Genomic DNA, 57,409 nt, shown 5'->3' with positions numbered 1-57,409 from the left:
TCGACCGCCACCACCCGGATCCCCCGGGCGGTGAGGGCCGCGACCGTCCCGGCAAGGTCGTGGCCGAGGACCGGATCGTGCGACGGGGCGTCCCCGAAGATCACCACGATCGGGCTGCTGTCGGCGCGCAGGGTCACCGCCCCGGTGGCGACCCGGGACAGCGCGTGGAGGTTCGCCTCCGGGATGTCCCCGCCGCCGGCCGCGGTCCAGGTGTTCACCGCCTCCTGCACGGCGGCCGGGTCGGCGGTGAGGTCCCGGTTGACCCGGAAGGCGTACTCGTCGGCCGTGTCCCGGTACTCGGTGACCGCGAACCGGGCGTCCGGCTGCACGGCGCTGATGTCCGCGACGATCCGGCGGGCGTTGGCCTTCACGTCCGCCAGCGCCGGGCCCATGCTGCCGGTGGTGTCGGCGAGCAGCACCACGTCCGGGCGGGGCGGCACGCTGGTGGTGGTCACCGTACGGGTCAGCGTGGCCGCGCCGCCGGGGGTCAACCCGATCGTCGTGCCGGTTCCCGGTGGGACGGCCGCCGGTGCGGCGGCGTCGGTGACGCTGATCCGGAACTCCGCGCCGCCGCCGCTGGCCGGTGCCGCGAGGAACGCGGCATGACCGGCCGGCGGGGCGCTGGCCACCAGGACCGCCACGACGGCCAGCACCGAGGCGGTACGCAACGGGCGGGAGGCGAGTGTGGCCATGCCGGCATTGAAGTCCGCCCGGCCGGTGCCCCGCAGCGGGTGGCCGGACAGACCTCGGTGCAGTCCTCGCTGCCCCTCCGGGCAGCACCGGCTGCACCCGCGCCCCACGTCCACCGGCCCCGACGGGGTCAGTCCAGCACCTTCACCGTCATGCCGGAGCACCGGCGGACCACGGCCACCAGGCTGGCCTGGTGGCTCTCCTTGACCGGGGTGACGGTGAAGTGCGCCTTGCGGCCCTTGCCGTGCCGCACCACGTAGCTCTCCGCGTCGCCACCGACCCACAGATCACCGAAGGTCTTCAGCACGTTGTAGATCGGGGTGTTCATGTCGTTCTCGTCGACGTAGAACATCACCAGGTCCTTGTACTGCACGTAGTGGGTGTACGCGCCGTCGGTGTCGAGGGTGGCGATGATCCCGGTGTTGTGCGCGTTGAGCCCCGAGTCGATGGTCACCGCCACGTCCACGGAGTCCCCGATGATGGTGATCGTCATCCGCTCGTCCCGGTACATCCGCACCGGATGGCGGTTCATCGCCTCCGTCACCCGCTCGACGAACTCACCCAGGTCCACCCCCCAGCGGCCGAGGTGGTCCTGCGCCTCGTCCCAGGTCAGCTTCTCCGGCAGGTACGCGTTGGCCTCCGGGTTCAGGGTGAAGGCGACCCCGATCCGGAACGCGTACGACAGCCACGGGTAACGGTTCGCGGCGACCTCGGCGGGCTCGCTGAACTGCACCCCGCGGCGGCGGACGACGGTGACCCCGCCCTCCTCGTGGTACGCGGACCGGTCGGTCCCGCTGGCCGGGGAGTCCGGGTCGTCCACCCGCTCCTTTCCCCTGCCCCGGTCCTGCTCCACCCGGTCCTGCTCCACCTGGTACGCCTTCGCCTCGTGGGCGAGATGCACGCAGTCGTCGAGGAAGGCGTCCAGCACCCCGCCGTCGCGCAGCACCGCGACCGAGGACTCCTGGAGTTCCTCCCGCCACAACCGGAAGATGTCGGGGCCGGCCGTCAGTGCGTCGGCCAGCACCATGACCTCGCTGTCGTCGCGGACCTGGGTGGGCACGTCGCCGTACCGGGCGGAGGTGCGTTCCAGCGCGGTGAGCATCGCCCGGTCCTCCCACGGTCGGGCGACCCGCTGGTGGAACGTCTCCATCGTCTCCGCGACGTTCTCGCCGTAGGCGTTGGTGACCAGCAGGTACTCCACGGCCCGGAGGAACTCCCGGGAGTCCGGGTACCGCTCGTCGACCCATCTGCCGAACATCCGGGTGCCGTAGTCACCGTCCAGCACGGTGGCGAACTCCACGGCGGCGAAGTACGCGGGGTCGGAGGCAGCGTCCTGCCAGTAGGTGTCTCGCCAGGTCATGACCGCTCTTCTCGCTCGGCGACAGTCGACGCGCCTCACCATGGCGTAGCGGTGGTCCCGCCGACACGCACAGCCGGCGGTCTTCCGGGCAGTCCGGGCTGCCTCAGCGGGCAACCCGGCTCAGGACGCCTCGGGGCGGGGGGTGACCCCCAGCTCGGCACAGGCGTCCCGGTACATCCGGGCGGCCTCGGCGCGGATCTGGCGTCGCTCGGTGAGCCGGTCGCGGAACGGGATCCGCACCGGGACCGCCACGTCGTCGACCGTGGCGACGAACTCCATGGCCTCGTCGTCCATCCCGGACATCCGGGCGGCGGTGGCGCGCGGCTGACCGCCGAGCCCCCGACAGATCAGCAGGCAGTCGTCGGCGTGGTCGTCGTTCATGTGCCGCCGCACGGCGGCGACCACGTCCGGTCCGAAGGTCGTCACGCGGCGGCCTCCGGCAGGACGGCGCGGCCCAGCTCGGCCAGCATCGCGGTGTTCAGCCGGTACGCCAGCGACACCTCGTCCAGGAAGCGCTGCCGCTCGGCCGGGTCCCAGGGGACCTCGTCGAGGAGCCTGCGGTAGTTCTCCTTGTAGGCCCCCGGCTCGACGTCGGGGAAGAGGAAGAACCGGACGCCGTCCTCGGTGAAGCCGAACGACCGGCGCACCGCGCGGAGCATGACCTGACCACCGGAGAGGTCGCCGAGGTAGCGGGTGTAGTGGTGCGCGACGTAGCCCGCCGGCCAGGTGAAGGCGACCTCCCGCAGCCGGGCCCGGTACTCCAGGGTCGCCGGGTTCGGCGTCGCCCGCGCGGCCCAGTCCGGGCCGTGCAGGAACTCCAGGTCGGCCGTGAGCGACGGCAGGCGGTGCACCGCGTCGGTGACGAACGGACCGGCGACCGGGTCGGCGCGCATCACGTCCGCCGCCTCCTCCAGCGTCCGGTAGACGAAGGAGAGCTGCTCGGGCAGGGCGGCGTAGCCGTCCCGGTCCAACCGGCCGGCGAGCAGGGCGTCGAAGTACCCGAGGTGCTGTGCCGTCCGGTGGTCCGGCCTGGTCCGTTCCCGCAGTTCAGCCGCGAAGCCCATGATCGCCTCCGGGCGACAACGCTAGCCTGATCGGCCAGTCAGGGGAAGGGCGTCACCCCTGGCCGGCGCCGGTCGCCGCCGTCCGGCACGCCGGGAGCCGGCGGGGGCGTCGTCACCGGCCGTGGTTGCCCAGTCCCCGGTCCCCGGTCAGGAGCCGGATGTCACGAATCGAGGAGCGGGGGAAGACCACGCGTCCGAGCGGGGTGAAATCGGCGGCGTACACGTCGATGAAGCCGTTGTCGTGGTCGCGGTCCGCGTACTCCTCGGCGAACACCGACGCGCCGACCAGCAGGTGGCGGCCGTCGTAGGCGAGGCCACGACCGAAGCCCTCGGTGGTCAACAGGTCGACGCCGTCCAGCGCGACGGTCTGCTCGACCGACCGGCAGACGAGCATGCCCCGCTCGTGGAGCACCACGTTGTGGCAGCACGACCCGCCGGCCGGCACGATGTCCCGCAACCGGAACTCCTCGTCCAGCAGCCACACGTCGCTCTTGCGGCCGGTTCCGGCGTAGTGGTTGTGCGCCATGACGAAGATCGTGTCGGCGTTCCGGTAGATGGAGTTGAAGTGTCGATAGTGCGGGGAGAGACGGCCCTTGCGGTCGTCCGGTGTCAGTTGGATCGTGCGGTGGCGGGTCGAACAGTGCCGGCCGATCGTGCGCTCGACGGCCGGGTAACACAGCAGCCGGTTGCGCAGGGTGTCCGTCAGGATCAGTTCGTCGTCGACGAAGTCGATCTGGTGGATCCAGCGATTCAGGCCGTACAGGTGGGTGACCATCCGCCACCCCGTTCCCGGTTCCGGAATGTGCCCGGCGCTGAGAGGAAGGGAGATGACCCGGCCGTGCCGTCCGGTGATCTGGAACGCGTAGAGTCGCTCGCCGCGCAGGGTCAGGCCGAAGTGTCGGCCAGGAGAGATCATGCGCGGTCGGCCGTCACTCCACACGACGATGCCGTTGCTCGTGGAGGTGACGAAGGACAGCTCCGCCGGCAGGTCACCGACCGCGTAGGGCGTACCGTTCCAGGGGGTCGGCGGAGGTGTGTCGGTGGCCCTGGCCAGTTCCCAACGGCCCACGATCCGATCGACGCCGAACGCGTCGGCGAATCGGTCGTACCGCGCGGAGAACCGCGTGCGCGGCGCCTCCGGCGGTACCCGACGGAACCTCGTCCTGCCGCCGCCCATGCCGACTCCCTTCGTCGCGGATCCACGCATCGCCGGGACTGGGAAGCATATCCACATATCGATGTACTTGATGGCGACCGCGACCCTGGTGAACGTCAGTGACCGGCACGCCGCAGGCCCGGATACGCTGCCCGGGAGCCGCCCTGTCGCGACTCCTGGTTCCGGCACGGCGACCCTGACCGGTGCGCGCTGCTAGGTTCTCCCGGTGGAGACGGTAGAGACGACGGTCGCCCGCTACCTGGCCGCGGTGGACACGGCCCTGCCCGGCTTCGTGGAGTCGCTGTACCTGACCGGCTCGGTCGCGCTCGGGGCGTACCAGCCCGGCCACAGTGACATCGACACGCTGATCGTCACGTCGCGCCGTCCGACCGACCAGGACCGCACCGCCCTGGCCGCGGTGCACGCCGGCATGCCGCCGAAACCGCACCTCGACGGCGTGTACCTCGATCGGGAGACCTTCTTCCAGCAGCCCGCCGACCGCCGGGTCGCGCCGTTCGTCGTCGAGGGACGGTTCCGGGCCGACCAGCCCTGCGGGGAACTCCACCCCGTGCTGTGGCTGCTGCTCACCAGGTACGGAAAGGCGGTCCGGGGGCCGGAGGTGCCCACCCTGGGGCTGACCGTCGACCACGACGCCGTGCGCCGCTTCAACCTGGACAACCTGGAGACCTACTGGCGGCCGCTGGCCGCGAGTCTTCGCGCGGCGGTCGCCGACGTGCCGGAAGCCACGCAGGTGGGCGCCGAGGGCGTGGCGTGGTGTGCGCTCGGGCCGGCACGCCTGCACTTCACGCTGGCCCACGGCGACATCGTCTCGAAGGCCGGTGCCGCCGCCTACCTGGCCGAGGTCCTTCCCGCGTACGGGCCACTGGCGGACCGCGCGCTCCGCTGGCGGCGGGGCGAGCCGATCGCGTTCACCGTGGCCGACGCCCGCGAGGCAGCCGACTCCGTCGAGGCCGTCGTGGCGGACGCCTTCCGGCGCTGGGGCTGACGCGACCAACCGTCACGCGTGCATGATCGCTCCCGCACGGATCCCGTCGACGTCACCAGCCGCGTTGCGGCCCGCCCGTTCTACCGGAAAGTGGACATATCAGTTGAGGAGGATCAGCAATCAAAGCCAACCCGAAGATCCTGGTTTTGATTATTGGCATGTTCCTGCTTCCATTCGCCTTGATTGGATGCACGACGAGCGAGGGGTCGGGCGAGAGACCAAGGATTTTCGAAATCGACAACACGGCGGAGGTCTTCGGCAAGCAGGCCGAGGGAGGCGTGACCGTCAGGAAGCACTACATGATTCTGGACCCGCCCGAAGACCTGACAGAGCTGAAAGAACTGGCAGAAAAATACAACAAGGACCACCCGGTTGAAGGAGAAGTCGGAGCCGCGGAAGGCGGAAACCGGTTTTTCCACCTGTACTTCTACCGGGAGAGTGACGAGCTGCCGAGAGACTGGCAGCCCGACGAAGGCTACCTGAACACGGATCGACTGGAACATCACAGAAACGACGTGATCGCCTCGATAACCTGGTCGGACGCCGACCCGCAGAAGAAATACCACAGTTACCACAAGGACGAGAAAGGAAAGATCATCAAGCAGGTACGTTTTGTCGAGGATCGACTTGTCGAGTGACATCGACGGTTCCGGCGCGTATCCGCTCACCCGCAGGTGAAACGAAGAACGCCCTGGAGGGGGATTATCCCCTACCAGGGCGTTTCACAAGGGTGGAGCCGAGGGGACTCGAACCCCTGACCCCCACACTGCCAGTGTGGTGCGCTACCAGCTGCGCCACGGCCCCTTGCCGGTGTCCCCGGTCGCCCGGGCACGGACGAAACTATACACACACCGGCGGCCATGGTCATCTCCCGGGGGTACCCCCGGCGGTCAGTTGAGCGACACGTCCGGCGGGAAGTGGGCGACCGCCGCCATCATCCCGCCCTGCCGGCGCAGCACCATCGGCCACAGGTCGTCGGGACGGTCGACGAAGGCGTCGCCGGGCAGGGCGTCCAGGACGAACCAGGAGCCCTCCTCGATCTCCTGCTCCAACTGCCCGGCACCCCATCCCGAGTAGCCGGCGAAGACCCGGATGCCGGAGACGTTCTCCCGCATCCGGTCCGGGTCGACGGAGAGGTCGATCGTGCCCACCGCGCCGAGAACCTGGTGGAAGCCCTTGAGCCGGCGTACCGGGTGACGCATCCGGGCCAGGCAGATGGCGGAGTCGGGCTGCACCGGGCCGCCCTCGAAGAGCACCGCCGGGTCCCGGGCCAGCGCGCTCCAGTCGCCGAGGACGTCGGCGACGGGCACCTCGGTGGCCCGGTTGAGCACCACACCCAGCGCCCCGCCGGGCTCGTGCGCGACCAGCAGCACGACCGTACGGTCGAAGTTGGGATCCTTCAGAGCCGGGGTCGCGACCAGCAACTGCCCGGTCATCGACGCCATCGAACGACCGCCGATCGCCTGTCCCTCTCCCTGCATGTCGCCTATCCCCTAACCGCGTGCCGCGACGCGGTCACGCCACGCCGGAACCTCCTGCCGGGACGTCGCCGAACGCACCGGTTCGACCCGGTGCACCGGGAGCGTCCGTGTTCTCAACGCCATGCCTGGCACCATAGCCTGCACCTTGCACGGTGGCTAAGGTCTGACCGGCCGGTAGTGGAACGAGTTTGGGGAGAATCGATGGATCCTACGGCGGAGATTGCGGTCATCGGCGGCTCGGGCCTCTACGCCCTCCTGGACAACGCCGTGGAACACCGGGTGGAGACACCGTACGGGCCCCCGTCGGACGCGATCACCGTCGCCGAGGTGGCCGGTCGGCGGGTGGCCTTCCTGCCCCGGCACGGCCGCGACCACCGGCACCCGCCGCACCTGATCCCCTACCGGGCCAACCTGTGGGCGTTGCGGTCCCTCGGGGTACGCCGGGTGCTGGCGCCCTGCGCGGTCGGCGGGCTGCGGCCGGAGCTGGGCCCGGGTTCCTTCGTCGTGCCGGACCAGCTGATCGACCGGACCAGCGGCCGGGCGCAGACCTACTACGACCGGGGCGCGGTGCACGTCTCCTTCGCCGACCCGTACTGCCCCGCCGGTCGGCGTACGCTGCTCGACGCGGCGGCCGGACGGGGGGTGTCGGCGGTGGACGGCGGCACGGTGGTGGTGGTCGAGGGGCCGCGCTTCTCCACCCGCGCCGAGTCCCGCTGGTTCACCGCGATCGGTGGCTCGGTGGTCAACATGACCGGGCACCCGGAAGCCGTCCTCGCCCGTGAGCTGGCGCTCTGCTACACCTCCATCGCCCTGGTCACCGACCTGGACGCCGGAGTGGAGGGCGGGCACTCGGTGACGCAGGAGGAGGTGTTCCGGGTCTTCGGCGAGAACACCGACCGGCTGCGGGACATCCTGCTGGACGCGGTCGCCGCCCTTCCGGCCGAGCGGGAGTGCACCTGCGCCTCCGCGCTGGACGGCATCAAGCTCCCCTTCCCCCTGCCCTGAGCATGGGTCGCCCCGAGGGGGTCGTCCGACGGACGCCCCCCCTCGGCGGGTCGATCCCGACCGTCGTGCCCGGACCACACCACCGGCTTCCGGTCGCCGTCGACGACCTGCCGGGACAGGTGCGTCAACCGCCGAGCATGGACACCGGCGATCCGGTCACCACGTCCAGCACCGTACGGGCGCCGAGCGGCGTCTTGAGCGTCGCGCTGACCGGCTCCAGCTTCAACTGGTCCGTGCAGACGCCGGTGCCCCGGACCACCCCGGCGCCGACCACCACCACGTCGTCGAACTCGGCCACCAGCGGCTGGACCCCGGTGTCACAGGCACCCACCCCGACCCGCCAGGTGAGTTCGGCGCCCTCGATCGAGACGACGTTCTGGGCGGCGGCCACCTCGGGAGCCGGCTGCCAGGACGGGCCGGCATCCGGCACGGCGGAGACCGCGCTGGGCGCCACGGCCACCTGGGCGACCGGCACGGCGAGTTCCTCCACGGTGAACAGCCAGGCGGGCACGGTGGCCTCGCCACGGCTGGTCCGCAACTCCACGGTGCCGAGTTTGACGCCGGTGACGGTCAGCGGCGTGCAGGCCGCCGTGGCCGGGGTGGTCGCGACCGGTCCGTCCGGGCCCGGCTCCACCGTCGGCCCGGGGACCTTCGGCCGGCCCTCGCACGGCGGCGGGTCTCCCAGGTCCAGCTGCCGGTACGCCTCGGCGGCACTGACCAGCGGCACGTCGAGCGTGCCGTCCGGGAAGCGCACGACGCCCCCGCCCACGCGGGTCGGCGGGATGGCGACCTGCTCCCGGTACCAGCCGGCCTGGAAGGCCAGCTTGGTCTCGTCGGAGAACTTCGGATCCCCGGTGAGGACGGTGGGGGCCTCCAGGGGGACGTAGCCGGTCTTCCAGGCCGGGCCGGGCTGCCACGCCTCGGCGACCTCGGCGGCCCGCCGGTGAAACGACCCCCACCGCTCGCTCGGATCGCCCACCGTGGTGGTCCGGTTCCCGTTCTCCGCGCAGGCGGCGGTCAGGGCCAGCAGGATCGGCAGGCCCAGCAGCAGAGTCACTCGTCGACGCATGCCGGTTCGACGTGGGCCGGGGCGTCCCCGGTTCCCGCCGACCGCGACGTGCCCATGTTCCCTCCGGGGACGACGATGCGCCCCGGTCCGCTGATGGGACCGGGGCGCATGGTGGTGGAGGTGCCGGGAATCGAACCCGGGTCCTTCGCCGCCTTGTCAGGGCTTCTCCGAGCGCAGCTCGCTGTGCCTCTACTCGGCCCCACCGATCACGCGAGCGAGTTGGTGTGACGGGCCCAGTCGCTGATTAATCTCGCCGCACGGACCCCGCGACCGGGTCCGGTTGGCCAGCCTTCTAGCTGATGCCGGCTAACTGGGTCGAAGGCGTTCCCAGGCCGACAGACTTGCTACTCGCCTCAGGCGGCGAGAGCGAAGTCAGCGCGATTGTTCTTGGCGCTTATTGTTTTCCGACGACCGATTCACGAGACGACGTCGGCTTCCTCGGCTCGCTTCCCCTGACGCCACGCACGAAGTCGAAACCTGTCACCCCCTCGAGTGGCTGCCCCTGTCGGCAGCTCCACCAAGCCTAACGCCTCGCGCAACGGGTTTCATCCCGAGCCCCGCCCGCACACTGCCAGACGGACATACGGGACGAAATCACTCGGCCATCCCCTTGCCCCGCCGGCCCAGCGCCCGGTTGATCTCGCGATCGGCGTCCCGCTTGGCCAGGTCCTGGCGCTTGTCGTAGGCCTTCTTGCCCTTGGCGAGCCCGATCTCGACCTTGGCCCAGCCGTCGGAGAAGTAGACCTGCAACGGCACCATGGTCAGCCCGCCCTCCCGGCTCTTGCCGATCAGCCGGTCGATCTCCAGGCGCTTCAGCAGCAGCTTCCGGGTCCGCCGGGGTTCGTGGTTGGTCCACGTGCCCTGGACGTACTCCGGGATGTGCATGCCGTGCAGGAACAGCTCGCCGTCGCGCTCCTGGGCGAACGCGTCCACCAGGGAGGCCCGGCCCGCACGCAGCGACTTCACCTCCGTGCCGGTCAGCGCCATGCCCGCCTCGTACGTGTCGAGGATGCTGTAGTCGTGCCGCGCCCGGCGGTTGGAGGCGACGACCTTCCGCCCCTTCTCCCGTGGCATCGGCCCACACCCCTTCCGTGATCGACTCGGCGGACAGCCCGCCCATGCTACCTGAACGGAAAGAGCCCCCCGGCACCATTTGTTCCCGGTGCCGGGGGGCTCTCATCACCCGGAGATGACCCGTAGGAGTGACTAGACCCGCAGGTAGAAGCGGAGCGTGACCCAGGCGGTGATCGCGCTGACCAAGCCACCCACGCCCGCCATCAGCGGGAACATGATCAGGATGTCGCCCCAGCTGACCGGGGAGAGCAGGCCCTGGAGGGACTGCAACGACCCGTCGAAGAGGAACTGTTTCGCGCCGATCAGGGCGAGCAGGCCGAGCAGTGAACCGATCAGACCGGCGACCACGGCCTCCAGCACGAACGGTGCCTGGATGAACCAGTTGGAGGCACCGACCAGCTTCATGACCGCGACCTCACGCCGCTTGCTGTACGCGGCGACCTGGATGGTGTTGGCCACCAGGAGGAGGGCCGCGATGGCCATCACGGCGGCTGCGGCGAGCGCGATGTTCTGGATCGCGGTCAGGATGTTGAAGATCTTGTCGAGCAGCGCGCTCTGGTCGACGATCTCGTCGACCGCCGCGTCGTCCTTGTACTGTTCGTAGATCGACCGGTACTCCTGCGGGTTGGTCAGCTTGAGCCGGAACGACTCGGGCAGCACGTCCGCCTGGACGGCTCCGACCAGGTCCGGAGCGTCCCGGAACATCTGCTGGAAGCGCTGGTACGCCTCGTCCTTGTTGACGTAGACGACCTCCTCGACCAGCGGGTCGCCGTCCAACTTGGCGCGGAGCGCGTCCCGTTGCTCGGCCGGCACGTCGGTCTTGAGGAAGATCGACACCTCGATGTTCTCGTAGTAGAGCTCCTTCATGTCGGAGACCTGGCGGTACATCAGACCGCTGGCGCCGAGCATGGTCAGGGACACCGCCATCGTGATGATCATGGCGATCGTCATGGTCACGTTGCGCCACAGTCCGACCAGCACCTCGGACAGGACGTATTTAACGCGCATCGGGTATTCCTCCGGGTCTCCGGCAAGTGTTCGTCGTCAGATCGGGCCGCAGGGCCCCGTTCGGGGAGCGGCGAGCCGCGGGCCCGCCTGGGGGCGGCGGGCCGGCGGGCTCAGCCGTAGACGCCGCGGGCCTGGTCCCGCACGATGCGTCCGCTCTCGATCTCGACGACCCGGCGGCGCATCTGGTTGACGATGTTGGAGTCGTGCGTGACCATCACGACCGTTGTGCCGGTGCGGTTGATCCGGTCCAGCAGGCGCATGATCTCGATGGAGGTGTCCGGGTCGAGGTTTCCGGTCGGCTCGTCCGCCAGCAGGATCAACGGCCGGTTCACGAACGCCCGGGCCACCGCGACCCGCTGCTGCTCACCACCGGAGAGCTCGTGCGGGTACCGGTGCTCCTTGCCGCCGAGGCCGACCAGCTCCAGCACCTCGGGCACCACCCGGCGGGCGACCGCCTTGGTCTTGCCGATCACCTCGAGAGCGAACGCGACGTTCTCGTACGCGGTGCGGTTGGGCAGCAGCCGGAAGTCCTGGAACACGCAGCCGATGGAGCGCCGGAACTGCGGACGCTTCCAGGAGCGCATCGACGTGACGTCCTTGCTGTTCACGATGACCCGCCCCTTGTTCGGGGTGACCTCGTGCAGCAGGAGCTTGATGATGGTGGACTTGCCGGAGCCGGAAGGGCCGATGAAGAAGACGAACTCGCCCTTCTCGATCGAGACCGACACGTTGTCGAGCGACGGGCGGGACGCCTTCGGGTACGTCTTCGTCACTTGCTCAAGCTGAATCACGGAGAGGGAGTCTACGCCGTGTGACCGGCGGGGCGTCCCCCACGCCCCGCCGACGCGTGTGAAGTCATCGATTTAGTAGGTTACGCGACAAACGATCAACGCGCTCCGCCCGGAGTCGATCACGCTCGGTCATCGGCGAGCTGTCGCTGCTTGCGCCAGCGGATCCCCGCCTCGATGAAGGCGTCCAGTTCGCCGTCGAAAACCGAGGTCGGGTTGCCCGTCTCGTGCTCGGTACGCAGATCCTTCACCATCTGATACGGGTGCAGGACGTACGACCGCATCTGGTCGCCCCACGAGCCGGCGGCGTCGGTCTTGAGCCCCTCCAGCCGGGCCTGCTCCTCCTGGCGCTTACGCTCCAGCAGCCGGGCCTGGAGCACCCGCATCGCGGACGCCTTGTTCTGGAGCTGGGACTTCTCGTTCTGGCAGGTGACCACGATCCCGGTCGGGATGTGGGTGATCCGCACCGCCGAGTCGGTCGTGTTGACGCTCTGCCCACCCGGCCCGGACGACCGGTAGACGTCGATCCGCATCTCGTTCTCGGGGATGTCGATGTGGTCGGTCTGCTCGGTGACCGGCAGCACCTCCACGCCGGCGAAGCTGGTCTGCCGCCGGCCCTGGTTGTCGAAGGGGCTGATCCGGACCAACCGGTGCGTGCCGGACTCCACGCTGAGGGTCCCGTACGCGTACGGGACCTTCACCGCGAAGGTGGCCGACTTCAGCCCGGCCTCCTCGGCGTACGAGGTCTCGTAGACCTCGGTCGGGTAGCCGTGCCGCTCCGCCCAGCGCAGGTACATCCGCAGCAGCATCTCGGCGAAGTCCGCCGCGTCCACGCCGCCGGCTCCCGCCCGGATCGCCACCAGCGCCTCCCGGGAGTCGTACTCCCCGGAGAGCAGGGTGCGCACCTCCATCTCCTGGATGGCCTTGCCGAGCCCGGCGATCTCGCTCTCCACCTCGGTGAGCACCCCGGAGTCCGATTCGGCCTCGGCCAGCTCCAGCAGGACACGGGCGTCGTCGAGCCGGGACCGGAGGCTGCCCAGCTTGCTGATCTCGCCGTTGACGTACGACAGCTGCGAGGTCACCTGCTGGGCTCGGGCCTGGTCGTCCCACAGGTCCGGCGCGGAGGCCTCCTGCTCGAGCCGGGCCTTGTCCTCACGCAGCCGGTCGAGGTTGAGCACGGCCTCGATGTTGCGCAGGGTGGCGTCGAGTTCCTTGAGCTGTTCGGCGTAATCGGCAGCGGTCACGACAGCCAAGCGTACCGGCGGGAGCGGCCGGCGGCCGGCGAGCCCCGCGGTCGGAGTGGAAAGCACCCCGGCGAGGGGGCACGGCGGGCGTCGCCGGCCCCCGGTCCTCCGGTCCTGGTGGCGTCGTGCGGGTGGGCGGGCTGGTACGGCTCTACGGTCCGCAGGCGGACCCGGCGGCGGATCGGCGCTCAGCCGGGGACCGGAGCGTTCTTCAGCCAGGTCAGCGCGGCCTTGTGGTAGGCGACCGCGAACTCCAGGGCGCTCGCGTCGAAGGCGGCACCCTCCTTCTTGGCGTTGCGCACCTGCTCACGGACGTGCGCCAGCGCCTCGGTGTGGTACTCGTTCGCCGAGGTGTAGAGGTTGCGCAACTGGCTGGCCGAGTGCAGCTCGCCGAAGGCGATCCGCAGCGCGACCGGGTTGCGGATGGTGTCCTTGCCCGGCCCTTCCGCCAGCCAGCGGGAGAACGTCCGCTTACCGGACGGGGTGATCGCGTACGGCTGACTGGATCGTGGACCGGGCTTGCCCATCCGCACGAGTCCGCGCTCGGCCAGTACCGGCAACTCTCGGTAGACCTGACTGCGGGTCATCGACCAGTAGGGCGCCAGCCGGCGCTCGGCGGCGGCCATCAGTTGACCGCCTGTCATGGGACCCTCGTGGAGCAGCCCGAGCAGGGCTGCCGCTGTGGGGTTGATTCCGGAATCCGCCATGCCCATTACGCTGCCACTTTGCTGACCCGGCGTCTAGGATTTGGCGCAATCAGCACGGCCTGTCACTTCCTATGTGCACTGTCGGACGACGACAGTCCATAGAGGATAATCGATACGTTCGGGCGCCTTGAGGATGCCTACGTATATGATCATCTGGTTACGCAGGGTACAGGAGACGGCCGATCGCCTGTCCGCTTTGGCCCAGATTCCACCCGGGCGGGTCATCGGTGGTGGCACGCCGAGGGCCCCACCCCACCGGAGGACGGCGGAATGGGGCCCGTCGGGACGACACCAGCCGGACGCGCTGCGCCCGGACAGCCTCAGCCCATGTGCGGGTAGGTGTGATCCGTCGGTGGGACGAAGGTCTCCTTGATGGTGCGCGGCGACATCCACCGGACCAGGTTGTGCCAGGAGCCGGCCTTGTCGTTGGTGCCGCTGGCCCGCGCGCCCCCGAACGGCTGCTGCCCGACCACCGCACCGGTCGGCTTGTCGTTGACGTAGAAGTTGCCGGCCGCGTACCGCATCCGCTCCGCGACCGCCTCCACCACCCGGCGGTCGGTCGCGAAGATCGACCCGGTCAGCGCGTACGGGGCCACCGACTCCGCCTGGGCGACCACGTCCTCGAAGCGGGCGTCGTCGAAGACGTGCACGCCGAGGATCGGGCCGAAGTACTCGGTGGTGAACGTCTCGTGCGTGCCGTCGGTGCACTCGAACAGGGTCGGCCGGACGAACCAGCCCACCGAGTCGTCGGCGGTGCCGCCGGCCAGCACCCGGCAACTGTCGTCAGAGGAGATCAGCTCCAGCGCGGCGGTGTGCCGGTCGAACGCCTTCGAGTCGATCACCGCGCCACCGAAGTTCGAGAAGTCGGTCACGTCGCCGTAGGTCAGCGAGTCGGCGGTGGCGGCCAGTCGGTCCCGCAGCCCGCCCTCCCAAATGGAACGCGGCACGTACGCCCGCGACGCCGCCGAGCACTTCTGTCCCTGGTACTCGTAGGCGCCCCGGATCAGCGCGGTGTGCAGCGCGTCCACGTCCGCGCTGGTGTGCGCCACCACGAAGTCCTTGCCGCCGGTCTCCCCGACCAGCCGGGGGTAGCCCCGGTACCGGGCGATGTTCTCCCCGACGGTCCGCCAGAGGTGCTGGAACACCTTGGTCGACCCGGTGAAGTGGATGCCGGCCAGGTCGGGGTCGGCGAGGACCACCTCGGAGACCTCCTCGCCCCGGCCGGTGACCATGTTGATCACACCGGGCGGCAGGCCGGCCGCCTCGAACAGGCGCATGGTGAAGTGCGCCGCGAGCTGCTGGGTCGGCGCGGGCTTCCAGACCACGGTGTTGCCGAGCAGCGCCGGGGCCGAGGGCAGGTTGCCGGCGATCGCGGTGAAGTTGAACGGGGTGATCGCGTAGACGAAGCCCTCCAGCGGACGGTGGTCGAACCGGTTCCACACCCCGGGCGACGACATCGGCTGCTCCTCCAGCAGCTTCCGCGCGAAGTGCACGTTGAACCGGAGGAAGTCGACGAACTCGCAGGCCGAGTCGATCTCCGCCTGGACCACCGTCTTCGACTGGCCGAGCATGGTGGCGGCGTTCAGGGTGTCCCGCCATGGGCCGGCGAGCAGCTCCGCCGCCCGCAGGAAGATCGCCGCCCGCTCCTCGAACGGCAGCGCCCGCCACATCGGAGCCGCGTCCAGGGCGGCCTTGACCGCCGCCCGCGCGTCGGCCTGGTCGGCGTGCGCGGTGACCCCCAGCACGTGCGCGTGCCGGTGCGGCTGCACCACGTCGATCCGCTCGCCGCCGGCCATCCGCTGCTCACCGGCGACGGTCATGGTCAGGTCCAGCCGGTCGGCGGCCAGCTCGGCGAGGCGCCGCTGGAGCCGCTCCCGGTCGGCACTGCCCGGCTCGTAGGCGCGTACCGGCTCGTTGCGCGGTTCGGGTACGGAGAACACGGCGTCCATCACAGCTCCTGGCGATCTCGACGGCGGTGGCGAAACCGGACCCGCGGCCACCGACCGACGGCCGGGTCACCGGGCATGACGCCTCACCGGATCGCGGCGACGGGTCCGCCGCGATTCTCCCACGCCCGACCCCACCCACCTAGCCGGCCACGTCCTACCCGCACCTCCCGTCGTACCCGCGCGAACCGCCCTCCGGTCCGGGTGGATGCAGGGGCCCCCTCCTCGACAAAAAGCGGTAACAGGGGGCCCCTGCATCCACCCGGTCACACCCGGGCCGGCCCGTCGGGCGGGCGCGTACCCTGGGGAGCCGGTGACCCGCTCGCCACCTTCCCGTGCCCGTCGGAGGCCCTGCCCGTGCCCGTCGATGGGAGGGAACTGGCGCGCGTTCGCGTCGAAGGGGAGACGATGACCCAGCAGTCCGGCAGCTCGACGGCCGCGGACCCGGACCAGCCGGTCGACGACCCGTCGACCGGGGAGACCACCGCCCCGGCGGGCAGGCCGGGGCCCGCCCCGGCGGCCGTCGTCCTCGCGCTGCTCGCGCTCGGCTGGCTGGCCGCGATGCTCTGGTCCACCCGGGCCGCGATCAGCTCCGCACAGGCCGGTGTCACGGCGGTCAGCCTCTCCGCGTACGCGCTGCCCGGGGTGATCTCGGCGGCCCTGGTCGCCGGAGGCGGGGTCGCGCTGGCGGTCACCAACCTGCTCGCCCGCCGGGGCGTCGACCGGGCCACCCTCCGCTTCGTCACCGCCACCGGGGTGGGCCTGCTCGTCGGTCTGCTCACCGCCGTGGCGATCAACCTTGTCTACCCCGACAACGCCACCACGAACGTGATCGCCGGCACCACCGCCGCGGCGGCCGTGGTCGGCGGCGCGCTGGCCGGTGCCCGCACCGCCCGGGTGGTCGGGGCCGTGGTCACCGCCGCCCTCGCCGTCCTGGTCTTCGTGGTGGCGTTCAGCCAGGTCCGCGATCCGCTCTTCGAGCTGTACGGCGGTGGCGGCACCCAGGAGGCGATGGTCGGCGCGGCCCGGTGGGTCTCCCGCACCGAGTCCCTGCTCGCCGGGCTGGTCGCCGGGGTGGTCGCCTTCGGCTACCTCCGTCTGGCCCGCCGCCGGACGCTGCGGCGGCACCCGGACGCGCCGGCCGAACGGTGGCCGGCGTACCTGGTGGCCGGGGCCGGCTCGGGTCTGCTGCTGCTGCTCACCGAGGTGATCATCCGGGTCGGCGGACGCTCCCTGCTCGACCTGGCCGCCGCGCTCAGCGAGGCGGACGCGGTGGCCCAGACCACCCTGGGCACCTCCCGGCTGGACAACGCCATCTGGGTGCTCTTCGTCGGCGCGCTCACCGCGATGATCGCCTTCGGCCGCACGCTCGGCCCGGCCCCCGTCGACGACGAGGACGACACCGCCCCGGTCGAGGACTGACCGGCGCGCTCAGGAGGCGGTACGGAGCAGCAGGTCCAGCTCGGAGGGGTCGTACCACTCCAGCTCGTGGTCCTCCACGCCGTCGACGGTGAACTGGGCGTCCTCGTCCCCGGCGAGCGCCCGGTCGACGACCGCCGCGGCGGCGGCGACGTCCGTGACCGCCTCCTCCCCGTCGACGTGCAGGGCGGCCACCGCCCGCACTCCGACCGGCTGGGCCAGGTCGACGATGCTGGAGCCGAGCTCGCCGTCAGGCCGGCCCAGCACGGCGGCTGGCACGTCGGCCGAGACCACCACGCGACGCCGGGGCGCGGACGGGTCGTCGTGCAGCAGCCGCAGCGCGTCCTGGGCGGCCCGGGTGAAGGCGACGTACTCCAGCTCCTCCTCGTCGCCCTCGGCGTACCACTCGCGCAGGCCGGGGGTGACCGCGTGCACCGCGCCGGCCGGGAGGCCCTCGTCGCGCAGTCGGGTCAGCATCGGTACGGTCGCCGGTACGTACACCCGGACAAGGTCGTCGGTCACCCTGGTCTCCCCGCTCGAGGCCGGCCGGGTATCCGGCCGGGACACCGGCCGCGCCGGACGCCGTGACCGTAGTACACCCGCAGCGACCGGCGGAAAGGCATCCCCGCGCCGCGCCGGTGCGCCACCGGCCCGACCGGTGGCAAACTGAGGCAAACGCCGGCAACGCGAGAGGTCCGACATGGAACCGAGGTTCCTGCTGCTGTCCGACGTGGCGGCCGAACTCAACGTCACCGACTCGCAGGTCTACCACATGGTCCGCAGCGGAGAACTGCCCGCCATCAAGATCGGCGGCCGGGGGCAGTGGCGGGTGGAACGCGTCCGGCTGGAGGAGTACATCCAGCGCAAGTACGCCGAGACCGCGGAGTGGGTGCGGGCCAACCCGCTCAGCGAACGTGAGGCCACCGAGTAACGGACCGGTCACTCCCAGACATTGACCGGGGCTGTTCCATGCCCGAAGATGAAGGCTATCGGAGGCAAACGTAGGCAAACGAAGGAATCAGGGGGATCTGATGGTCGACTCCCGCCGTCCGGTGCCACCACGTCCCCCGGTCCGGTTGCGGCCCGCGCCGCCCCTCGACCCGCCGTTCGCCGACGATCGGCTCGCCGACCTCTGGCCGCGTCCGACCGCCGCCCAGCTCGCCCTCGACCTGGTCGACGCCAGCCGCCCGGGCGGGGGTCGGCCCGCCGGGCGGCCCGCACACCGACCCACCGCGCCGCACCCGCCCCGACCGGCCGCGCCCGCCGTCGCGCCGCCCGCCACCGCCACCCCGGAGGCCACCCGCGCCGCGCACCGCTTCGTGGCCACCTGCCTGGAGGTCGTCAACGGCTACCGGCCGCCGGGCCAGATCCGACCGCTCACCGACCCGCTGCGCACGGCCGACGTGCTGGAGCAGCTCGCCCTGGCCACCTCCCGGCTCGGGCCGGTCCGGCGACGGGCCACCCGCCCGATGGTGCGGCTGCGCCGGCTCCGGGTGTGCCAGCCACAGCCGGCCGCGATCGAGGCCGCCGCCGTGCTCGCCGCCCCGAACGGGCGGAGCTGGGCGATGGCGCTCCGCCTGGAACGCCGGGGGCCGGGCTGGATCTGCGCCGTCCTCCAGATCCTCTGACACCCCGTTCCGCCGGGCGATCCGCTGGCGGCGGGCCGACGCCTGAAGCACAGCCGTGGTCCCCCGGTCCGCCGGCGGCGGGCCGACGCCCGGGGAAGACGCCGCGAGGGGCGTCCACCGCGTGCGGTGGACGCCCCTCGGGTCGTGGTCGCGGTCAGTTGCCGCCGTTGGGTGCGCCGTGGCAGCGCTTGTACTTCCGGCCGGAGCCGCACGGGCAGGGCGCGTTCCGGGACGGGCCGTTGCCGCCCTCGGCCTGACCGGTGGGTGCCCGCCGGGCGCTCGGGGTCGGGGCGGGGCCACGCAGACCGGCCGCCGGCCGGGACGGCGCGGGACGCTGCGACGCGGACCCACCGACACCGAGGGCCGGGGCGGACTGCCGGGGCGGCTCGGCGGGCTGCTCGTCCGGCCGTTCCACGGCCACCGCACCCGCGCCGGCCTCCCCGTCGATGGTCGGTGCGGAGTACTGGAGCCCCTGCTGCTGCGGGGCGCGGTTGAGCCCCTTGGCCCGGATCTCGACCGGCTTCTCCAGCAGCTGGACCTGCTCGGGCTCCGGCGTGGGCTCCTCGACCTGGACCTCCAGGTTGTAGAGGAAGCCGACCGTCTCCTCCTTGATGCCGTCCATCATGCTGGCGAACATGTCGAAGCCCTCGCGCTGGTATTCCACCACCGGGTCGCGCTGGGCGTAGGCCCGCAGGCTGATGCCCTCCTGGAGGTAGTCCATCTCGTAGAGGTGCTCACGCCACTTGCGGTCGATCACCTGGAGCAGGACCATCCGCTCCAGCTGGCGTACCGCCTCCTCGCCGAGGGTCTCCTCGCGACGGTCGTACGCGGCGTGCGCGTCCTCCTTGAGCCGGCTGAGCAGGAAGTCCTGGTCGAAGCTGGCTCGCGAGCCGCCGACCTCCTCCTCCAGCTCCTCGATGGTCACGCCGACCGGGTAGAGCTGCTTGAGGCTGGCCCAGAGCTGTTCGAGGTCCCAGTCCTCGGCGTACCCGTCGCTGGTGGCCCCCACGACGTACGCCCCGATGACGTCGTCGATCATGTTGCGGACCTGGTCGGAGAGGTCTTCCCCGTTGAGCACCCGCAGCCGCTCGGCGTAGATCACCTGCCGCTGCTTGTTCATGACCTCGTCGTACTTGAGGACGTTCTTGCGGATCTCGGCGTTCTGGCCCTCGATCTGGGCCTGGGCGCTCTTGATCTGACGGGTGACCATCTTCGACTCGATGGGCACGTCCTCCGGGATGTTGAAGCGCTCCATCACCGCCTCGACCGCCCCGGCCCGGAACCGCTTCATCAGCTCGTCCTGGAGGGAGAGGTAGAAGCGCGACTCGCCCGGGTCGCCCTGCCGGCCGGAGCGGCCGCGCAGCTGGTCGTCGATCCGACGGGACTCGTGGCGCTCGGTGCCCAGCACGTAGAGGCCACCGGCGGCGGCGACCTCCTCGGCCTCCGCCTCACAGGCCTGCTTCCACTTGGGCAGGACCTCCTCCAGCGCCTTGGCGTACTCCTCCGGCTCCTCGGCCGGGTCCAGGCCGCGCTGACGCAGCTCGGAGGCGGCCAGGAACTCGGGGTTGCCACCGAGCAGGATGTCCGTACCACGACCGGCCATGTTGGTGGCGACGGTAACCGCGCCCTTGCGACCGGCCTGGGCGACGATCTCCGCCTCGCGGGCGTGGAACTTCGCGTTCAGGACCGCGTGCGGGATGCCCCGCCGCCGCAGCAGCGTGGAGAGGATCTCGGAGTTCTCCACCGACACCGTGCCGACCAGCACCGGCTGACCGGCCTCGTGCCGCTCGGCGATGTCCTCCACCACCGCGTTGAACTTGGCCTTCTCCGTCTTGTAGATGACGTCGGCCCGGTCCAGCCGGACCATCGGCCGGTGCGTCGGGATGCTCACGACGCCGACCTTGTAGACCTTGTTGAACTCGCCGGCCTCGGTCTGCGCCGTACCGGTCATGCCGGAGAGCTTGGTGTAGAGGCGGAAGTAGTTCTGGAGGGTGATGGTGGCCAGGGTCTGGTTCTCCTGCTTGATCTCCACCCCCTCCTTGGCCTCGATCGCCTGGTGCATGCCCTCGTTGTAGCGGCGGCCGTGCAGGATACGGCCGGTGAACTCGTCGACGATCAGGACCTCGCCGTCGCTGACGATGTAGTCCTTGTCGCGCTTGTAGAGCTCCTTGGCCTTGATCGCGTTGTTCAGGTAGCCCACCAGCGGGGTGTTCACCGACTCGTAGAGGTTGTCGATGCCGAGCCGGTCCTCGACCTTGGCGACCCCGCGCTCGGTGACCGCGATGGTGCGCTTGGCGTGGTCGACCTCGTAGTCACCCTCGCCGTCCTTGCCGGCCTGGAGCCGGGCCACCACCGTGGCGAACTCCTGGTACCACCGGGCCGAGTGCTCGGCCGGGCCGGAGATGATCAGCGGGGTCCGGGCCTCGTCGATCAGGATCGAGTCGACCTCGTCGACCACGGCGAAGTTGTGACCGCGCTGGACCAGGTCGTCCCGGGACCAGGCCATGTTGTCGCGCAGGTAGTCGAAGCCGAACTCGTTGTTGGTGCCGTAGGTGATGTCGCACTCGTACGCCGCCCGGTGCTCGACGGCCGGCCGGTTCGGCAGGACCACGCCGACGGTGAGGCCGAGGAACTCGTGCACCCGCCCCATCCACTCGGCGTCACGCTGGGCGAGGTAGTCGTTGACCGTGACCACGTGCACGCCCTTGCCCGAGAGCGCGTTGAGATAGACCGGCATGACCGAGGTCAGGGTCTTGCCCTCACCGGTCTTCATCTCGGCGATGTTGCCGAAGTGCAGCGCCGCGCCACCCATCACCTGGACGTCGTACGGCCGCTGGCCGAGCACCCGCGCCGCCGCCTCCCGGCACACCGCGAACGCCTCGGGCAGCAGGTCGTCGAGGGACTCCCCGTCGGCGATCCGCTCCTTGAAGTGTTCGGTCATGCCGCGCAGCTCGTCATCGGTGAGGTTGACGTACTCGTCCTCGATCGAGTTGACGGCGGCGGCGATGGCCTTCAACCGGCGCACCATGCGGCCCTCGCCAGCGCGAAGGACCTTTTCCAGAATCGACACGGATCAACGCTCCCCTAGACAGTCTCGAACCATCGTAGGCGTTCCATCGGCCCAATGGTCACTGGTGGCGTACGTGAGGTCCACGGAAACCGACATAAGACACGCGTCCCCGGCCGTGTGCACGGGGATAACCGGTTACGCCCAGCGCGAACGGTCGGGCACGATTGCTCCGTGGAGCCTGTGGAGATCATCGAGGACGGCCTGCTGTTGCGCCCATGGCGCCCCGCCGACGCCGGTGACGTGCACCGGGCCTGCCAGGACCCGAACATCCAGCGGTGGACCACGGTACCCCGGCCGTACCTGCCGGAGCACGCCGTGGGTTTCGTGACCGACGTCGCCCCCCGGGGCTGGGCCGAGGGCACCTCGGCGGCCTTCGCCGTCTGCGACGCGGACAGCGGCGAGCTGCTCGGCTCCTGCGGGCTGGTCAGCATCAACCACGCCCTGCGCTCCGCCGAGATCGGCTACTGGACCGCGCCGTGGGCCCGGGGGCGCAACCTCGCCGCGCGGGCGACCCGGGCGGTGGCCCGGTGGGCGTTCGACCGGCTGGAGCTGCGCCGGATCATCTGGCAGGCCGGACTGGGCAACCACGCCTCCCGGCTGGCCGCGCTGCGCTCCGGCTTCCACGTCGACGGCCGGCTCCGGCTGGCCGCGCCACCGCCGGAGGGCCCCACGGACGGCTGGATCGGCTCGCTGCTGCCCGGCGAGGTGCCCGAGCCGGGCGCGGTCGGCCCGGCCGGACCGGGCACCCTGCTGGCCCGCCGCGCGGCGGTCTTCGGTCGTCCGCACCCCGAACTGTTCGCCACCGCCGGCCCGGTCGAGCTACGGCTACGCGCGATGGACGAGCGGGACCTGGACGCCGTCGTGGCCACCTGCCGGGATCCGGAGACCGTGCGCTGGACCAGCGTGCCCGACCCGTACCAGCGCTCGGACGCCGAGGCGTACCTCGCCTACCACCGGTCGACCTGGGCGGACGGGCGGGCCGCCTGCTTCGCCGTCGTCGACCCCGACGACACGTACGTGGCCAACGTCGACCTGCGCATCTCACCGGTGGACCCGGCCCTGGGCGACGTCGGTTTCCTGACCGCACCGCACGCACGCGGTCGGGGCTACCTGCCGGCCGCGCTGGCCGCGGTGGGCGCCTGGGGGTTCACCACCCTCGGCCTGGCCCGGATCGAGTGGCGGGCCAACGTCGGCAACACCGCCTCCCGGCGGGCCGCCGAGAAGGCCGGCTTCCGGATGGAGGGCGTCTCCCGGGGGGCCATCGTGTTCCGCGACACGCGCGTCGACGCCTGGGTGGGCGCGCTGCTCGCCGGGGACCAGGCCGGACAGTCGATCTGACACCGGAACGGGGGACGAGATGGAACCACAGGTGATCGAGGGCGACGGGGTGCGGCTGCGGCCCTACCGGGACACCGACGTCGCCGACATAACCGCCGGCTGCGACGACCCGCTCACCCAGCGCTTCCTGCCTGCGCTGCCCAGCCCGTACACCGAGGCGACCGCCCGCTGGTGGGTCGACGAGGCCGCTCCGGCGGTCTGGGCCAACGGCGGTATGGCGTACGCCGTCGCCGATCCGGACTCCGACCGGCTCCTCGGCGCGGTGGGCATCGACCGGCTGGTGCCCATGCGCCGGCAGGCGGAGATCGGCTACTGGACGGCACCGTGGGCCCGGGGCCGGGGCGTAGCCACCGCCGCCGTCCGGGCGCTGACCGGGCACGCGTTCGCCACCGGCCTGGTCCGGCTGGAACTGTTCACCCACGGGGAGAACGCGGCCAGCCAGCGGGTCGCGCTGGCCGCCGGCTACCGGCACGAGGGGGTACGCCGGGCCGCCGGCCCGCAGCGCGGCGGCGGGCGCTGCGACTCGATCGCCTGGGTACGGCTCGCCGACGACCCGCCCGGACCGACGCCCCGGCTCCTGCCGGACCTCCCGCCCGGCGGGCTCACCGACGGCGTGGTCGCCCTGCGCCCCACCGGCCCGGACGACGTGGACCTGATGTACCGGTTGCACACCCGCCCCGAGGTGGTCGCCAACCGGGTCCCACCGGAGCCTCCCACCCGGCCCGAGGTCGAGCGGCGGTGCCGGATGGCGGCGAGCAACTGGCTGGTCGGCACCGTGGCGGACCTGGTCGTGGTCGACGTGGCCAGCGGCGAGGCGGGTGGCGGCCTCGCCCTGCGGTACGACGAACCGCTCATCAGTCAGGCCATGCTCGGCGCGAGCATGCTGCCCGAATGGCGAGGGCGTGGCCTGCTGACCCGGGGCGTGCGCCTGATGGTCGACTGGGCGTTCGACACGGCGGGCGTGGCCCGGCTGTGGGCCGGCTGCCGGCCGGAGAACGTGGCGCCGCAGCGGGTGCTGGAGAAGGTCGGTTTCCGCCGGGAGGGGGTGCAGCGTGGGCGCCTACCGGGCCCGGACGGCACCCGTATCGACTCGGTGCTCTACGCCCTGCTTCCCACCGACCGTTCGGACCCGCCCGGCCGCCCCTGATCCGCACCTCCACCCTCCCGCTGCCGCTTTCGAGGGCTGGCCGCGGACCGGAGGCCGTCGCCGCCGACTCCGGGGTCGGCGCGGAGAGGGGTGGGGCGGGGGGCCGCGGTACGAGCGACCCCCCGCCGGGGGGACTCAGAGGTCGAGGGAGATGATCCCGTAGTCGTAGGCGTGCCGGCGGTAGACCACGCACGGCCGGCCGGACTCCTTGTTCTGGAACAGATAGAAGTCGTGACCGACGAGTTCCATCTCGAACAGGGCGTCGTCGACGGTCATCGGCTGGGCGGGGTGCACCTTCTCCCGCGCGATGTGCCAGGGCTGGTCGTCGGGCTCCTCGTCCCGTTCGGCGACCGCGGTGGCGGTGGTGGACGCGCTGGTGGAGAGCGTGGGCTCACCGAGGTCCGCGACCGGCAGGCCGGCGGTGGCGGCGGCGACGGAGATCGGCGCGTGCCGTCCCCGGTGGACGCGGCGGCGGTCGGCCGCCCGGCGGAGCCGGGTGTCCAACTTGGCGATGGCGGCGTCCAGCGCGCTGTAGAAGTCGTTGGTGCAGGCCTCGGCCCGAACCACCGGCCCGCGCGACACGCAGGTGATCTCGACGCGCTGGCAGTGGTCCGCCTGACGCGGGTTGCGCTCGTGGAACAACTCGACGTCGACCCGGATGAGCTTGTGGTCGTAACGCTCGATCTTGGCAAGCTTCTCTGCTACGTGTACCCGGTAATGGTCCGGCACTTCGACGTTACGGCCCTTGACCACGATGTCCACGTGACCTCCCTTGATCGGATGGTCTTCGATCCTGATCCGGCCGACCCTGGGAGCATCCCTGCGGCGTCGACCGGTTGCTACGGCTACGCCTCCTTCCACGCCGGGAGCGGTGGATGGGACCCCTCCTACCCCCGACACCGAAACGCTAACTCCTCCTCGCCAACCAGTCACCCCCGGTTGTCATGGCAGACCAGAGAATTTCACAGCTCGGTCACCAAGGGGTGAAACGGAACCACGGAGAGTCACCCTGACCGCCGTTTCCGGGTCGCGGCGAGCACCGCCGCCACGGTGGGCGACAGTCCGGCCGCACCGAGCACACTCCCGACCGCCGCCAGGGTGGCGCCGGTGGTGAGGATGTCGTCGAGCACCACCACGGTGCCGCCCGGGTCGACCGGGCCGGCCGAAGGCCACGCCCGCAGCCGGAACGCCGCGGCCGCGGCCGCCGCCCGGCCGGCGCTGTCCAGCCCCACCGAGTCCGGTCGGGGCAGGGCCCGCACCGGCCGCCGCACCCGCACCGGCCAGCCCGCCGCGCGCAGCCGGGCCGCGGCGTGCCGGGCCAGCCGCCCGAGATGGTCGCCGTAGCGCGCCCGCGCCGCCTCGGCCGTGTCCGGCACCGGCACCAGCAGCACCGGCCGGACCTCGCCGACCGCCGCCGCCACCACCTCGGCCAGCAACCCGCCCAGCGGCCGGGCCAGGCCGTGCCGGCCCCGTTCCTTGTACGCCAGCAGCACCTCCCGCAGCACCCCGTCGTACGCGCCGAGGGCGACGCAGGGCGGGAGGGCGGCGGGGGCGGGGTCGGGGCGTACCGGAACGGGTCGCAACGCGCCCAGCGTGGCCACACAGTCGGCGCAGACGCCGTGCCGCAGCGGGACCCGCCGGGCCCGGCAGCCGGCGCATTCCACCGGCAGCACCAGGTCGGCGAGATCCGCCCAGAGGCTGCCCGGCATGCGGATCAGTAGAGGAAGAACGGGGCGGTCGGACTGCCCGGTGGGGCCTCGGCACCCGCCGGCCCGACCCCCTGGACCTGCTCCCGCAGGACCTGGACAAGCGGCGGCCCGGCCCAGGTGACCCGGTTCGCCTCGTACATCACCGGGCTGCGGGCGAACGGGACGACCGGATTGTCCGGGTAGCTCGCCAGGTGGGTGACCTTCGCACCGAGGTCGGTCCGGAGCGCGACCTCGGCCCCGGCCCCGTCCACGCTGACCTCGTAGACCGCCGGCTGGCCCTGCGTGCCGGCCAGGACCAGCCGGGACTCCCCGGCCCAGTCCACCGCGGTGAGCGCGGTCAGCGAGGTGGGCACCTGACGGGTGGGCCCGACGGTGACCCCGCCGCCGTCCACGCTCACCGCCGCCACGTACAGCCGGCCACCGACGACCAGCGCGATCCGGTGCCCGTCCAGTGCGGCGGCGACCGCGGTGACCGGGCCGGGCACGATCAGCGGCACCGGGGTGAGATGGGCGGCGCTGTCGAAGCGGTGGAGCCGGCCGTCGGCCACCACCAGCCCGTGTGCGCCCCGGGTGTCCGGGGTCTTCAGCCAGACCGGCCGACCGATCGAGCCGTACGTCGCGGCGCTGCGGGCGGCGACCCGTACCGGGGCCGCCCCGCTGCCCACCGCGAGCCGCTGACGCCGGCCGTCGGCCACCACGAGCGCGGCGAGGATCCGGTCCCCGACCCGGCTGAGACCGGCGGAGACGACGTTGCGGTTGTCCGCCTGGGCGACCGGGTCGGTGCCGCTGATCTCGCCGAGGAACGCCAGCGGGCGCACCACCCCCTCGTACACGCAGAACCGCTGCGGGTCCTGCCGGACCAGGTAGACGGGGTTGGCGAGCCGGTGCTGGGCGGCGCTCTCGACCTTCCGGCGGGTCTGGTTGCGGACCTTCAGCTCCAGCGGGCCGTCGAGGTCCGGCAGCGACCAGGCGAGCTGGGTGACGAGCCGGTCGAACTTGGCCCCGTCCTCGCCCGACATGGCGATGTCGATCTCCCACCGACCGTCGGTCTCGGTGGCGTTGTTGATCAGTTGGGCGCCGTCGGGCAGCCGGGTGACGGTCGGGGCGAGCCACTCCGACGGACCGTCGGTGAGCCAGCCGACCACCTCGGTGACCCGGCGCTCCTTCGGCACCGCGAGGGGGAGGTACCGCTGGTCCGGGACGAGCCGGGTCTGGTTGGAGTTCCAGAAGTAGATCGTCGAGGGCCGGTAGAACATCTGGAGCGCCTGGTCGCTGAGGAGCAGCGTGCTCGGCGGGTCCACGACGTAGTAGCCGGCGTCGTCGTCGTCCGACCCGGCCGGCGCGGCGGCCCGCAGGTTGAACTGGTACTCCGTCTCGGTGGCCACCGGGGGCGCGAGGGTGCCGTTGGCCCGCAGCAGCCCCACCTGCTGCACGGCCACCCGGACCGAGAAGGTGGCCTCCTCGCCGGTGGTGCCCTGCGGGTTCACCGTGGTCACCGGGTCGTCGAGCAGGCGGACCACGTTCACCGCGAAGTCGCTGCCCTGCTTCTCCTGGAGCCGGTCCCGGTCCTCCGGGGCGATGAACTGCAACACCCGCTCGTACGCCCGGTTCGCCTCGCCGGCCGGGGCGGCGAGGAAGTTACGGATGAACGCGGCCGAGTCGCTGCCGCTGGCACCGCGCGGCGGCGGCTCGCTGGGGCGGCCGTTGACCGAGCCGGCCTCCCCGACCGGCCCCGGGCCGTCCACCCGCACCTCGGAGAACTGCGGTATCCCGCAGCCGCCCAGCCCTGCGGCGGCCAGCAGCACCCCGGCAAGCAGCGCCGCCACCAGCCGCCGGTTCACGGCCGGACCTCGGCCCGCTCGCCGTCGGTCGCCGGGCCGATCGCCAGGGCCCCGCCGGGCCCGGGGCCGATGGCCAGCAGTTCCCCGTCGCGGGGGCCGCCGAAGGGCAGCGTGGCGTCGGCGGGCACCAGCCGCAGCGGCGAGGTGGTCAGCCGGTCCCCGGCGCGGGCGGGCAGGGTGAGCCGGAACTGCGCGCCCTGCCCCGGCGCGCCCCACGCCTCCAGCCAGCCGCCGTGCAGCCGGGCGTCCTCCAGGCTGATGGAGAGGCCGAGCCCGGTGCCCCCGGTCTGCCGGGCACGGGACGGGTCGGCGCGCCAGAACCGGTTGAACACCAGCTTCTCCTCCCCCGGTTTCAGCCCCACCCCGTGGTCGCGCACGGTCACCGCCACGGCGGTCTCGTCCACGCCGAGGGTGATCCGGACCGGCCGTCCCTCGCCGTGCTCGACGGCGTTGCCGACCAGGTTGCGCAGCACCCGCTCCACCCGGCGCGGATCCACCTCGGCGATCACGGGGGAAGCCGGGACGTCCAGTTCCAGCGGCACGCCGACCCGCTCGGCGAGGCTGCCGAGCCGGTCGGCCACCCGCTGCACCACCGGCACCAGGTCGGTCGGCTCGGAGTCGAGCATCGCGAACCCGGCGTCGAAGCGGCTGATCTCCAGCAGGTCGGTGAGGAGTTCCTCGAAGCGGTCCAGTTCGGCCTGGAGCAACTCGGCGCTGCGGGCCACCGCCGGGTCGAAGTCGTCCCGCTCCGCGAAGATCAGGTCGGCCGCCATCCGTACCGTGGTCAACGGGGTCCGCAGCTCGTGCGAGACGTCGGAGGTGAACCGGCGCTGGATCCGGGACATCTCCTCCAGCCGCAGGATCTGCCGCTGGAGGTTGGTCGCCATCTGGTTGAACGAGGCGGCGAGCAGGGCGAGGTCGTCCTCGCCGTTGACGGTCATCCGCTGGTCGAGCAGGCCGGCGGAGAGGCGCTGGGCGGTCCGGGCCGCCGCCCGGACCGGGCTGACCACCAGCCGGGTCACCAGGGCGGCCAGCAGCCCGAGCAGGAGGACCAACGCCACCCCGGTGGCCACCACGGTGGCCCGCGCGTCGCCGGCCGTCTGGGCCTGCCGGGTCAGCGGTACGAAGTAGTACAGCTCGACCTGGCCGAACCGGGTCGGCACGGGCGAGCCGTACACCAGGTAGGTGGTCCGTTCCCCGGCCACCTGCCCGGTCCGGATCTGGTGGGCGACCTGGCCGTCCGCGACCGCGGCCCGCAGCTCCGCGCTGACCAGGGGCCAGACGTCCACGTCGGGCGAGGTGCGCGACTTCAGCACGCCGGAGTACTGGTCGGCGGTGATGGCGACCACCACCCCGCCGGTCTGCGCCGGGTCGCCCCCGCCGGCCAGGTAGTTGACCGTGCCGTCCAGGGTCTCCTGGAGCTTCGCCTCCTGCGGCTGGCTGAACACCCGGAACTGCTTCTCGGAGTACTCCCGCCCGCTGGTGAGCCGCAGCAGCACGTCGGTCTGCGCGTTCTCCAGCAGGATGCCGGTGATCTTGTCGGCGATCAGGTACGCGAATCCGCCGACCAGCAGACTGGACGTGACGAGTGTGATGGTCACCACACGCACCTGGAGGGAGCGGCGCCAGGTCTGCCGCACTCCGGCGGTGACCCGGGCGGACCACCCGACCAGGGCGTGCCAGAAGGCCCACACGGCGGAGAACCGGTGTGGGCGGGAAGCGGGATCGACGGAGGTCGGGGAGTCACGCACAGTGGTCCCCAGGTTATCCCGTCCCCGCCTTGTAGCCCACGCCCCGCACGGTCAGGATGATCTCCGGCCGCTCCGGGTCCGGCTCGATCTTGGCCCGGAGGCGCTGCACGTGCACGTTCACCAGCCGGGTGTCGGCGGCGTGCCGGTACCCCCAGACCTGCTCCAGCAGGACCTCCCGGGTGAACACCTGGCGCGGCTTGCGGGCCAGCGCGACCAGCAGGTCGAACTCCAGCGGCGTGAGCTTGACCTCCTCGCCGTTGCGGCTGACCGTGTGCGCCGGCACGTCGATGGTGATCTGGTTGGTCGGCGGGCCGATGGTCAGCATCTCCGGTGCGGCGTCCTCGCCCCGACGCAGCCGGGCCCGCATCCGGGCCACCAGCTCCTTGGGCTTGAACGGCTTGACCACGTAGTCGTCCGCCCCGGACTCCAGCCCGAGCACGACGTCGACGGTGTCGCTCTTGGCGGTCAGCATGACGATCGGCACGCCCGACTCGCCCCGGATCGCGCGGGCGACGTCGATGCCGCTCATGCCGGGCAGCATCAGGTCGAGCAGGACGATGTCGGGCCGGTTCTCCCGGAAGGCGGCCAGGGCTCGCTCCCCGTCGGCGACGAAGGAGGGTTGGAACCCCTCGTTGCGCAGCACGATGCCGAGCATCTCGGCAAGCGCAGGGTCGTCGTCGACCACCAGTACCCGTGCTCTCATGGGATTAATATTCCATCCCCGTTCGTCATCGTGGGATCGGTGTCACCAGCGTGATATCCGCGCCGGCAAAGCTTGCCACAGAAAACCCGCGACCAGCAGGGCCGGCGACCCCTACCGGGGCCGCCGGCGGAATCCACCACCGGTGTGGCCGGTGGGACAGGAGGGACCGGCATGCGTGTCCTCGGCCCGTGGCTGGCCGTGCTGGCCGTCGTCCTGCTGCTCAGCGCGCTGCGGTTGCGCGTGCTCGCGGCAGCGGTCTCGGTGGGCTGGCTGGTGTGGTGCGTCTGGACCTGGATCCGGGCGGCGGCGCGGCGCGGCGGCCCCTGAGCCGACGGCCCGGACGGACGAGCCGGACGCCCGGCACCGTCGGGCGGATACGCCGGACCGGGCCGGCTGTGCCCAGCCGGCCCGGTCGCGTCGGTGCTCAGTAGCGGTAGTGCTCCGGCTTGAACGGGCCCTCCGGCGACACGCCGAGGTACGCGGCCTGCTCCTTGGTGAGGGTGCTCAGCTTCGCGCCGAGCGCGTCCAGGTGCAGCCGGGCGACCTTCTCGTCGAGGTGCTTCGGCAGGACGTAGACGCCGATCGGGTACTCGTCGGTCTTGGTGTAGAGCTCGATCTGCGCGATGGTCTGGTTGGCGAACGAGTTCGACATCACGAAGCTCGGGTGCCCGGTGGCGTTGCCCAGGTTGAGCAGCCGACCCTCGGAGAGCACGATGATGGCGTGGCCGTCGTCGAACCGCCAGACGTCGACCTGCGGCTTGATGTTCTCCCGGGTGACGTCCGACCGCTTGGCCAGGCCGGCCATGTCGATCTCGTTGTCGAAGTGGCCGATGTTGCCGACGATGGCCTGGTGCTTCATGCGGGCCATGTGCTCGTTGGTGATCACGTCGAAGCAGCCGGTGGCGGTGATGAAGATGTCGGCCTGCTCCACCACGTCCTCGAGGGTGGCGACCTGGTAGCCGTCCATCGCCGCCTGGAGGGCGCAGATCGGGTCGACCTCGGTCACCACGACCCGGGCGCCCTGGCCGCGCAGCGACTCGGCGCAGCCCTTGCCCACGTCGCCGTAGCCGAGCACGACCGCCATCTTGCCGCCGATCAGCACGTCGGTGGCCCGGTTGATGCCGTCGATGAGCGAGTGCCGGCAGCCGTACTTGTTGTCGAACTTGCTCTTGGTCACCGAGTCGTTCACGTTGATGGCCGGGAAGAGGAGGTTGCCCTCCCGGTGCATCTCGTAGAGGCGGTGCACGCCGGTGGTGGTCTCCTCGGTCACGCCCTTGATGCCGGCGGCGATCCGGGTCCAGCGCTGGTTGTCGGAGGCGAGCGAGCGGTGCAGCACGCCCAGGATGACCGCGAACTCCTCGGACTCGGCGGACTCCACCGGCGGCACCACACCGGCCTTCTCGAACTCGACACCCTTGTGCACGAGCAGGGTGGCGTCACCGCCGTCGTCGAGGATCATGTTCGGCCCCTGGCCGTCCGGCCAGGCCAGCACCTGCTCGGTGCACCACCAGTACTCCTCCAGGGTCTCGCCCTTCCAGGCGTACACCGGGACGCCGGCCGGGGTCTCCGGGGTGCCCTCGGGGCCGACCACGACGGCCGCCGCGGCGTGGTCCTGGGTGGAGAAGATGTTGCACGACGCCCAGCGCACCTCCGCGCCCAGCGCGACCAGGGTCTCGATCAGCACCGCCGTCTGGATGGTCATGTGCAGCGAGCCGGTGATCCGGGCGCCGCGCAGCGGCTGGGCCTCGGCGAACTCACGACGGATCGCCATCAGGCCGGGCATCTCGTGCTCGGCGAGGCGGATCTCCTTGCGCCCGAACTCGGCGAGCGACAGATCCGCCACCTTGAAGTCGCCCTCGGCAAGGGTGCGCGGCCGGGCCTCGGACGGCGCACTGCTGGACGCCGGGAGGGTGCTGGTCATGAGAGCTCCTGTCGGAACGAGATTCTTGGGCGGCTATCCACCTTACGCGAGACAGCGCGCGGGGCGGTCGAGCACAGACGGAGAATCCGTCCAGCATCGGCCGCCCCGCGCATCCCCCCGGTTTGGTTCCCCGCCCGTTTCTCGGACCTGCGTCGCGATAACGGTGCGTACTCACAGGTTCACATCGCGAGTCCGACACGTCAAGCATTTCTGGAATATCCGGCATGCGTGTTGCGCGGTATTCGACCGTTTCTGTCAGATGTTCCCGATCGCCCCCGCCCCAACCGGGCCAGCGCACCCGGAGCGACGTCAGCGCAGGCCAGCGGCGGCGACGAAGGCCTCGCCGGGCCCCCCGAGGATCAGCGGGCCGGCCTCAGCGGTGCCGATCGCCGCCTCGCCGCACCGCAGCGTCACCACACCCGCGCCGTCGCCCACGGTGACCGTCCCGGCCACGCAGAGGACCACCCGGGGACCGGGCACCGGCAGCCGTACCTCCGCCGACCCGGCCGTACCGGCGACCCGGTAGAGCGCGAAGTCGTCGACCGGTACCGGCCAGGTCACCACACCCGGTACGACCGACCGGGCGGCCACCACCGGATCGTCGAGGACGTCGAACCGGAGGATCCGCAGCAACTCCACCGGATCGACGTGCTTGGGGGTGAGCCCGCAGCGCAGCACGTTGTCACTGGCCGCCATCAGTTCCACGCCGGTGCCCCGCAGGTAGGCGTGGAGGTTGCCGGCCGGCATCCAGATCGCCTCGCCGGGCGCCAGCCGCACGCGGTGCAGCAGCAACGCCACCAGCACGCCCGGATCGTCCGGGTACCGGGCGGCCAGCTCGCGGACCAGCGCCGCGTCCGGACCGGTCACCGGTGCCGCCACCACCGCGCCGACCAGCCCGGCCCGCTCCGCCGCCGGCCAGCCGAGCAGCAGACGGACCGCCTCCCGCAGTCCCGACTCGCCGTCGGTCAGGGCGTCCACCACCGGCGCCAACGCGGGCACGCCGAAGCTGGCCAGCGCCGCCGCCGAGACGGCGGGATCGCGGAACCCGCAGAGCGCGTCGAACGGCGTGAGCGCCACCAGCAGTTCCGGCTTGTGGTACGGGTCGACGTAGTTGCGCGGCCCGTCGGCGCGGGCGCAGTCGGCGGCGTACCCGGCCCGGGCCTGCTCGGCGTCCGGGTGGACCTGGAGGCTCAGTGGCGCCTCGGCGGCCAGCACCTTGAGCAGGAAGGGCAGCCGGGGGCCGAACCGGTCCAGCACCTGGGCGCCGAGCCAGTGGCCGGGATCGGCGGCGAGCAGGTCGAGCAAACTCACCCGCGCGCCGTCCCGATCCACCGTCGCCGGGGCGCCCGGGTGGGCACCCAGCCACAGTTCCGCCTCCGGCCCGTCGCTGGGCACCGGGCGCCCCTGGAGCTCGGCGATCGCCGACCGGGACCCCCATGCGTAGTCCCGGACCGGCCCGTACAGCTGCTCCATGGTCAGTGCCCGGACTGCCCGTCGTCCGTCCCCGCCGCCGGGGTCGCGGCGGCCTGCGCCTTGGCCGCCGAGTAGATGTCCGGTTCGAGGTAGATCACTCGGGCGACGGGCAGGGCCGCGCGGATCCGGGCCTCCGCGGCGTTGATCCCTTCGGCGATCCGGTCGGCCGACGCGCCGGCCGGTACGGCGATCTTCGCGGCCACCAGCAGCTCCTCCGGGCCGAGGTACAGGGTCTTCATGTGGATGATCCGCTCCACCTCCGGCCCGGCGGCGATCGCCCGCTCGATCCGAGCCACGTCGTCGGCCTCGGCGCCCTCACCGAGCAGCAGGCTCTTGGTCTCGATCGCCAGGATGACCGCGATGGCCACCAGCAGGACGCCGATCGCCGCGGTGCCGGCGGCGTCCCACAGCCCGTTGCCGGTGATCAGGGTCATGCTGACCCCGATGAGCGCGAGGACCAGGCCGACCAGCGCGCCGAGGTCCTCCAGGAGCACCACCGGCAGCTCCGGGGCCTTGGCCCGCCGGACGAACTGCACCCAGGTGGCCTTGCCCCGCACGTGGTTGGACTCGACGATCGCGGTGCGGAAGGAGAACGTCTCCATGATGATCGCCGCCACCAGCACGGTCACCGGCACCCACTGCCAGCTGTCGATTCCGTGCGGGTCGTGCCACTTGTGGTACGCCTCGTAGAGCGCGAAGAGGCCACCGACGCTGAACAGCACGATCGAGACGATGAACGCGTAGACGTAGCGCTCCCGGCCGTACCCGAAGGGGTGCTGCGGGGTGGCCTGCCGCCTGGCCCGGCGACCGCCGAGCAGCAGCAGCCCCTGGTTGCCGGAGTCGGCGACCGAGTGGATCGACTCGGCGAGCATCGACGACGAGCCGGTCAGCAGGAACGCGATGAACTTGGTGACGGCGATGCCGACGTTGGCCAGCAGCGCGGCCACGATCGCCTTGGTGCCGCCGCCGGCGCTCACGCCGCCGCTCCGTCCGGTGTGTGGTGCGGCACGGATGTGCCGAGCCGGGGGGTCGACTCGTTCACGGGTTTGCGAGCTCCTTCATTTCTGAGACGGCGGGAACCGCCATCGGGTCCAGACCGTGTGCCAGCGCGAGGTAGATCGAGGCGAAGTCCGGTACGGCGACCAGGGAGGCCAGCCGCTCCAACGCGGAGCCACCCTCGGCGGTCACCACGTCGCAGCGCACGCCGCGCCGCTCGGCGAGGGTCTGCACCGCGTCCGCCCGACGCTCCTCGACCGCGAGCGGCTCGTCGGAGTCGTCGTCGGCGTTGAGCCCGCCGTCGCGCAGCAGCACCACCCGCAGCCGGGTGCCGTCGGGGGTGTCGTCCGGGTCGGCGAAGATGTCCCGCGCCGACTCGACCAACCCACCGAAGACCCCGTCGAGCAGACCCACCCGACCCCGGCCCGCCTCGCCGAGCGCCCCGGCCACCACCGGGTAGCGGGCGTTCGCCGAGAGCGTGTCACCGAAGCGGCGGGCCGCGACGGTGGCCAGCGGCGACGAACCCCAGACGATCGGGATCGAACCGGCCAGCCCGAGCGCCAGCGACTTCGCCGGGTTGACGAAGGACTCGGCGGTCGGGCGGCACCGGTCGGCGTCGGCGTCGAGCCGGGCGGCCGTCTCGGCCAGGTCGGCCTCGTTCACCTTCACCAGGCCGAGCGTACGGGCGGCGAGCAGAACCGGCACGGTGAGCGCCCAGAGGCTGGCCCGGGCCGGGGCCCGGCGCGGCACCGGGATGAACGGGGCCCGGGCGCGCTCGGCCACCGACTGGAGCTGGGAGTCCGGGGCACCGACCGCGACCAGCCGGGCGCCCCGTCGGTGGGCGGCCTCCGCCGCGCCGAGCGCCTCGGGGCTACGACCCGAGGCGCTGACCGCGATCACCACGTCCGCCGCGCCGACCCAGCCGGGCACCCCGGCGCTGCGGTGCGGGATCACCGGTACCGGGCAGCGCGGCCCGGCCACCGTGGCCAGCACGTCACCGGTACGCCCGGCGGTGCCGATGCCCGCGATCACCACCGCCCGCGGTCGTCCCTCGTCGGCGAGGACCTGGAGGTTCGCCTCGGCGGCCAGCGCGGCCGTCTCGCGGACCTGGGCCCCGGCGGAGGCGATGTGCCGGAGCATGCCGCCCGGGTCCTTCTCGGCGAGCGCGTCCGGGTTGTCGAGCAGGGACTCGTCGGCCTCGCGGTGGCCGCTGACTCCGGCCGTGCCCTCGATCACGACTGCCGCCCCGGGCGTGCCTCGTCCAGCAGCAGCACGGGCACGTCGTCCCGCACCTCGAAGATCCGGTGGCACTCGGTGCAGGTCAGCGTCTGCGCCTGCGGGTCGTAGTCGAGTGGGGCGTGGTGCGTGTCCGGACAGGCGAGGATCTCCAACAACTGCGGATCCAGGGCCACGGCGCGGCTCCTTCCACGTATGTGGTCTCACCGGTCGGTCTCGCCGACCGGCGCACGCGATCTTATCGGCGAACCTGTTCGAGCACCTCGTCACGGAGTGCGGCCATCCGGTCCCGGGTGGGTGCCTCGACGTTGAGCCGCAGCAGCGGCTCGGTGTTCGAGGCACGCAGGTTGAACCAGGCCCCGTCGGGGAAGCGCAGGGTCAGCCCGTCCATCGTGTCGACCTCCGCCTCCGGGTACGCGGCCCGCACCTCCGCGACCTTCCCGGCCTGGTCGGCGACCGTCGAGTTGATCTCACCGGAGGCGACGTAGCGCTCGTAGGCGGCGGCCAACTCGGAGAGGGGGCGCTCCTGCTCGCCCAGCGCGGCCAGCAGGTGCATGGCGGCGAGCATGCCGGTGTCGGCGAACCAGAAGTCCCGGAAGTAGTAGTGGGCGGAGTGCTCGCCGCCGAAGACCGCGTTGGTGCGGGCCATCTCCGCCTTGATGAAGGAGTGGCCGACCCGGGCCACCACCGGCTTGCCGCCGTGCTCCCGGATGATCTCGGGCACCGCGCGGGAGGTGATCAGGCCGTGGATGACCGTCGCGCCGGGGTGCTTGGCCAGCTCCCGGGCCGCCACCAGCGCGGTGATCGCGGACGGGGAGACCGGCTCGCCCCGCTCGTCCACCGCGAAGCAGCGGTCGGCGTCGCCGTCGAAGGCCAGCCCGACGTCGGCTCCGTGCGCGACGACCGCGCGCTGGAGGTCGACCAGGTTCGCCGGGTCCAGCGGGTTCGCCTCGTGGTTGGGGAAGCTGCCGTCCAGCTCGAAGTAGAGCGGGACGATCTCCAGCGGCAGGGCCGGCAGGACGGCGTCGCCGAGCACGCTCGGCACGGTGTGCCCGCCCATCCCGTTGCCGGCGTCGACCACCACCTTGAGCGGTCGGATCCCGGCGAGGTCGACCAGGCCGCGCAGGTGGGCGGCGTACTCCGGGCGCAGGTCGCGCTGCCGGGTCGGCGGGGTCGGCTCCCCCGTCGGGGCGGCCTCGCCCTTGTCCAGCAGGGCCTGGGCCCGGTCGCGGATCTCGGCCAGCCCGCTGTCCTGCCCGATCGGCCGCGCACCGGCCCGGCACATCTTGATGCCGTTGTACCGGGCCGGATTGTGACTGGCGGTGAACATCGCCCCGGGCAGGCCGAGCGCGCCGGAGGCGTAGTAGAGCATGTCGGTGGAGGCGAGGCCGATCTCCACCACCGAGCGACCCTCGGCGCGCACGCCGGCGCCGAAGGCAGCGGCCAGACCGGGCGAGGTGGCCCGCATGTCGTACCCCACGACCACCTGCTCCCCGGGTTCGCCAGTGGTGTTCAGCAGGTGGGTGAAGGCGGCACCGAGGGCTTCGGCGGCCCGTTCGTCCCACTGGTCCGGCACCGTCCCTCGGACGTCGTACGCCTTCACGATCTGGGACAGGTCAGACACCGGATTCGCTCCCTCGCCCGTGGGTCGTCAACGCCACTGAGCGTATCGGAGGGTCCGGCGGCTACTCGGGTAGGCGAGGCATGATGGCCGTCGAGTCCCCACCGCCGGTGTGCTCCGGAGGCGGGGGCGTACCGGGCTGCCCGGATCTCGGCGACGGATACACCGTGCCGCCCGACCCGTGCCCCGGTGGCGGAGGTGACGCCGGATACACCGTGCCCGACGCCGGCTGACCGGTGCCCCGGGGCGACCCCGGGTAGACCGTCCCCCGGCCCGGCTGTCCGCCCGGCGGGAGCTGTCCGCCCGGCGGAAGCTGTCCACCCGGCGGAAGCTGTCCACCCGGCGGGAGCTGTCCACCCGACAGAGGCTGTCCGCCCGGCGGAAGCTGCCCGCCCGGCGGGACGGGATGACCGGCGTAACCGGCCACGCCGCCGGGGGCCGGGTGGCCGCCGGAGCGGTAGGTGGTCCCGCCCGGGTTGCCCGGCAGCGGCGGCACCGGCGCGGGCGACGCCGGGTCCTCGTCCCGCCGGTCCGCGCGGGAGCGGCGGAAGAGCAGGACGATCAGACCGAGCCCGACCGCCACCAGCGCCACGCCGAAGACCATCACCAGGGAGAGCCCGCCACCGGACCCGCTCTCGTCGGCAGCCTGCCCACCGCCCCCGCCCGCCGCGGCGAGCGTCGAATCCACCGCCGGATCCTCGGTCGGCGGCCCGGTCTCCACCGGACTCGGCGTCGGGCTCGGGGTCGGGCTCTTCGTCGGGGTGGGGCTCGGGGTGGCCTTCCGGCCCGCCCGGACCAGGGACGTGTCGGCGTGCCGGCCGATCGCCTGACCGGCCGCGGTGGTCGCCTCCCCCGCCACGGTGAGCTTGCCGGCGGGCGCACCGGGCAGGAAGGTCACCCGGTACCGCACCGTGATGCTCTTGCCCTTGCAGAGGGTCGGGTTGGCCGGGGACGTCCGGGCGCTGCTCAGCACGCCGCCCCCGGAGACCGGGACCGGCCACCACTGGCCACCGGCGGACACCTGCACCTCCACCTGCTCGGCCCGGACCCCCTCCAGCCGCAGGCGCAGCCCGGTACGCAGCAGGACGCAACCCCCGCTGCGCTTGCGCACCTCGACCGACACGGATTCGGCCGACCCGCCAGCGGTGAAGCTGCCCGGGACACGCACCCGGACCGAGTCGTCGTCGGCCAGTGCGGGTGGCGCACCGAGGACCAGCGCGCCGCCCGCCAGCGCGCAGACCACCGCCAGGCGCGCCGCTCTCCGACGTACCGTCATGATCACCTCGCCGTTCCTCCCCGGTTGGGGTCCGGCCGACAGGCTACTACCGGAGGCTGACCGACCTGCGGCATCGACCGCCCGTGATGCTCCGACCCACCTCCCCGGTCCCGTGACGACCGGCCTCAGTTCTCCCGGTTCGTGCGGCCCGCCCGGTTCCCCCCGGCCCCGGTTCCACCCGCCCCGCCTCAGCCGGCTCGACCCGCCCGCGTCGGCCCGGTTCACCCACCCCGGCTACGGCATCGTCAGGTGCGACCGGCCAGCGCCGCCCGGCAGAGCCGGTCCGCCGTGCGGGTGGTCTCCGGTAGGCGGTAGCTCGGTGCGAGCGCGAGCACCAGGGCGCAGGCGTTCTCCAGACCCATCCGGTGACCGACGGAGACGAAGACGGGCTTCACCCCGTCCTGGGTACGCAGCACCCGGCCCACCACCTCCGTACCGTCCACCAGCGGCGACCAGGAACCCCGCCGCTCGCCGGGCGGATCCCACGTGCCCACCAGCGGGGTCTTCCCCACCCCGATCGCCGGCAGGCCGGTGAGCACCCCGAGATGACAGGCGAGCCCGAACCGCCGTGGGTGCGCCAACCCGTGCCCGTCGCAGACCAGCAGATCCGGCGGGTTCGTGAGCCGATCCAATGCGTCCAGCAGCGCCGGCAACTCGCGGAAGGCGAACAGGCCGGGCACGTAGTCGAACGCCGGCCGGCCGGTCACCACCGCCGAGTCGACGACCCGCAGCGTCCGGACGTCCAACACGGTGACGGCTGCGGCGAGCCGGTCACCGTCCTCGGCGTATGCGACGTCCAGGCCGGCCACGGTCGTGGGCGCGGTGGGACCCGGCCCGACCATGTCGACCAACGGCCGCAACCGATCCTGTACGCGCAGCGCCTCCTCAGGCGTCGCCGGCCATTCGACAGCCCCGTGTTGTTGGCCACGGTCCGGTTCGGTGGATCGGCCGACATGCTGGGTACCGGTGGCAGAGCGTCCAGGGATAGCCTCACTCCGATGGAGGCAGGCTTCACCGGATCCCGCGTCTCGATTCCCACTGACAGGCAGATCCGCGCCCTGCATGAGCAGTTCGCGCCGACCCGCGACGCCTTCGATCTCGTCTACTCCCACTGCGAGATTGTGTGCGAGCTGGCCGAGCGCCTGCTTGCCGGACGGGAGCACGATCTCGACATCGAGCTTGTCCGTGCGGGAAGCCTGCTCCACGACATCGGCGTATATCGCCTGTACAGCCCCTGCGGCGCACTTGACCAGGAGAACTACGTCCGTCACGGACTGTTGGGGTACGAGCTGCTCCGGGGTCTCGGATATCCGGAGGCTCTGTGTCGCTTCTGCTCATGTCACACCGGGATGGGACTGTGCCGCGACGACGTGCTCCGGCAGGGGCTTCCGTTACCGGCCGGCGACTACATGGCCGAGACCGGCGAGGAACGCATAGTCATGTACGCGGACAAGTTCCATAGCAAGACGACGCCGCCGACGTTCGTTTCCGCTGCCTCCTACGTGTCCAGCGTCCGGCGGTTCGGCGAAGACAAGGTGACCCGCTTCGCGTCGATGATGGAGCAGTTTGGCGAACCGGATCTCGCACCGCTGGCAAGCGTCCACGGGCACAAGGTCGTGTAGCGATCGTTTACCACCGGTACACGCACGACGGCCGGGGGGTGAGCCCGGCGGACGCCGTAGCCCTACTCCTGCCCGATGGACGGGTCGGCACCCGGATCGCCCTGTTGCTGAAGCTGCTCCTCAAACATGACGAACGTCTTCCGGCGGACGCCGTTCACGATCGCACGTTCTCGTGGCGTCAGGTATCGGCGCTCTCGTCGCTCCACATCTGTGATCGCTTTGACCGTCTCGTAGAGGGCGAATATCGGCCCCTCACCGTCCAGGTAGCGAGCTCGATAGCGCTCGACCTCCTGCACGAAGTCGGCAGCGGAAAGCGTCGACACCTCTCCACCTACGGCGAAGAGAATCTCCTCGATAAGACTGTCGGCGGACTCCCAACCGCCCGTTTCGATCGAGACCCGCCAAGCCATCAATTTACCGCCCGGCACCTCCACCAGCTTTACTGGCGATGTGTAGTAGCGGAAATACGAGGGCAGTCGGAGCCCTGGGACGCCATTCATGTCCCCTCCTCTCGGTAGGTCGACAATAGCGCCCTCCAGAACAACTCCTGCTCGCGACGGAGCACTCCATCGAAAATCGCCTGCTCCACGAGCCGAAGAGGGCGCCCCTCCTGCTTGGCTAGGGCCTTCAGATCCCGCCGCACCTCGTACAGTGCATGCTCCCAGGCGGCCACCTCATCCAGCGCGGCCAGGTGGAGACGGAACTCGGCGATGTGGCCGTTCGACATCTTTAGGAGCAATTGGACATCACGGTACCCGCTCTTTTGGGGACGCTGGAACCGATCATCAATGAATACGATTCGCACGTCTGGTTCGCGACGTAGCCGGTCGAGCGCTGAATAGAGTTGCCCCAGGGATCGAAACTCAATCTTCGCAGCCGCCAGGTCCCGCAACTGCGACGCATCTCCGCGGTACTTATCCACCTTGTCTTCAGCGCGACGCCGGTCCTTTGGAGCAGCACGCCAGCCCGGCTGACCGATTTGCTGGTTCCCGTCCCAAGCCAGCCGTTCTGCCAGTCCCGCCAGTTCGGCCTGGGCTTCCGCCGCCGCAACGTACAGACCGTCGAGGTACTGTCGCCGATAAGCACTGTCTCCACGTCGGCGCTGATCAAAACCGGGCTGATCGACATCATCGACCCACGTCTCGACCGACGAACTGATCCGACGTTGTTCGTTGGTCAAGGGCGTCGCCTCTGGTTCCGGCGTCCCAGCCGTTACGATTGCTTCGGGACCGCGAGAGGATATGTCGTCCATGACCGACATCAGAACGTCGATGGCGTTCTGATGAACGGCGAGGTGGTGCAGGGTCAGTGGACGGGCCGTGAGCGAAGCCATCAACTCCGGCGTCGCGAGGACCATGCTGACGAGATCCGGTCGCTGCGCCAGTTGTCGGACCAGCGTCTCGGCCAACAGCGGCTCGCCCTTGGGCGGGGTCCGCCACGTCTCCTGGAGCATCTGCTGCACACGGGGTTCGGCAAACAGGCTCGTCAGGTCGTGGGTGGCTGTCTCGTCCAGGTGCGGGAAGAGTCTCCCCAGCGCAGCCTGGTCCGCAGCGACGGCCACTTCCGCAGGGCTGACGCCAACCGAGAAGACCGCGTCGAGATCCTTGGCCGACGCGATGACCGTGGACGCGGGAATGCCAGCCGCGATGCGGTCGTCACACGCACCTTCCCGCGCCGCGCGCAGCACGGCAGGCTCCGGTTCTGGCTGGCGTGGGTCGGGGTTCGCGCCCGGCGCATCGGGCGAGCCCGGTAGCTGCCCCGGGGCGGCGGTGAACTGCGTCCGCGCCAGGTGCGGTCCCGATTCTCCTGCCGTTGCCTGGTCTGCCCGGACGGACAGTGGCCGCTGCTCGCTGAAGTCGCCCACCTCGCGGCCCGGCAGCGGCAGCGGCCTGCCGTCGGGACCGACCACGAGTGCTTCCAGACCGGCCACGTTCCCCGGATGCGCCACCCCCCGGTGGAAGTACGGGGGACGGTCCGACACGGTGCCGATCTGCGGGTCGAGGTACAGCACCGTGCCGTTCTGGTTCAGGGCCACCCACGCGTGCGCCCCGCCGCCCTCCCAGGTGTTCACCAGGAAGGCGAAGCTGCCGTGGCCGCCGGTGAGCAGTTGCCGGTGCAGGTCCGCGTACCCCTGCATCACCTGCTGCCGGGCGGCGGCCGGCGACAGGCCCTCGGTCGACGGGGTCACCCGCTGGTAGACGCCACCGGTGGCCCGTTCGACCCGACCGGGGCCGCCCCACTCACCGTCGATCGGCCGGTTGACGTCACCCTCGAAGTAGCCGTCGAAGGTACGCGGCGCGGAGACGCGGGGTCGGCCGTGCACCCACGTCTCGTACGTGGACAGGGTGCAGTCGAGGCAGTTGATCGCCCGGGTCGCGTCGGCGCTCGGTCCGCCGTCGTTGACCAGCGAGAACCATCTGCCCTGGCGGGGATCGGCCGTCCGGGTCACGCTTCCGTCTGGCTCGCGCGGCATCTGCCGTTCCAGGTCGGTCTGGTGCAGCGCCAGCGGCGGGCGCAGCCCGCCACGTTCCCCGTACGGCCGGGTCTGGTCGCTCGGGGGTGGAACGTCGTCTCCGGTCAGCGCCGACCGGTTGCCGGTCTCGACCCCACCGGTCGCCAACTCCGCTACGTCGTCGTTGATCCGCCGGAAGTGCTCCTCGGTCTCGACGAACGTGACGTCCGGCAGGACCGCGCCTTCCCGCACCTCCTCGGCGAGATCCACCTGCTGATGGCCGAGACGTTCCTGCTCACGAGCGCGCGCGATGAGTCGGTCAGACAGGGCCCGTTTCCCGGCCCGGTGCAGCCCGAGGGCCTGCCTGATAAGCCAGCGTGCGTTCTCGTAGTACGCCTTCGCGTCCCTACGCAGCCCCCGTACGAGGGTCTCCCGCCGCTGGTCCTCGAACCAGGCGCGCTGGGCCTCGTAGTAGCCGCGGTAGCGACGCCGTTCGAGCGCCTCCCGATCCGCCGCCCAGGTCCTCTCGTACCACTCGCGGCTTCTGAACGCAGGCTCCGTCGACTGCTGGGGCTCGGGTTCCGGAGCGGGAGCAGGTGGAGGCGGCGATTGCGAATGGCGTCTCTTCGGAGCCAGTGCCTCCAACAGGGACAGGTCGAGTACGGGCGGTTCCTGCTTGTGCCGCTTACCGGAATCGGCGTTAGCCGGCATGGCCGCGCTGAAGCCGGTGGTCGGGTTCGGCGTTGCTGTCAACGGCCCCGAGCCGGATACCGGTGTCGTGGCCGTGCTGGTCACGCTGACGACCGGCGAAGCGACGCCCGAGGCCGCCATCGGGACGGACGGAACCGCCGGTGTGGGGCCCGGTGTCAGAATGGTGGGCGTGCCGTTGTGCACACTGGTCGAGCCCGTGCTCGCCACAGTCGGTGGTGGTGCGCTGGTGACAGCGGGCGCGGTCGCCGTCGTCCCGACCGAGCTTGCCGTGGCGGCCAGCTCGGGCGTGGGCGCGGTGACCGGGGACGCGGCCAGCACCGGATCCATCGGGACGGACGACAGACTCGGCGTCGCGGAGACCGGGACAGGTGCCAGGGACGGGATGACGGCGGACGGCGGATTGGTGACGGTGGCTGCCGGCTCGGACCCGACCGGAGGGACAGTCTCCGGTCGACGGTCGGCTTGCCCGTCCGCCCCGACGGAACCGCTCGCCTCGGGGGACCCACCCACGTCGGCGGAACCGTCCACCTCGATCAGACCACCCGCGTCCCTCGGTGCGGGTGGCACCGGGCCCGGCGTGGCGTCCGCCCCGGAGGTTCTGGATGCCGGTGCACTCGTACCGGTGTCGCCGACGTCGGACGTCGTCCGTTGGGCGGGGACCGGCGATGGACCCGAGTCGGCTGCCGGGACGCTCGGTGTGGGTGGCGCGGTGTCGACCACGGACACGGGCGTACCACCCAGTGCGGCCAACCGGGCGTCGAGTCGTGCCTGGAGCGCCGCGTCGCTCTGGCTGACCACCGAGCCGGTGACCCCGGACGCCGCAGCGCGGGCCGCGTCCTCCAAGCCGACGAATCCGCCCCCGGTGGCCAGGCTGGCCGCTTGGTCGGCAATCATCTCGCCGCCCATCTCACGGCCCAGGTGCTCGGCGAACTGTCCACCCCGGCTACTCGCGTGCTTGCCCAAACCGGCGAGCGGGGCAGCGGCACCGCCGGCCAGACCGCCGAGGGCGGAGGTGCCGAGGTCGGCCAGGTCCAGGCCGTCCCGCCGTCCGGTCGAGTTCTGATAGCCCTGGATGGCCAGGTTGACGCCGCCCTCCTCGGCAGCCTCCAACAGGCCACCCCGCAGCGCGTTCCGCCCCAGCCCGCGCAGACCGTCCTTGGTGACCTGCTTCGCGGCCCGCTCGGTCGCCTCCTGCATCCCCTTTTTGAGGGTCTTCCGGGCGAGTTGCGCGATCAGCTTCTTGAAGATCTGCTGGACCACGAAACGGGTCGCGGTGATCGCGGCGGCTGCGGCCGGCGAGGCGGCACCGGCGGTGAGGACGACCGCCACCGTCATAGCGAGCAGTTCGACCACGAGAATGCCGAGCTCGATCCAGACCTCGAGCTTCGCGCCCTCGATGTCGCAGCCGCACTCCTCCACGAGACGACCGAGGTCGGTGCTGACCGCGAGCAGCAACGGTAGGGGTGCCTCGTCTCCCTCGGCCACCTTCCGCCAGGCAACGTCGAAGGCCTTCGCGACCGCTCCTACCGCCCCGTACCCGCTGAGCACCTCCCCGGCAGCGGTGGTGGCGTCCTCGCGTGGACCGGCCAATGCGGCGGCCACGGCGTACCACTCGTCGGCGAGGTCCCAGACCGCCCGCTCGTTCCCCTCTGGCCACTCGACGCCGACCACCCAGTCGAGTGCCTCGTAGATCCAGTCCGGCAGCTGCCAGGGGCAGAAGTCGAGAGGGTGCGGGATCGGACTCGGCAGTACGGTCACACCGGTGCTCCTGACCGATCAGGGAACATCGTGTCGGGGCTGGTTACGCACCCGGTTGAGGCGGCCGGCGTTGCCGGTGTCGGTCTCGACGTTGGCGTCAACCGAGCGGACCACGTCGGCACCGAGCCCCTCGACGTGCCGGCCGACTCCCTCCCAGGCGCGCAGCAGGGTCGCCTCCAACCCCCGGTATGTCTTCTCGAACGCGCCGCCGATGTCGTCCCGCCCCCAGGGGCGCTGGGCGCTCGCCGCCGCGATCTCCGCGCCGAGGCCGTCGCGTTTCGCCCTGACCGCCCGGCCGGCGAGCGAAAGGTCCATGCCGCCGCGCCGGGCACGTCCCGGGTCGAGCCAGAGCTGCCCGTCAGGCACGCCGACCACCGTCGTGTCCCATGATCGCGTCGGCCCGACGGAGCAGAGAGCCGAAGTCGCCCGAGCGGAGGAAGTCCAGCGACCCGGAGTTGGCCGGCAGGTAGCCCGCGACCAGTTCCTGCGTCGAGGCCGTCGCGGCGGCGGTGGCCTTCTGGACCGTAGAGGTGATCTTGCGGCTCAACGCCTGGGCGTCGCGGGCCTGGTAGACCGACGGATGCAGTTCCACGGAGATCAGCTGCCCTCGGGCACCGACGGTGGCGGTCACCTGACCGTCGTCGGAGCGCTCAGTGATGCGCAGTTCCGCCAACCGGACCTGCAGTTCGTCCAATCCGGACCGCAGCTGCTGGTACTGACCGTGCACCTCGTCGAACCGCGCTCGCAACGCACGGTTGGCGTCCCGGTCCGCGCTTCCCGCCAATGCCGCCTCCCGTCACCTTGGGTAGGCCAGACCATACCGGTCCGTCACCGATCCGTGGGGTCGGGTAACTTCACCCCGTGATCGACCGTCAACAGGCCGAACAACTCGCCACCGTTTGGGCGCGTCGGGAGTCGCAGCGCCTCGGGCACGAATGCACTCCGCTGGTCGAGGAGTTCGACCTCGGATATGTGATCTGGTACTCGGTGCCCCGTGACCTGCGGGCACTGCCGGGTGACCTGCCGACCACCGTGATCGATCGGGAGACCGGGGAGGTCTCCCACTGGCCACGCGTCCCGGCAGACGTCGTCGCGCAGACCTACCGGCAGCGTCGACCCACCCAGCCGGCACCCCGCACCGTCGACCCCGCCGCCCAACTGCTACGCGAGCTTCACCGACTGCCCACTCCCGGAACGGTGGCGCACCTGACCGTCGGCGGCCGTACCTACGTCGCGCAGGGGGCCAAGGGCGACATCACCCTGAACCACCATCCGCTGGTGCAGGGCTACCTGGACAATCTCCGCACCGGAGAGCTGGTACGCGGTGGCGACCGGCACGCCGAGCTGATCGTCATCTCCGACGCCCTGCACGACCTGGACCACCAGCGCGCCCTCCAGGGGCAGCCGCCTCTGGACTTCCAGGAGTACCTGGCGCTGCTGAACAGCGCCCGCCTGGAGGTCTTCCGGGTACGCGAACCCGGCGATCCGGAGGGCGGACCGGCGGACGAGGTCTGCGACTCGTGCGCGACCGCCCTGTCCCGGATGCGGCTGCTCCCCTGGTACGACACCGTCTGGATCCAGGAGTGGCGACCCGAGCCCCAGCCCGCTCCCGACCCCTACCGTTTTCCACCGGAGGTCACGCACGCACTCGTCGCAGCGGGCTGGGGGAAGATGGACTTCATCAAGGACATCGTCCCTGCCGCGATCGAGGAAACTCTCGAAACCGGCACGGCGGCCCACCGCCACCAGGCATTCCCTGCCGCCGAGGCGGCACTGGCCGACTTCCTGTCGCTGGTTTCCAAGCGCAGGGGCCGCGGCGAGCAGGTGTGGATCAGTCGGTTCGACATCAGTCCCCTGCGCGGCGCGCACAGTGCCGCCACGCTGGCGGACTTCGGGGCCGTGCTGGGCATGCGGCTCTTTCCGATCGGGGCGGAGTATCCGCAGGAGAGCATCCTCGCCGTGGACGAACTCGGTCGGGTCTTCGCGCTCGACCAGGCCGGCGAGTGGTTCCTCGGCGCAGACATCGACGCCGCCCTGACCACCCTCCTCCTCGGCCGTGCCCCCGCCCGGGTACGCGACGACGGCACCTGGTGAGCGCCCTGAGGTGGTAGCAGGGGACCCCTCCTACACAAAAAGCGGTAACAAGGGCCCCCTGCTACCACCCAACCCCCTGCTACCACCCCACCCCACTATCGCCTTACAGCTGCACTCCGGTGAGCACCAGCACCCTCGGCTCGGTGTAGTCGTCCATGGCGCTGCGCACACCCTCGCGCCCCACCCCACTGCCCTTCACCCCGCCGTACGGCATCTGGTCGGCCCGGTACGACGGCACGTCGCCGACGATCACCCCACCGACCTCCAACGTCCGGTGCGCGGCGAAGGCGACGTCGAGGCGGTGGGTGAAGACGCCGGCCTGGAGGCCGTACGCGGAGTCGTTGACGGCGGCGAACGCGGCCCGGTCGTGTTCGACCCGGGTGACCACCAGCACCGGCCCGAACACCTCCTCGGTGTTCACCCGAGCCTCGGCCGGCACCCCGGTCAGCACGGTGGGCGGGTAGGTGGTGCCGTCCCGCCGGCCGCCGACCTCGATGGTGGCCCCGGCGACGGCCGCCTCGTCCACCCACGCCTCGACCCGGGCCGCCGCGTCGGCCGAGATCAGCGGGCCGACGTCGGTGTGGTCGTCGGAGGGGTCCCCCGTCCGTAGTTCCTGGACGGCGGCGACCAGTCGGGGCAGGAACGCGTCGTAGAGCCATTCGTGCACGTAGACCCGCTGCACGGCGATGCAGGACTGGCCGGCCTGGTAGTTGGCGAAGGTGGCGATCCGGTGCGCGGCGAAGGTGAGGTCCTCGTCGGTGTTCCAGTCCTCGCAGATCACCGCCGCGGCGTTGCCGCCGAGTTCCAGCGTGACGTGCTTCTCGGGGGCGGCGCGGCGGATCGCCGTACCGACCGGCCCGGAGCCGGTGAACGACACCACCGGCAGCCGGGGGTCGGCGACCAGGTCGGCGGCGCGCTCGTTGGGGAGCGGCAGCACCGAGAACATCCCCTCGGGCAGCTCGGTCTCGGCGAGGATCTCGCCGAGCAGCAGCGCGGACAACGGCGTGGCGGGAGCCGGTTTGACGACGATCGGCGCGCCGACGGCGAGCGCCGGGGCGACCTTGTGGGCGACCAGGTTGAGCGGGAAGTTGAACGGGGTGATGCCGAGCACCGGCCCCCTGGGCACCCGCCGGACCAGCGCGATCCGGCCGGTGGCGGTCGGGTCGGTGTCGAGGCGTTGCAGTTCCCCGCTGAAGCGCCGCGCCTCCTCGGCGGCCCAGCGGAAGGTGGAGACCGCCCGGGTGACCTCGGCGCGGGCCCACTTGACCGGCTTGCCGTTCTCGGCGGTGATCAGCCGGGCGAGCTCATCGGCCCGTTCGGCGAGCCGGCGGGAGACGTGGTCGAGGGCCGCCGCGCGCACGTGCGCGGGCAGGGCCGCGGCCTCCGCGGCCACTCCGGCGGCTGCCGCGACGGCGGTTTCGACCTGCTCCGGCGTGGCGTGGGTGGTACGCCCCACCGGGCGTCCGTCGTACGGGTGGTGGACGGTCAGTTCGCCCTCGCCGTGGACGGGACGACCGGCGACGAAGAAGGCACGGGGCTCCACGTCGCGAGCGTAGAGCACGACGGACGGCCGGGGCGCAGCCATTCGGTATCGACATGTTGACCATGCGTGACGGCCGGTCTGATCTACCCCGGATTGCGACAGCAAACCGCCGCCACCTGGTCACAAATAGATCAACACATCTCTCTGCATCACTGTCGATGCCATACGATCCCGATCACTCGATCAGTCCTGATCGATCTGCGTGTCACCGGCACGCTGTCGAGCGGAAGGAACACCCCGAGGGATGACAGACTCCCCTGCCACAGGACGCCGCTGGCGTCTCGCCGTGGCCGCAGCCGCCGTCACCGCCGCCGTGGCGTCCGGCACCCCGGCGTCCGCAGCTCCCGCCGAGGGGCAGATCCTGCTCGCCGGTGGCGCGACCGCCGTCGAGAACTCGTACATCGTGGTCTTCAAGGACACCACGGTCGGCAGGTCCGAGGTGGACACCCGGGCCCGCGGCCTGGCCGGCAAGCACGGCGGTGCCGTCGGCCGGACGTACTCCAACGCGCTGCGCGGCTTCGAGGCCCGGATGTCGGAGACGGCGGCCAAGCGGCTCGCCGCCGACCCGTCGGTCAGCTACGTCCAGCAGAACCACACCGTACGGATCTCCGCCACGCAGACCCCCACCCCCTCCTGGGGCTTGGACCGGGTCGACCAGCGCGCCCTTCCGCTCAACAACTCGTTCACGTACGCGAACAACGGCGCGGGCGTGAAGGCGTACATCATCGACACCGGCATCCGGTTCTCGCACAGCGACTTCGGCGGTCGGGCGATCTCCGGGTACGACTCGGTCGACGGCGGCACCGCCGACGACTGCAACGGCCACGGCACGCACGTCGCCGGAACCGTCGGCGGCACCGCGTACGGCGTGGCTAAGGGCGTCACCCTGGTCGGCGTACGGGTGCTCGACTGCCAGGGCAGCGGCACCAACGCCGGGGTCATCGCCGGCGTCGACTGGGTCACCGGCAACCACCTCGCCGGTGAGAAGGCGGTCGCCAACATGAGCCTCGGTGGCGGCTTCGACCAGGCCACCAACGACGCGGTCGCCCGGTCGATCGCCGACGGCGTCACCTACGGCCTCGCTGCCGGCAACGACTACGGCGCGAACGCCTGCAACAGCTCGCCGGCCAGCACGCCCGCCGGCATCACCGTCGGCGCGACCCAGTCCAACGACGCCCGGGCCAGCTACTCCAACATCGGCTCCTGCCTGGACATCTTCGCCCCGGGCAGCTCGATCACGTCGGCGTGGCACACCAGCAACACCGCCACCAACAGCATCAGCGGCACCTCGATGGCGACCCCGCACGTGGTCGGCGCCGCCGCGCTCGTGCTCGCCGCGAACCCGACCTTCACCCCGCAGCAGGTTCGCGACAAGCTGGTCAACGACGCCACCAGCAACGTGGTGACCAGCCCGGGCACCGGCTCGCCGAACAAGCTGCTCTACGTCGGCGACGGCGGCACCACCACGCCGCCCACCGGCTGCTCGCGGACCAACGGCACCGACGTGACCATCCGCGACAACACCACCGTGTCCAGCACCGTCACGGTCACCGGTTGCACCGGCAACGCCTCGTCGGCCAGCACGGTCGCGGTCAGCATCGTGCACACCTGGATCGGCGACCTGGTCGTCAGCCTGGTCGCGCCGGACGGCAGCGTGTACACCCTGCACAACCGCACCGGCAGCTCCACCGACAACATCAACCAGACCTACACGGTGAACCTCTCCTCGGAGACCCGTAACGGCACCTGGACCCTGCGGGTGCAGGACGCGGCGAGCGGGGACGTCGGCTACATCAACAGCTTCACCGTCAACCTCTAGTCACCACCGCACGCCCGTCGGGTGGTAGGAAGGGCCCCTTGCAGTGCAAAAAGCACCTGCAAGGGGCCCTTCCTACCACCTCAGTCGTCGCAGCCGTAGCCGTCGTTGTCGCGGTCGAGGTCGTAGATGTCGCTGCCGATGACGCGAACCGGGCCGCTCACGTAGGCCGGGCCGTTACCGCCACCACCCGCGCAGTCGACGTCACTGGCGATCGGCACGCAACCGCTGTAGTTGGGGTCGCAACTCCGGGCGGGCCTGGTGCCCACCGCGACCACCTCGGTGACCGGCTTCCGGGTCACCACCGACCGCACCAGCTTCCGTCCGGTCTGCACGCCGTCGGTGACGGTGACCTGATAGGTCAGGGTCCGCTCGCCGTCGACCCCTCGGGTGCGGACCACCCGCTTCCCCTCGGCGAGGGAGGAGTCCTTCACCGTCCGTACGCCGTGCGGGAGCCGCTGGGTGGCGGTGACCGTCCGCACCTCGACCACCGGCGAAGCCGTGGGGGCCGGCGCCGTCGAGGGCGGCGGCGTCAGGGTCGGTGACGTCGACGGTGGATCGGCGGGCGCCAGGGACACCGGGGCCGTCGGTTCCGGCAACGCGTCCCGCCCGGCACCGGCGACAGCGGTACGGGAGTCCTTCGGCCGTTCCTCCCCGCCGACCATGGCCAGTCCGCCGCAGCACAGCAGGGCGGCGGTGAGCACCCCGCCACCGACGATCAGAGCGAGGCGCTTCGGCGAGGCGGGCCGGTCGGGGGGCAGGCCGTACCCGGGCGCGACAGCATGTCCGGGCGGCGGTCCCGGATGGGACGGTACGGCGTGTCCCGGCAGTGGGTCGTAACCGGCGGGTGGTGGGGGCGGGGGCTGCTGGGTCACAGCGACGAGTGTCGTCACCGACGACGCGGCCGGTAACCGCCGTGCCGCCGACCCTCCACATCGAACAGCCCGCGCCGCGCGCGCCTCGGACCGCCCATGCCCACCGGACACCGCCGCGCGATCACCCGCTCGCCGAGCGCGGCGGCCCGTTGGTCCACTGTGTCCGTGTGCACGGCCCATGACCTTGGTACCCGGTCGGCCGGGGCCTCAGCTCCGGGCGATCCGCGCCGGCCGGGAGCCAGCCCCGCGCGATGAGAAAACACCCGACCGCCAACAGTGAGCACACGACTACCATTGGTGCATCTGCCTCGTAGAATCGCAGCCCACGAGGGCCGGCTGCCGGGAGGTGTCGGATGCCACGTCGTAGCGCCGGTTGGATGTGGGCTGGTCGGCTCGTGGCCGGGCTGGCGGTGCTGGGTCTGGTCGGCTACCTGATCGTCGTCGGACTGGACCGGGCGGACAAGATCGGCAGCGCCGTTGGCGTGGTGATCGCGATTCTGGGCCTGGTGGCCCCGTACCTGCTGCCGCCACGACGGCAGCCCCCTACCGAGGGGACCGCCCCGGCTCCGGCGGGGAAGGCGCCCGCAGCGGCGGACGGCGCCGTCCACCTCCACGATGCCCGGGGTGTGCAGGTCAACCTGGGGGGCTCCAACACCCAGCACAACACGTTCGGGCCCCGGTGACCACCACCCAGCCCGACGACGGGCCCACCGCCGTCCCCGCCGGTGTTCCCCCGGCGCCGGAAGCTGACACTCCCGACTCGCCGGGTTCGTACGTGATCCGGATCAACGACGGTCGGGGGATACAGATCAACGTGGGTGGCAACAACACGCAGCACAACCTCCACGGAGATTCGTCGGGGACGCCGCCCGGGGCACCGGCGACCGCGCCGGTCGACGCCCGCGAGGAAGGGCGTCTTCCCCGCCTCCCCCGCAGGACGGCCCGCGTCGCGGTGGTGGCGGCCGTAACCCTGGCGCTGATCGGCGGGGCCGGCTACTGGTGGAGTTCACGTAGCGAGTCCTCGCCACCGTCCTCGACGTCGCTGACGCCGACGCCCGCCCGTACGACCGGTCCCCCGATCTGGTCGGCCCGGATCGCCAACACGCCGAACGGCACGTTCGGCTACCCGGGCCCCTTCGCGGACTCCCGGCACCGGGAACCCGTCAAGTCGTTCTTCGAGGGCAACGTCCTGCGGATCGTCTGCCAGGAGCGCAACGGACGCCTGATAAAGGACAGGACGACCGTTCTCCAGTCCACGGTCTGGTACAGACTGGATTCCGACATCTGGGTCTCCAGCCTGTACGCCGAGCTGACCCCGGCAGAAGCGGACCACCCGCCGCCGCGCCTGCCGGACTGCACCTACTAGCGGGACTCCCGGGCTGCCCGCCCGTCCCGACGGTCGGCCGGCGGGGTACGCGGCGCCGGTGACCGGTGCGGTGGACGCGGCGCGCGGCGGGCAGGTGGACCGCCGACCGTGCCGCCCCCTGGCGGTCGGCGGTGATCGGGGTCACGATGGGCGGGAGGAGGTCGCCGTGGCTGACCCGTGGCTCGCCCTGGAATTCGGTGCCGATCCGGACGAACGGATCGCACAGGTCGGTGCCGCCCACGAGGCGTTCCTCAGCGGCGGCACCAACCCGGAGCGGGTGCGGGACGTGGTCCACCGCTCGTGGCGGCGGTCGGTCGGGGCGCTGCTCGACCCGGAGGGCACCCCGCCGGTCGAGCTGACCGGCGACGACCTGGAGAGCTACCGGGCCGCCCACCCGCTGGCCCGCGTGCTGCCGCTGTTCCGGGACCTGCTCGGCGGGATCGCCACCGACGGCGCGCACCTGATGGCGGTCTGCGACGCGTACGGGCGACTGCTCTGGGTGGAGGGGCATCCGGGGGTGCTGCGCCGGGCCGAGGGGATGAACTTCGTGCCCGGCGCACGGTGGGACGAGGCGCACGCCGGCACCAACGCGCCGGGCACCGCCCTCGCCGTCGACCACAGCGTGCAGATCTTCGCCACCGAGCACTTCAGCCGTCCGGTGCAGCGGTGGACCTGCGCCGCCGCGCCGATCCACGATCCGGCGACCGGGCGGTTGCTCGGCGCGGTGGACATCACCGGTGGCGATCACCTGGCCAACCCGCAGAGCCTGGCACTGGTCCGGGCCACCGCGCGGGCGGCCGAGGCGTGGTTGGCCGGGCCGCCGGGGCAGGGCGGGTCAGTCGAGCCGGACGCGGTCACGGTGACCGCGCTCGGCCGGGACGAGGCGGAACTTCGGGTCGCCGGGCGGCGGATCCGGCTCGGTCGCCGGCACAGCGAACTGCTGGTGCTGCTGCTCCAGCACCCGGAGGGGCGGACCGGCGAGCAGCTCGGCCTGGATCTCTACGGCGACGACCGGCTGCACCCGGTCACCCTGCGCGCCGAGTTGTCCCGGCTGCGCCGCATCCTCGGCCCCGAGCTGCTCGACTCCCGCCCGTACCGGCTGCGCCCGGTGGTGCGGGCGGACTTCCGTACCGTCGTCGAGCTGCTGGAACGCGGCGAGGTGGCGGGCGCGCTCGACGCGTACCCGGGAAGTCTGCTGCCCGCCTCGGACGCGCCGGGAGTGACGCGACTGCGCCGGCTGCTCGACGGCCAGCTCCGCGCGGCCGTGCTGGCCGCCGGCGACCCGGCGCTGCTCGCGGCCTGGACCGCGACGTCCGCCGGGGCCGACGACCTGGCGGCGTGGCAGGCCCTGGCGCGGGCGCTGCCGCCGGGCACGCCGCGCCGGCCGCTCGCGGTCGCCCGGGTCCAGCAGCTCACGAGGGAGTACGGACTCAGCGGCGCAACGTGGTTGCAACGTCCCGGTAACTAGCGTGGCCGCCGTCACACCACCACCACGGACGGCGGAGGTATCCATGACGCGCTACGACGCGCCGACGCACTGGCAGTCCCGGTACGACCACTTCATCGGCGGCGAGTACGTCAGGCCGCACGACGGCCGGTACTTCGAGAACCCGACGCCGGTGACCGGGCAGACGTTCTGCGAGGTGGCACGGGGCACCGCCGCGGACGTCGAGAAGGCGCTCGACGCGGCGCACGGCGCGGCCGACGCGTGGGGGCGGACCCCGGTGGCCGAGCGGGCCCTGCTGCTCAACCGGATCGCCGACCGGATGCAGGAGCACCTGGAGGACCTGGCGGTCGCCGAGACCTGGGAGAACGGCAAGCCGGTCCGGGAGACCCTGGCCGCCGACATCCCGCTGGCGATCGACCACTTCCGCTACTTCGCCGGGGCGATCCGGGCGCAGGAGGGCTCCCTCGGCGAACTGGACGACGACACCGTCGCCTACCACTTCCACGAGCCGCTCGGCGTGGTCGCGCAGATCATCCCGTGGAACTTCCCCCTGCTCATGGCGACCTGGAAGCTGGCTCCGGCGCTCGCCGCCGGCAACGCGGTGGTGCTCAAGCCGGCCGAGCAGACCCCGGCGTCGATCCACTACTGGCTCTCGCTGGTGGCCGACCTGCTCCCGCCCGGCGTGCTGAACGTCGTCAACGGTTTCGGTGTCGAGGCGGGCAAGCCGCTGGCCTCCTCGCCCCGGGTGGCGAAGGTGGCGTTCACCGGGGAGACCACCACCGGCCGGCTGATCATGCAGTACGCCAGCGAGAACATCCGGCCGGTCACCCTGGAGCTGGGCGGCAAGAGCCCGAACATCTTCTTCGACGACGTCAGCGCCGCACGGGACGACTTCTTCGACAAGGCGCTCGAAGGGTTCACCATGTTCGCCCTCAACCAGGGCGAGGTCTGCACCTGCCCGTCCCGGGCGCTGATCCAGCAGGGGCACTACGCCGACTTCCTGCCCGCCGCCGTGGAGCGGACGAAGGCCGTCCGGCAGGGTCATCCGCTGGACACCGAGACGATGATCGGGGCGCAGGCGTCCAACGACCAGCTGGAGAAGATCCTGTCGTACCTGGACATCGGCCGGAAGGAGGGCGCGAAGGTGCTCACCGGCGGCGAGCGCGCCGACCTGGGCGGCGAACTGTCCGGTGGGTACTACGTGCAGCCGACGATCTTCGAGGGCGACAACTCGATGCGGATCTTCCAGGAGGAGATCTTCGGGCCGGTGGTCTCCGTGGCCCCCTTCGCCGACCTGGCCGACGCGGTCAAGATCGCCAACGACACGCTGTACGGGCTGGGCGCGGGCGTCTGGACCCGGGACATGAACACCGCGTACCGGGCGGGTCGGGCGATCCAGGCCGGCCGGGTCTGGACGAACTGCTACCACGCGTACCCGGCACACGCCGCGTTCGGCGGTTACAAGCAGTCCGGCATCGGCCGGGAGAACCACAAGATGATGCTGGAGCACTACCAGCAGACCAAGAACCTGCTGGTCAGCTACTCTCCCAAGAAGCTCGGCTTCTTCTGATGTCCGGCGGTCCCGACGTGGCGGAGCCCGGTCCGCCGGGCACCACCGCACCGCCGGCCTCCCTCACCCCCGACGCGGGCACCACCGCGCCACCCGTCTCCCTCACCCCTGCGGCGGCCGAACTGATCCGGTCGCTGCGGGGGCGGCACGGGCCCTTGATGTTCCACCAGTCCGGCGGCTGCTGCGACGGCAGCGCGCCGATGTGCTTTCCGGCCGGCGAGTTCCGGACCGGGGCGTCGGACGTCCGGCTCGCGGCGCTGGAGGTCGAGGGGGTTCCGGAGCCGGTCGGGTTCTGGATGTCGGCGAGCCAGTGGGAGCTGTGGCGGCACACCACGTTGACCGTGGACGTGGTGCCCGGCCGGGGCAGCGGATTCTCGCTGGAGGCCCCGGAGGGCGTCCGTTTCCTCATCCGCTCCGACCTGGCGACCTGACGCCTCCGGCTCGTCACGCCGCCCGCCGGCCGGGATCGTGGTGGCGATGTGCCCCCGGCGGGGCCGGTCGCCACCACGATCACCCGCGTACGGATCAGTTCTTCTCGTCGCAGGCGACGCCGTTGCCGTCGCGGTCGAGACGGTGCACGTCGGAACCGGTCACCTTGACCGTGCCGGTGATCCAGGCCGGGCCGTCGCCCCGCCCGGCGCAGTCGACGTCCTCGGCTACCGGCACGCACCCGCCGTAGTTCGGATCGCACGCCGCCGTGGTGGACGTGCCCACCGCCACCACCTGCGTCACCGGAGCCCGGGTGACCGTCGAGCGGAGCAGCCGCTTGTCGGTCGGCTCGCCGTCGACCCGGATCACCTCGTAGGTCAGTGTCTTCACTCCGGTGACCCCTCGGATCCGGACCACCTGCTGTCCCTCGGGCAGGGCCGGATCGTCCACGATCTGCACCGGGTAGGGGATCCGGACCGTCTCGGTGACCTGCTTCGTCTCCACGTTCCCCGACGGGGACGGGCTCCCGGCTGTCGGCGGGGCGGGCGGCGGGGCGTCCGGGTCGGCCCACTCCGCCTGCGACCCGTCCGCCACCGGTGACCCGCCGGGGCGGAAACCGAACAGCGCGCCGACCACCGTCAACTCCGCGCCGCAGGCGAGCACGAAGGTGAGCATCCCGGCGAGGAGCGCCACCGTGGTCCGGCCACCGGAGCCGCCGCTGGCCGGACGCGGCCGGTCGGTGCCCTTGCGACGGGACGACCGAGAAGACGTCATGAAGGAAGTTTCGATCGCATCGCACGCGGTGGCAATGGCCAACCGGAACGGACGCGCACCGCTCCTCGGCGTCCGGCGCGTTTGCAGGGGGCCCTTCCTCGACAGAAAGCGGTAGCAGGGGACCCCTGCTACCACCTAGCGGGAGAGCGCACGAACAGAGCGGGTCCGGACGGTGGTGGCCAGGACCAGAATCAGGGCGACCGCGAACATGGCGGTCCCGACGAC

Annotated in this window: 53 protein-coding genes, 1 tRNA gene and 1 other RNA gene (2 of these 55 running past the window's edge); 17 read left to right on the top strand and 38 right to left on the bottom strand. The window is 71.6% G+C overall.

The window, feature by feature from the left end; all coding sequences use genetic code 11:
- From IGA62_RS17985 to IGA62_RS17965, 5 genes are all read right to left on the bottom strand, one after another.
- Positions 1–692, bottom strand: partial view of a VWA domain-containing protein gene (locus IGA62_RS17985; RefSeq protein ID WP_145819691.1) — the start only. The gene continues 1,042 nt to the left of window position 1, outside the view; the window shows 692 of its 1,734 coding nt (coding positions 1–692); its start codon is at positions 690–692; its stop codon lies off the left edge, out of view.
- A 128-nt stretch (positions 693–820) separates the two neighbouring features.
- On the bottom strand, positions 821–2,050 hold the full coding sequence (locus tag IGA62_RS17980; protein WP_145819693.1) for a hypothetical protein: 1,230 nt from the start codon (positions 2,048–2,050) through the stop codon (positions 821–823).
- Positions 2,051–2,170: 120 nt separating this feature from the next.
- Positions 2,171–2,476 (bottom strand): DUF2470 domain-containing protein, encoded by a 306-nt coding sequence (locus IGA62_RS17975; protein ID WP_232624682.1) that lies wholly within the window; start codon positions 2,474–2,476, stop codon positions 2,171–2,173.
- On the bottom strand, positions 2,473–3,114 hold the full coding sequence (locus tag IGA62_RS17970) for a biliverdin-producing heme oxygenase (RefSeq protein WP_145819695.1): 642 nt from the start codon (positions 3,112–3,114) through the stop codon (positions 2,473–2,475). The genes IGA62_RS17975 and IGA62_RS17970 overlap by 4 nt, the downstream gene beginning before the upstream one ends.
- Positions 3,115–3,226: 112 nt before the next feature.
- The gene (locus tag IGA62_RS17965) at positions 3,227–4,291 is read right to left on the bottom strand and encodes a hypothetical protein (protein WP_145819697.1); all 1,065 of its coding nucleotides are present in this window, start codon (positions 4,289–4,291) and stop codon (positions 3,227–3,229) included.
- A 205-nt stretch (positions 4,292–4,496) separates the two neighbouring features.
- Here IGA62_RS17965 and IGA62_RS17960 point away from each other — a divergent pair, with 205 nt between their 5' ends.
- Together IGA62_RS17960 and IGA62_RS17955 are read left to right on the top strand one after the other, a co-directional pair.
- Positions 4,497–5,276: a nucleotidyltransferase domain-containing protein gene (locus IGA62_RS17960; protein ID WP_145819699.1), complete on the top strand. Its 780-nt coding sequence runs from the start codon at positions 4,497–4,499 to the stop codon at positions 5,274–5,276.
- 158 nt (positions 5,277–5,434) lie between these two features.
- Entirely contained in the window at positions 5,435–5,914 is a 480-nt protein-coding gene (locus IGA62_RS17955) for a hypothetical protein (protein ID WP_145819701.1), read from the top strand.
- A 93-nt stretch (positions 5,915–6,007) separates the two neighbouring features.
- On the opposite strand, the gene IGA62_RS17950 is transcribed toward IGA62_RS17955, so the two are convergent.
- Together IGA62_RS17950 and IGA62_RS17945 are read right to left on the bottom strand one after the other, a co-directional pair.
- Positions 6,008–6,080: transfer RNA gene (locus IGA62_RS17950), tRNA-Ala, on the bottom strand.
- Positions 6,081–6,166: 86 nt separating this feature from the next.
- Positions 6,167–6,757, bottom strand: coding sequence for a YqgE/AlgH family protein (locus IGA62_RS17945; protein WP_145819703.1), 591 nt, complete (start codon positions 6,755–6,757; stop codon positions 6,167–6,169).
- Positions 6,758–6,958: 201 nt separating this feature from the next.
- On the opposite strand from IGA62_RS17945, the gene IGA62_RS17940 reads away from it, so the two are divergent.
- Positions 6,959–7,762, top strand: coding sequence for an S-methyl-5'-thioadenosine phosphorylase (locus tag IGA62_RS17940; RefSeq protein WP_145819705.1), 804 nt, complete (start codon positions 6,959–6,961; stop codon positions 7,760–7,762).
- Between the two features lie 124 nt (positions 7,763–7,886).
- On the opposite strand, the gene IGA62_RS17935 is transcribed toward IGA62_RS17940, so the two are convergent.
- From IGA62_RS17935 to pruA, 8 genes are all read right to left on the bottom strand, one after another.
- Positions 7,887–8,831: a hypothetical protein gene (locus IGA62_RS17935; protein WP_145819707.1), complete on the bottom strand. Its 945-nt coding sequence runs from the start codon at positions 8,829–8,831 to the stop codon at positions 7,887–7,889.
- A gap of 112 nt (positions 8,832–8,943) precedes the next feature.
- Positions 8,944–9,319: a transfer-messenger RNA gene (gene ssrA, locus IGA62_RS17930) on the bottom strand.
- Between the two features lie 106 nt (positions 9,320–9,425).
- Positions 9,426–9,905, bottom strand: coding sequence for an SsrA-binding protein SmpB (gene smpB, locus IGA62_RS17925; RefSeq protein WP_091457597.1), 480 nt, complete (start codon positions 9,903–9,905; stop codon positions 9,426–9,428).
- A 132-nt stretch (positions 9,906–10,037) separates the two neighbouring features.
- Complete coding sequence (gene ftsX, locus IGA62_RS17920) at positions 10,038–10,913, bottom strand: permease-like cell division protein FtsX (RefSeq protein ID WP_145819710.1); 876 nt, start codon at positions 10,911–10,913, stop codon at positions 10,038–10,040.
- A 110-nt stretch (positions 10,914–11,023) separates the two neighbouring features.
- The gene (ftsE, locus tag IGA62_RS17915) at positions 11,024–11,704 is read right to left on the bottom strand and encodes a cell division ATP-binding protein FtsE (RefSeq protein ID WP_091457590.1); all 681 of its coding nucleotides are present in this window, start codon (positions 11,702–11,704) and stop codon (positions 11,024–11,026) included.
- Positions 11,705–11,823: 119 nt separating this feature from the next.
- Positions 11,824–12,945, bottom strand: coding sequence for a peptide chain release factor 2 (prfB, locus tag IGA62_RS17910; protein ID WP_091457587.1), 1,122 nt, complete (start codon positions 12,943–12,945; stop codon positions 11,824–11,826).
- Between the two features lie 188 nt (positions 12,946–13,133).
- Positions 13,134–13,652, bottom strand: a complete 519-nt coding sequence (locus IGA62_RS17905) for a PadR family transcriptional regulator (RefSeq protein WP_145819712.1) — start codon at positions 13,650–13,652, stop codon at positions 13,134–13,136.
- Between the two features lie 320 nt (positions 13,653–13,972).
- Positions 13,973–15,601, bottom strand: coding sequence for an L-glutamate gamma-semialdehyde dehydrogenase (gene pruA / locus IGA62_RS17900; RefSeq protein ID WP_145819714.1), 1,629 nt, complete (start codon positions 15,599–15,601; stop codon positions 13,973–13,975).
- 405 nt (positions 15,602–16,006) lie between these two features.
- Here pruA and IGA62_RS17895 point away from each other — a divergent pair, with 405 nt between their 5' ends.
- Positions 16,007–17,020 (top strand): hypothetical protein, encoded by a 1,014-nt coding sequence (locus IGA62_RS17895; RefSeq protein ID WP_145819717.1) that lies wholly within the window; start codon positions 16,007–16,009, stop codon positions 17,018–17,020.
- Between the two features lie 9 nt (positions 17,021–17,029).
- Here the strand turns inward: IGA62_RS17895 and IGA62_RS17890 are convergent, their stop codons facing one another.
- Positions 17,030–17,539, bottom strand: a complete 510-nt coding sequence (locus IGA62_RS17890; protein ID WP_145819719.1) for a DUF6912 family protein — start codon at positions 17,537–17,539, stop codon at positions 17,030–17,032.
- 178 nt (positions 17,540–17,717) lie between these two features.
- Between IGA62_RS17890 and IGA62_RS17885 the strand changes: the two genes are divergently transcribed.
- Both IGA62_RS17885 and IGA62_RS17880 read left to right on the top strand, forming a co-directional pair.
- On the top strand, positions 17,718–17,948 hold the full coding sequence (locus IGA62_RS17885; protein ID WP_091457563.1) for a helix-turn-helix domain-containing protein: 231 nt from the start codon (positions 17,718–17,720) through the stop codon (positions 17,946–17,948).
- A 100-nt stretch (positions 17,949–18,048) separates the two neighbouring features.
- The gene (locus IGA62_RS17880; RefSeq protein WP_145819721.1) at positions 18,049–18,645 is read left to right on the top strand and encodes an Rv3235 family protein; all 597 of its coding nucleotides are present in this window, start codon (positions 18,049–18,051) and stop codon (positions 18,643–18,645) included.
- A gap of 154 nt (positions 18,646–18,799) precedes the next feature.
- Here IGA62_RS17880 and secA read toward each other — a convergent pair whose 3' ends face one another.
- Complete coding sequence (gene secA / locus IGA62_RS17875; protein WP_145819723.1) at positions 18,800–21,715, bottom strand: preprotein translocase subunit SecA; 2,916 nt, start codon at positions 21,713–21,715, stop codon at positions 18,800–18,802.
- A gap of 171 nt (positions 21,716–21,886) precedes the next feature.
- Here secA and IGA62_RS17870 point away from each other — a divergent pair, with 171 nt between their 5' ends.
- Both IGA62_RS17870 and IGA62_RS17865 read left to right on the top strand, forming a co-directional pair.
- Positions 21,887–23,053 carry a GNAT family N-acetyltransferase gene (locus tag IGA62_RS17870; RefSeq protein ID WP_145819725.1) on the top strand — a complete coding sequence of 389 codons (1,167 nt, stop codon included), beginning with the start codon at positions 21,887–21,889 and terminating at the stop codon, positions 23,051–23,053.
- Positions 23,054–23,072: 19 nt separating this feature from the next.
- A complete protein-coding gene (locus IGA62_RS17865; protein WP_145819727.1) occupies positions 23,073–24,200 on the top strand; it encodes a GNAT family N-acetyltransferase in 1,128 nt (375 codons plus the stop codon).
- Between the two features lie 135 nt (positions 24,201–24,335).
- Here the strand turns inward: IGA62_RS17865 and hpf are convergent, their stop codons facing one another.
- The 5 genes from hpf to mtrA form a co-directional block, all read right to left on the bottom strand.
- Positions 24,336–24,962 (bottom strand): ribosome hibernation-promoting factor, HPF/YfiA family, encoded by a 627-nt coding sequence (gene hpf, locus IGA62_RS17860; protein ID WP_145819729.1) that lies wholly within the window; start codon positions 24,960–24,962, stop codon positions 24,336–24,338.
- Positions 24,963–25,204: 242 nt separating this feature from the next.
- Positions 25,205–25,909: a ComF family protein gene (locus tag IGA62_RS17855; RefSeq protein WP_186500029.1), complete on the bottom strand. Its 705-nt coding sequence runs from the start codon at positions 25,907–25,909 to the stop codon at positions 25,205–25,207.
- A 5-nt stretch (positions 25,910–25,914) separates the two neighbouring features.
- Positions 25,915–27,750, bottom strand: a complete 1,836-nt coding sequence (locus tag IGA62_RS17850) for an LpqB family beta-propeller domain-containing protein (RefSeq protein ID WP_145819731.1) — start codon at positions 27,748–27,750, stop codon at positions 25,915–25,917.
- The gene (mtrB, locus tag IGA62_RS17845; RefSeq protein ID WP_377464272.1) at positions 27,747–29,444 is read right to left on the bottom strand and encodes an MtrAB system histidine kinase MtrB; all 1,698 of its coding nucleotides are present in this window, start codon (positions 29,442–29,444) and stop codon (positions 27,747–27,749) included. The genes IGA62_RS17850 and mtrB overlap by 4 nt, the downstream gene beginning before the upstream one ends.
- A 70-nt stretch (positions 29,445–29,514) precedes the next feature.
- Positions 29,515–30,204 (bottom strand): MtrAB system response regulator MtrA, encoded by a 690-nt coding sequence (gene mtrA, locus IGA62_RS17840; RefSeq protein WP_145819734.1) that lies wholly within the window; start codon positions 30,202–30,204, stop codon positions 29,515–29,517.
- A 171-nt stretch (positions 30,205–30,375) separates the two neighbouring features.
- Here mtrA and IGA62_RS17835 point away from each other — a divergent pair, with 171 nt between their 5' ends.
- Positions 30,376–30,531, top strand: a complete 156-nt coding sequence (locus tag IGA62_RS17835) for a hypothetical protein (protein ID WP_186500031.1) — start codon at positions 30,376–30,378, stop codon at positions 30,529–30,531.
- Between the two features lie 97 nt (positions 30,532–30,628).
- On the opposite strand, the gene ahcY is transcribed toward IGA62_RS17835, so the two are convergent.
- The 8 genes from ahcY to nfi all read right to left on the bottom strand — a co-directional run bounded on the left by ahcY (position 30,629) and on the right by nfi (position 39,569).
- Complete coding sequence (ahcY, locus tag IGA62_RS17830; protein ID WP_145819736.1) at positions 30,629–32,125, bottom strand: adenosylhomocysteinase; 1,497 nt, start codon at positions 32,123–32,125, stop codon at positions 30,629–30,631.
- 309 nt (positions 32,126–32,434) lie between these two features.
- Entirely contained in the window at positions 32,435–33,598 is a 1,164-nt protein-coding gene (gene manA / locus IGA62_RS17825; RefSeq protein WP_145819738.1) for a mannose-6-phosphate isomerase, class I, read from the bottom strand.
- A gap of 2 nt (positions 33,599–33,600) precedes the next feature.
- The gene (locus IGA62_RS17820; protein ID WP_145819740.1) at positions 33,601–34,575 is read right to left on the bottom strand and encodes a cation diffusion facilitator family transporter; all 975 of its coding nucleotides are present in this window, start codon (positions 34,573–34,575) and stop codon (positions 33,601–33,603) included.
- A gap of 61 nt (positions 34,576–34,636) precedes the next feature.
- A complete protein-coding gene (locus IGA62_RS17815; protein ID WP_145819742.1) occupies positions 34,637–35,830 on the bottom strand; it encodes an SIS domain-containing protein in 1,194 nt (397 codons plus the stop codon).
- The gene (locus IGA62_RS17810; protein WP_088980537.1) at positions 35,827–36,006 is read right to left on the bottom strand and encodes a Trm112 family protein; all 180 of its coding nucleotides are present in this window, start codon (positions 36,004–36,006) and stop codon (positions 35,827–35,829) included. Before IGA62_RS17810 ends, IGA62_RS17815 begins: the two co-directional genes overlap by 4 nt.
- Positions 36,007–36,068: 62 nt before the next feature.
- Positions 36,069–37,454, bottom strand: a complete 1,386-nt coding sequence (locus IGA62_RS17805) for a phosphomannomutase/phosphoglucomutase (RefSeq protein ID WP_145819744.1) — start codon at positions 37,452–37,454, stop codon at positions 36,069–36,071.
- Positions 37,455–37,515: 61 nt separating this feature from the next.
- Complete coding sequence (locus tag IGA62_RS17800) at positions 37,516–38,733, bottom strand: hypothetical protein (RefSeq protein WP_232624681.1); 1,218 nt, start codon at positions 38,731–38,733, stop codon at positions 37,516–37,518.
- A gap of 239 nt (positions 38,734–38,972) precedes the next feature.
- On the bottom strand, positions 38,973–39,569 hold the full coding sequence (gene nfi, locus IGA62_RS17795) for a deoxyribonuclease V (protein WP_145822158.1): 597 nt from the start codon (positions 39,567–39,569) through the stop codon (positions 38,973–38,975).
- A 156-nt stretch (positions 39,570–39,725) separates the two neighbouring features.
- Between nfi and IGA62_RS17790 the strand changes: the two genes are divergently transcribed.
- Positions 39,726–40,349, top strand: a complete 624-nt coding sequence (locus IGA62_RS17790) for an HD domain-containing protein (protein ID WP_145819748.1) — start codon at positions 39,726–39,728, stop codon at positions 40,347–40,349.
- Positions 40,350–40,411: 62 nt separating this feature from the next.
- On the opposite strand, the gene IGA62_RS17785 is transcribed toward IGA62_RS17790, so the two are convergent.
- From IGA62_RS17785 to IGA62_RS17770, 4 genes are read right to left on the bottom strand one after another with little or no spacing between them, the layout of a single operon-like run.
- Positions 40,412–40,849: a hypothetical protein gene (locus IGA62_RS17785; RefSeq protein ID WP_145819750.1), complete on the bottom strand. Its 438-nt coding sequence runs from the start codon at positions 40,847–40,849 to the stop codon at positions 40,412–40,414.
- The gene (locus IGA62_RS17780) at positions 40,846–45,270 is read right to left on the bottom strand and encodes a toxin glutamine deamidase domain-containing protein (RefSeq protein WP_145819752.1); all 4,425 of its coding nucleotides are present in this window, start codon (positions 45,268–45,270) and stop codon (positions 40,846–40,848) included. The genes IGA62_RS17785 and IGA62_RS17780 overlap by 4 nt, the downstream gene beginning before the upstream one ends.
- Before the next feature lie 18 nt (positions 45,271–45,288).
- On the bottom strand, positions 45,289–45,636 hold the full coding sequence (locus tag IGA62_RS17775) for a hypothetical protein (protein WP_145819754.1): 348 nt from the start codon (positions 45,634–45,636) through the stop codon (positions 45,289–45,291).
- Positions 45,629–46,054, bottom strand: coding sequence for a YbaB/EbfC family nucleoid-associated protein (locus tag IGA62_RS17770; protein WP_145819756.1), 426 nt, complete (start codon positions 46,052–46,054; stop codon positions 45,629–45,631). Before IGA62_RS17770 ends, IGA62_RS17775 begins: the two co-directional genes overlap by 8 nt.
- Positions 46,055–46,131: 77 nt before the next feature.
- Between IGA62_RS17770 and IGA62_RS17765 the strand changes: the two genes are divergently transcribed.
- Complete coding sequence (locus IGA62_RS17765) at positions 46,132–47,364, top strand: SUKH-3 domain-containing protein (protein ID WP_145819758.1); 1,233 nt, start codon at positions 46,132–46,134, stop codon at positions 47,362–47,364.
- Between the two features lie 103 nt (positions 47,365–47,467).
- Here the strand turns inward: IGA62_RS17765 and IGA62_RS17760 are convergent, their stop codons facing one another.
- Entirely contained in the window at positions 47,468–48,907 is a 1,440-nt protein-coding gene (locus tag IGA62_RS17760; protein ID WP_145819760.1) for an aldehyde dehydrogenase family protein, read from the bottom strand.
- Between the two features lie 244 nt (positions 48,908–49,151).
- Here IGA62_RS17760 and IGA62_RS17755 point away from each other — a divergent pair, with 244 nt between their 5' ends.
- Positions 49,152–50,726, top strand: a complete 1,575-nt coding sequence (locus IGA62_RS17755; RefSeq protein WP_145819762.1) for a S8 family peptidase — start codon at positions 49,152–49,154, stop codon at positions 50,724–50,726.
- Between the two features lie 80 nt (positions 50,727–50,806).
- Here the strand turns inward: IGA62_RS17755 and IGA62_RS30175 are convergent, their stop codons facing one another.
- On the bottom strand, positions 50,807–51,598 hold the full coding sequence (locus IGA62_RS30175; protein WP_269780452.1) for a G5 domain-containing protein: 792 nt from the start codon (positions 51,596–51,598) through the stop codon (positions 50,807–50,809).
- Between the two features lie 353 nt (positions 51,599–51,951).
- On the opposite strand from IGA62_RS30175, the gene IGA62_RS17745 reads away from it, so the two are divergent.
- The 5 genes from IGA62_RS17745 to IGA62_RS17725 all read left to right on the top strand — a co-directional run bounded on the left by IGA62_RS17745 (position 51,952) and on the right by IGA62_RS17725 (position 56,412).
- The gene (locus IGA62_RS17745) at positions 51,952–52,281 is read left to right on the top strand and encodes a hypothetical protein (RefSeq protein WP_145819764.1); all 330 of its coding nucleotides are present in this window, start codon (positions 51,952–51,954) and stop codon (positions 52,279–52,281) included.
- Positions 52,278–52,964, top strand: coding sequence for a hypothetical protein (locus IGA62_RS17740; protein WP_145819766.1), 687 nt, complete (start codon positions 52,278–52,280; stop codon positions 52,962–52,964). The genes IGA62_RS17745 and IGA62_RS17740 overlap by 4 nt, the downstream gene beginning before the upstream one ends.
- Positions 52,965–53,130: 166 nt before the next feature.
- Positions 53,131–54,432: a sigma-54-dependent transcriptional regulator family protein gene (locus IGA62_RS17735; RefSeq protein ID WP_145819768.1), complete on the top strand. Its 1,302-nt coding sequence runs from the start codon at positions 53,131–53,133 to the stop codon at positions 54,430–54,432.
- Positions 54,433–54,475: 43 nt separating this feature from the next.
- Complete coding sequence (gene adh / locus IGA62_RS17730; RefSeq protein WP_145819770.1) at positions 54,476–55,981, top strand: aldehyde dehydrogenase; 1,506 nt, start codon at positions 54,476–54,478, stop codon at positions 55,979–55,981.
- On the top strand, positions 55,981–56,412 hold the full coding sequence (locus tag IGA62_RS17725) for a DUF779 domain-containing protein (protein ID WP_145819772.1): 432 nt from the start codon (positions 55,981–55,983) through the stop codon (positions 56,410–56,412). Before adh ends, IGA62_RS17725 begins: the two co-directional genes overlap by 1 nt.
- 94 nt (positions 56,413–56,506) lie before the next feature.
- Here IGA62_RS17725 and IGA62_RS17720 read toward each other — a convergent pair whose 3' ends face one another.
- Both IGA62_RS17720 and IGA62_RS17715 read right to left on the bottom strand, forming a co-directional pair.
- Positions 56,507–57,184, bottom strand: a complete 678-nt coding sequence (locus IGA62_RS17720) for a G5 domain-containing protein (protein ID WP_198501079.1) — start codon at positions 57,182–57,184, stop codon at positions 56,507–56,509.
- A gap of 135 nt (positions 57,185–57,319) precedes the next feature.
- Positions 57,320–57,409 carry the final stretch of an ABC transporter permease gene (locus IGA62_RS17715; protein WP_145819774.1) on the bottom strand. 711 nt of this gene lie beyond the right edge of the window, so 90 of the gene's 801 nt are visible here — the last part of the coding sequence; its start codon lies beyond the right edge, outside the window — the gene reads right to left on this strand; it ends in the stop codon at positions 57,320–57,322.

This window comes from Micromonospora sagamiensis (genome assembly GCF_014680085.1).
Taxonomy (GTDB): domain Bacteria; phylum Actinomycetota; class Actinomycetes; order Mycobacteriales; family Micromonosporaceae; genus Micromonospora; species Micromonospora inyonensis.
This window is presented reverse-complemented; position numbering and strand designations above follow the sequence as displayed.

Bases quoted from the DNA above. Each gene is read 5' to 3' on its own strand.
- IGA62_RS17980 (WP_145819693.1), bottom strand. From the start codon at position 2,050: ATGACCTGGCGAGACACCTACTGGCAGGACGCTGCCTCCGACCCCGCG.
- IGA62_RS17970 (WP_145819695.1), bottom strand. From the start codon at position 3,114: ATGGGCTTCGCGGCTGAACTGCGGGAACGGACCAGGCCGGACCACCGG.
- IGA62_RS17965 (WP_145819697.1), bottom strand. From the start codon at position 4,291: ATGGGCGGCGGCAGGACGAGGTTCCGTCGGGTACCGCCGGAGGCGCCG.
- IGA62_RS17955 (WP_145819701.1), top strand. From the start codon at position 5,435: ATGTTCCTGCTTCCATTCGCCTTGATTGGATGCACGACGAGCGAGGGG.
- IGA62_RS17945 (WP_145819703.1), bottom strand. From the start codon at position 6,757: ATGCAGGGAGAGGGACAGGCGATCGGCGGTCGTTCGATGGCGTCGATG.
- IGA62_RS17940 (WP_145819705.1), top strand. From the start codon at position 6,959: ATGGATCCTACGGCGGAGATTGCGGTCATCGGCGGCTCGGGCCTCTAC.
- IGA62_RS17935 (WP_145819707.1), bottom strand. From the start codon at position 8,831: ATGCGTCGACGAGTGACTCTGCTGCTGGGCCTGCCGATCCTGCTGGCC.
- smpB (WP_091457597.1), bottom strand. From the start codon at position 9,905: ATGCCACGGGAGAAGGGGCGGAAGGTCGTCGCCTCCAACCGCCGGGCG.
- ftsX (WP_145819710.1), bottom strand. From the start codon at position 10,913: ATGCGCGTTAAATACGTCCTGTCCGAGGTGCTGGTCGGACTGTGGCGC.
- IGA62_RS17905 (WP_145819712.1), bottom strand. From the start codon at position 13,652: ATGGCGGATTCCGGAATCAACCCCACAGCGGCAGCCCTGCTCGGGCTG.
- pruA (WP_145819714.1), bottom strand. From the start codon at position 15,601: ATGGACGCCGTGTTCTCCGTACCCGAACCGCGCAACGAGCCGGTACGC.
- IGA62_RS17895 (WP_145819717.1), top strand. From the start codon at position 16,007: ATGACCCAGCAGTCCGGCAGCTCGACGGCCGCGGACCCGGACCAGCCG.
- IGA62_RS17885 (WP_091457563.1), top strand. From the start codon at position 17,718: ATGGAACCGAGGTTCCTGCTGCTGTCCGACGTGGCGGCCGAACTCAAC.
- IGA62_RS17880 (WP_145819721.1), top strand. From the start codon at position 18,049: ATGGTCGACTCCCGCCGTCCGGTGCCACCACGTCCCCCGGTCCGGTTG.
- IGA62_RS17865 (WP_145819727.1), top strand. From the start codon at position 23,073: ATGGAACCACAGGTGATCGAGGGCGACGGGGTGCGGCTGCGGCCCTAC.
- IGA62_RS17855 (WP_186500029.1), bottom strand. From the start codon at position 25,909: ATGCCGGGCAGCCTCTGGGCGGATCTCGCCGACCTGGTGCTGCCGGTG.
- mtrA (WP_145819734.1), bottom strand. From the start codon at position 30,204: ATGAGAGCACGGGTACTGGTGGTCGACGACGACCCTGCGCTTGCCGAG.
- IGA62_RS17835 (WP_186500031.1), top strand. From the start codon at position 30,376: ATGCGTGTCCTCGGCCCGTGGCTGGCCGTGCTGGCCGTCGTCCTGCTG.
- ahcY (WP_145819736.1), bottom strand. From the start codon at position 32,125: ATGACCAGCACCCTCCCGGCGTCCAGCAGTGCGCCGTCCGAGGCCCGG.
- manA (WP_145819738.1), bottom strand. From the start codon at position 33,598: ATGGAGCAGCTGTACGGGCCGGTCCGGGACTACGCATGGGGGTCCCGG.
- nfi (WP_145822158.1), bottom strand. From the start codon at position 39,569: ATGGTCGGGCCGGGTCCCACCGCGCCCACGACCGTGGCCGGCCTGGAC.
- IGA62_RS17790 (WP_145819748.1), top strand. From the start codon at position 39,726: ATGGAGGCAGGCTTCACCGGATCCCGCGTCTCGATTCCCACTGACAGG.
- IGA62_RS17785 (WP_145819750.1), bottom strand. From the start codon at position 40,849: ATGAATGGCGTCCCAGGGCTCCGACTGCCCTCGTATTTCCGCTACTAC.
- IGA62_RS17755 (WP_145819762.1), top strand. From the start codon at position 49,152: ATGACAGACTCCCCTGCCACAGGACGCCGCTGGCGTCTCGCCGTGGCC.
- IGA62_RS17745 (WP_145819764.1), top strand. From the start codon at position 51,952: ATGCCACGTCGTAGCGCCGGTTGGATGTGGGCTGGTCGGCTCGTGGCC.
- adh (WP_145819770.1), top strand. From the start codon at position 54,476: ATGACGCGCTACGACGCGCCGACGCACTGGCAGTCCCGGTACGACCAC.
- IGA62_RS17725 (WP_145819772.1), top strand. From the start codon at position 55,981: ATGTCCGGCGGTCCCGACGTGGCGGAGCCCGGTCCGCCGGGCACCACC.
- IGA62_RS17720 (WP_198501079.1), bottom strand. From the start codon at position 57,184: ATGACGTCTTCTCGGTCGTCCCGTCGCAAGGGCACCGACCGGCCGCGT.